Consider the following 57671-nt stretch of genomic DNA (forward strand, 5'->3'; position numbering starts at 1 on the left):
CCGGAACTCACCGCGAATCCCGGTGTCACACACCGAAATGCCGTGAGTTCCGGCTGAAAGTCCTTCAGTCAGCGTGAACCCACGGGGGACGTGCCGGTAAGGATCGTGTCACCTGGTACATGAAGCTGTCGTAAAAGCCTCGCCGAGGATCTGCCGGCCGACTTCGAGGAACGCCGCATTTCGCACTACGAGAAGCTGGGCAAAGCCCTGGATCCGACGAAATTCATCAATGACCTGCGCGAGGAGATGCGCGCCGAACTCGACGCCCTGCACACCGCACTGCCGCACTGTCCCTGGTTGGAGATCAAGGAGCGCCGGCAGGGCGCCATCAAGCTGCTAGGGCTACCCAAGGCGCTGGAGCCGCGCTACCGACGAGGACGAGCGCGGCCTGACCCCGCCGTTCTGGTCGCATGTACTGCCGTACGGCGAGGTAGAACTCAACATGACTACCCGCCTTGCTCTCGGCGGATGACTCCGACTCACTCCATCGAGTGTGAGTGGCGCACATCACATCGCATCGTGTCATGTCTCGGTGATCCGCGGTGTCTTGAGGGCATGACCGAACACAACACACACCACAAGGTCGTCGTTATCGGCGGCGGTTATGCCGGCACAGTCGCGGCCAATCATCTGCGGCTGCGCACCGACGTCGATATCGCGCTTGTGAATCCCCGCCCGAGGTTTGTCGATCGAGTCCGGCTGCACCAGTTGGTTGCCGGTACCGGCGATGCGACGGTCGATTACGGCACGCTGCTCGGTGAAGGCATCGAGCTGGTAATCGACAGCGCCACGCGCATCGACACCGCCGCCCGCACGGTGCGACTGGCGTCGGGGGGCGCGCTGGACTACGACCATGTCATCTACGCGGTCGGCAGCACGGCGGCCATACCGTCGGTGCCTGGTGCGGCCGAGTTCGCTTTCCCCATCGCTGAATTCGAGGCTGCGCAGCGGCTGCGCGCCAGGCTGGACGAGTTGCCCCTCGATGCTCCGGTCACCGTGGTCGGCGGCGGGGCAACGGGTATCGAAACGGCCGCTGAACTCGCCGAACAAGGACGCATGGTCACTCTGGTGTGTGGTGGATGCCTGATGCCGTCACTGAGTGCGCCGGGTCGCCGTTACGTCGCCAAGTGGATGTCGCGACACAATGTCGTCGTGCTCGAGGCCAGCAAGGTGACCGAAGTCCGGCCAGATGCGGTCGTTTTCGCCGACGGGGGGATGCGTCCGAGCACGCTCACCATCTGGACGACCGGATTCGGCGTGCCGAAGCTGGCGGCAGACAGCGGGCTTCGCACCGATGCCCTCGGCCGGTTGCTCACCGACGAGACACTGACGAGCATCGACGACGAGCGCATCGTGGCGACCGGCGACGCCGCCGCACCTTCAGGGCAGCCGCTGCGGATGAGTGGCCAGGGCGCGGGCCCGCTCGGGGCGCAGGCCGCCGATACCGTGCTGAGCCACGTCGCGGGCACCGAACCCGCGGCGATCGACCTGGCCCTGTTGGGAACCTGCGTCAGCCTCGGCCGCCATGTCGGTATCCGGCAGCTCGCGCGCAAAGACGACATCGCGATCAACCTCTACATCGGCGGTCGTGCGGGCGCGAGAATCAAGGAGATGACCTGCAAGATCGGGGTAAGCAAAATCCGCCGGGAGGCCCGCAAGCCGGGTTCGCTGGCCTGGCTCAAGGGCGGCCCGCGTCCTGAACAGTCGTTCTCCACCGGACAGGTGGTCGGGTCCGCATGACGACCGACGAGCACACCGAGCGTTTCACCTTGCTGCGGCCGTTGCTGTTCACGATCGTCTACGAAATCCTGGGCTCGGCGACCGAATCCGACGACGTGCTGCAGGACAGCTATCTGCGATGGGCCGAGGTGGACCTTGCGACGGTGCGCGACACCAAGTCGTATCTGGCCCGGCTGGTGACCCGTCAAGCGCTCAACTCTGTGCGCGCCGGCACGCGCCGTCGTGAGGACTACATCGGCCCGTGGCTGCCTGAACCACTGCTGGTCGACGAGCACGACGCATCGGCGGATATGGTGCTCGCCGAGTCGGTATCGATGGCGATGCTCGTTTTGCTGGAAACACTCACTCCACACGAACGTGCGGTATTCGTGCTGCGCGAGGTGTTCGGCTTCGACTATGACGAGATCGCCGCAGCGGTGGGCAAATCCGTGATGACGGTGCGCCAGGTGGCCCACCGTGCGCGCTCCCACGTACACGCGCGGCGTAAACGCTTCGAGCCCGTCGACGCAGCCGAGATCGCGCACATCACCGAACAGTTCATGACAGCGGCGACCACTGGTGACACGGCCGGGCTGCTCTCGCTCCTCGCTCCCGAGGTCACCTGGACCGCCGACAGCGGCGGCAAGGCCACCGCGGCGCGACGACCGGTGGTGGGCGCGGAGAAGGTGGCCGCAGTCCTCATCAAACTGTTCCACGCCAGGCAGCCGACGTCGGACATGCGGATAGAGATGGTCACCTGCAACAACACGCCCGCGATGGTCGCCTACCGCGGCGAGCTGCTCGAAGGTGTCTTCCTGATCGAGATCTCCGACGGGCAGATCACCAACCTCTACGCCATCCGCAACCCGGACAAACTCGCCACGGTGACGGTCCCGCGCAGGATCAGCCGGTAAGGCCGGACGATGTCGTGGTGTTCCGTATGCCGATCCGCCACCGGAACACCGGGCTCGGCAGCCAGGTCTACGACTGGGCCGACCCGTTCGGCAAGCTGTTCCTGCAAACCCTTACCATGGTTGCCGAATTCGAGGCTAACCCGATCACCTGCGGACCCGCGAGGGCATGGCCAAGGCCCGCGCGAAAGGCCGCCTCGAGGGCAAGCAGCCGAAACCATCTCACTGCCGACTCCCTGACCTGGGATATGACAGAACGAGTGCGTCAATTTGAACCGAAGGCCACCTGTTCGACTTTCTCGTTTGCGCGAAGCGGCATTTTATGTCCGCCGCGACAGGCCGATACCGTCGAATTCACGGAGTGGAATTTTCGGTCGGCCGAAGAGTGCGCGGCCGCATTGCGTGCCGGTGACGTAACCTCGGCGGAACTGACCGACGAAGCGATCGCTCATATCGAGCGGGACGGCAAGGTGGCGGCCGGCGCTCTTTCGTAGCGGCCGGCGACGGTGCGGGGTTGTTCGAGCCGGTTGATACCGCGGCGAGCATGTTGCGTGCCGGTAGATAGCGGGTCGAACGCCGGTGGCCGGCCTGGCAAGCGGTGGCGGCCGGCCCTTGTGAGGTGAATGGCGTTCACCTATGGTGGTGAACGCCATTCACCTCCGAGAGGGTTTCGCTGTGCCCATTGATTCGCATCCGTCGACGTCTCCGACTGCCGACCGTGGCGTCATGGCCGTTCTGGCGGCTGGTGGCATCGTCACCACGCTGGTGCAGACCGCAGTCGTGCCGCTGCTGCCGCAACTGCCCCGGCTGACCGGCGCGGCACCGGTCGATGTCGGGTGGGTGGTCACACTTACGCTGCTGACCGGCGCGGTCGCCACCCCGCTGCTTGGGCGTGCCGGGGACATGTACGGCAAGCGGCCGATGCTTCTGCTCGCGCTCGGGGCACTCGCCGTCGGGTCGCTGGTGTGCGCATTCGCCTCCACCCTCCCGTGGCTGTTGGTAGGGCGGGCGCTGCAGGGTGTGGGCGCGGCGGTGGTGCCGCTGTCGATCAGTTTCCTGCGGGGTGTGCTGCCGCCGCAGCGGACGGGTTCCTCGGTGGCGCTGATGAGTTCGACGGTGGGCATCGGCGCGGCTCTTGGTCTGCCGCTGGCCGCGCTGTTGGTGCAGTACGCGGACTGGCACGCGATGTTTTGGGCCATGACCATGCTCTCGACGGGTGTGCTCGCCCTGGCGTGGCGGCTGCTGCGGAAAGAGCTGGTCCGGTCGCCGGGGCGTTTCGACCTACTCGGGGCGTGCGGGCTGAGTGCGGGGCTAGTGTTCTTGCTGCTGGCTTTGTCGAAGGCAGGTGAGTGGGGCTGGGGCAGTTGGCGGGTTCTGGGCCTGTCGGGGGCGGCGCTGCTGATCCTGACGGGCTGGACTGTCCACCAGCGCCGCGTGTCGCGGCCACTGGTGGACGTGCGCCTCGCGATGCGTCCGGCGGTTCTGCTGCCCCACCTGGCCGCGTCGCTGGCCGGGTTCGCCTTCTACGCCAACTCCCTCGTCACCGCGCAACTGGTCCAGGCGCCCCGGGTCACCGGGTACGGTCTAGGGCTCTCGGTGGTGGCGGCGGGTGTATGCCTACTGCCCAGCGGTGTGATCATGGTGTTGTGTGCTTCCTTGTCCGCCCGCCTGTCCGTCGCCCGCGGGGCCAAGGCCACCCTCACCCTGGGCACGATGATCATCGCGGGCGGCTATGGCCTACGCATCGCCGACAGTCGGCAATTGTGGGCGGTCATCGTGGGCGCGGCCGTGGTCTCGGTCGGCACGGCACTCGCCTACTCCGCCCTGCCCCTGCTGATCATGCGGGCGGTGCCGCTGGAGCAGACCGCCGCAGCGAACGGCCTCAATGTTCTCATGCGCACCATCGGGCAAGCCTTGTGCAGCGCGGTGGTCGCCACCGTGCTGGCCCAGCACACCCGCCCGTTCGCCGACACGGCGGGCGTGGCCGTGGCGGCGCCGACCCTGAACGGGTACCGGATGGCCTTCGCCGTCGCAGGCGCGGTCGCTCTGCTGGCCTGCGCGGCCGCCTGTCTCGTCCCGCGCCAGCCGCGATCCGCGCCGTCCCTCCTCCAGGAGCCTGAACAAGATGTCCGACCCGAACTCCCCCTCTCCGCGCAGTGCCCGCCTGCGATCGAGGTCCATAGATCCGCCGAAGCCCGACCCGGCCCAGGACCGGTCGGCACGACCGCGTGATGCCGACGCCCGCCGTGCGGACATCCTCGCCGCAGCCCGGCGCGCCTTCGCACGCCACGCCTACGCCGACACCACCATCGCCGCCATCGCCGACGACGCAGGCGTGAGCCCGGCGCTCGTGATGAAGTACTACGGCACCAAGGAACACCTGTTCACCCAGGTCTTCACCTTCGACGCCGACGCCACCGCCCTCTTCGACGCCCCCTTGGACCGCCTCGCCCGGCACATGGTCTTGCATCTGATCGCCACCCAACGCGGAAAGACCCGCGACCCGATCCTGCGCATCGCCTTCTCCCGCCACCACTTGGAACTCGGCGGGCAGGCACGAGCCAACTTCCGCACGCAGGTCATCGACGCCCTCGCCGCCCGCCTCCCTGGCCCGGGCGCCCCGCTGCGAGCGGAGATGGCCATCGGTGTGCTGCTCGGCCTCGGCGCCCTCTACGCGACCGTCCAAGCCGACCAGCTCACCCAACTGGACCCCGACGAAGTCGCCGACCTGTACGTCCCACTCCTGCAACCCCTGCTCTGCGGCGAGGCCCCGACGGGCAGCTGACCAGCGCGGGATTGGCCGAACCCCACTGGGTGGGGTGCCAGTGGCCTTGTGTGAGTGCCGTGGAGAGAAGCCCGTACCTGATATTTGCTGGCGATATGCTGACTGAGTGCTGTCAGTCCAGGCGCCGATGCTGGCCGTCTCCGGACGGCCACCGCGGGAGCACGGCCGGTGGGCGCTGGAGATGAAATGGGACGGCATTCGCGCCCTCGCGCGGTGCCGGGCGGGGGAATGCCGGTTCTACAGTCGCAACAATCGGGATCTCAGTGGGTCATTTCCTGAGCTCACGGCGGTTCTCGCCGAACTGGGCGAGGGAGGTGAGCTGATCCTCGACGGGGAGATCGTGGCGCCGGATCCGAAGACGGGGGCGCCGTCGTTCGCTCGCCTGCAACGGCGGATGCATGTCGTCTCCCCCAGCCCGGAATTGCTGCGAGGATTCCCGGCGCAGTATCTGGCGTTCGATCTCCTGGCTGTCGAGGGTGCGTCCATCATGAACCTGCCCTACACCGAGCGTCGCGAGCGTTTGGCGGAACTGGCGCTGGACCGGCCTCTGGTCCGGACCCCGCCGTACTACCGCGATATCGACGCCGACACGCTGCTCGACGTCGCTCGCGAACACGGCTTGGAGGGAATAGTCGCCAAGCGTCTCGATTCCGCCTACTACCCCGGGCGGCGGTCTCCGTTGTGGATCAAGACGCCGCTGCGCAAGACGACCGAGGTCGTCGTAGCGGGCTGGCTGCCCGGTACGGGCCGTTTCTCCGCGACGTTCGGCTCATTGGCGCTGGGTGCCTACGACGACAACGATCAGCTGGTGCACATCGGCAATGTCGGCACCGGCTGGACCATGCGCGACCGCCGCTCGCTGCAAGTTCGCCTGAACGAGCTGTCCCGCTCCGACACGCCCTTCGACGTCCCTCCGCCGCGCGCGGTGGCGGCATCCGCCCACTGGGTCGAGCCGGTCCTCGTCGGCGACATCGAATATCGCGAAGCCACCCCCGAGGGCCTGCGCCACCCCAGCTGGCGCGGGCTGCGCCCCGACAAGTCTCCGCGTGAGGCGAAAATGCCTTTATAGAACCAAATGCACCGCTGTATTGCTGATTGCTCGCACCGTTTTGCTCGTAGATCGCTCGTCAGCGTAGGCGTACATCACCGCTGACTGGAACTGCGCTCCTGCCGATCCGCGTTCGGGTGGCGAATCGCTACCACGCGAAGTTCTGCGAGCGGGATTGACCGGGTCGTGCGGATCAGTACTCCCAGGGGTCGAGCCCCGCCTCGTATGCGGCTGCCTCGTCCTTGTCGTGCAGGAAACGCGGGTCCACCACGCCCTCGAGTGAAGTGTCGCTGATCGGTCCTGGATGCCACTCATTGCGCACGAGTTTCAGCAGGAACTCGGCCATTCCGCACGGATACACCGACCACTCGTGGTTCATGCGGGAGTACACCGCGACTGGCCATCGATCCGGGTCCTGGTCCGTCGTGATCCAGCACAGAGTGTCGGCCGCAGCTGTTCCGCCCCAGATGAGCAGGTCCTCCAGCCGATACCGGCCCCTGTCGGCGGGAGCCCACTCGTTGACCCCCTTGTCCGCGAGCGCTGCCTGCGAGAGCCTCGATACCTTCACCATCCGCGCCTCCTCCGAGGAGACGACAGGGGTGAACACGACGACCATCTCCTCGATCGTGCCGCTGCCGAAGGCTGCAACGAAGGACCGATAGTCGGCCGGAAAAGCAGTTTCGTAGATCTTCTCCGCCGCACTCCAGTTGACGGTGTCCCCGCAGGTCGGCCCGATGCACGACAGCACTTCTCCGAGGCCCGCCATGGCGGGCTGATCCTCACTCACGCTCCAGTTCCCATCGAGTCGGTGCCCACCATGTTGTGGCATTGTTTGTCCTTCAGGCTGTGCATCTCTCGTCGGGGCGCGCCATATCCGCCCGGTTTCGGCGAATGCTACTGCACCCCTATGACCTATCCGTCGACGCGAATGGAACGGAAGCCTGGAGCCAGGCGATCTCCCGCAAATGTCAGCGCCGGTCGCCTCGCTGCTCACTGGGCCCGGCGCTGACCGATTCAGTGTGCCTAGCGGCTCGGGGAACCAACCTCTTCAGAGGAAAACGCGAGCGATCTCCAGCCACCGCCGTGCGTCCGCGCCCACCGCGGTGAGGTCGGTTTCGGCCAGGGACCTGCGCTGGGTGAATGTAGCCGCCGACCGTGCCACGCAGCCGACGCATCCGGAAATCCCGCGGAACCGGGTGGTCCGCCCCAGCCTGTCCTGCCGGGGCGGACCTGCACCGGTTCCGCGCCCGCGCGCTCAGACGGTCGCGACCGGAGCCCCTGCGCCGGTCGCGACGACCCGGCGACGCCGCCTCGGCGCCAGTAGGGTCGGGTGCTTCACGGACCAGGCCGCGAGCGAGCAGATCAACTCCTTCACGCGGGCGGCCTTGCGGCCCACGTCGACCTTGGAGGTCGGCTGATCCTCCTTGGTCACCTTCTGCACGATGGCATCGCGGCGGCCGAGGCTGATGCACTGGCTGTTGTAGCCGATGGGGGCATCGGGAATCTCACGTCCGGTCAGCCGAGCGGCAATGGCATCGGCGCCCAGCCAGGCCATCGGGGAGGCGGTGGCGCAGCCCATGCGCAACGTCCTGCCACCCACTCCCGCGGCGTGCGCGGCATCGCCGACGGCGTATACATCCGGGTGCGAGACCGAGCGCTGGGTAGCGTCGACGACGATCCGCCCGGTCTCGGAGACGGTCAGAGTGCTGGCGGCCGCGATCGGGTGCACGGCGAATCCCGCTGTCCAGACGGTCATTTGCGAAGGGATCTGCGCTCCCGATCGGGTGACCACGCCATCTTCGGTGACCCTTATGACGTCGGCGTGCTCGTGAACGGTGATACCGAAGCGTTCGAACGCGCCGCGCAGGTGGCTCTGCGCCTTCTCGTCGAGCCAGTCGCCGACGCCGCCGCGCGCGGCCATCGCGACCTTCAGATCCGGGCGCGCCTCGGCGATCTCGGTGGCGACCTCGATACTGGTCAGGCCACCACCTACGATCAGCACGGTCTCGCCCGCCCGCAGCCGGCTCAGACGTTCCCGCAGCCGCAGCGCCGCCTGCTTGCTCGCCACCTGGTGGGCGTGTTCGACAACGCCGGGCACGCCGAAATCGGCGACGGTGCTGCCAAGGGCGTAGACGAGTGTGTCGTAGGCGAGGGTCTCGGCCCCCTGATCGCCGATCAGTTCGACGGTCTTGCGGTCGGCGTCGACCGAATCGACCCATGCGATGCGCACCTGGACGCCGGTGCCCGCGAACATCTTCCGCAGTGGACGAACCGGCAGGTCCTGCCCGGCGGCGAGCTGGTGCAGGCGCACCCGTTCGACGAAGTCGGGATCGGCGTTGACCAGGGTGATCTCGACGTCGTCGCGGTGCAGTCGCTTGGCCAGGCGGCCGGCTGCGGTGGCTCCGGCGTACCCGGCTCCGAGGACGACGATGCGGTGCTTCATGGTGTTGCTCCTGTCTCGGTGGGTTCGGAGCTTGAACCGGACAGCCGCACGAATGCTGACAGGAGCAGGGTGTGATGTGGGTCACCATAAATCGGGCAGGGGTTCTCCCGGCGCGTAGGTGGCCCACTGGCGATTGGCGAATGCCAGCTTGTCGGGGTTGACGTGGGCGTGCATGGCGGCGATGCCGTCGGCGGTCACCTCCAGCACCACGACGCCGACGATGCGATCCTCGGCCACCAGGATCAGCGCGGGCCTGCCATTGACGATCGCGGCGAAGGGTGTGGGCTTGCCGCCGAGCTTGTCCCACTTGGCACCCGTAGGTTTGATGGCCAGCCGCACGAACATCGCGATGCGCTCGGCGCCGACGAGCGGCCTGTTCAAGGTGGCGAAGAAGGCGCCGCCGTCACCGATGATGGCGGCGTCATCGGTGAGTAACCGCACCAGCTCGTCGGTTCGTCCGCTGACCGCCGCGGCCAGGAATTCCTCCACGATCCGGCGCGCGGCGGTCTCGTCCACCTCGATACGCGCCCGTTCCACGGCCAAGTGCTGTTTGGCGCGGCGATAGACCTGCTGGCAATTCGATTCTGTGATGTCGAGCAGGTCGGCGATCTCGTGGTGCGAGTAGCCGAACGCCTCGCGCAGTACATACACCACGCGTTCCTTGGCGGTGAGCCGTTCCATGAGCGTGAGCATGGCGATCGACACCGATTCGCGTTGTTCGACGGTGTCGGCCGGGCCCAGCATCGGGGCGCCGGCCAGCACCGGCTCCGGAAGCCATTGCCCCACATAGGTTTCCCGGCGCGCACGGGCGGAGGTGAGCTGGTTGAGGCAGAGATTGGTGAGCACCTTGGTCAGCCACGCCTCGGGCGTCTCCACGTATTCGCGGTCGGCGGCCTGCCAGCGCAGATACGTCTCCTGCACCGCGTCCTCGGCGTCGCCGGCCGAGCCCAGCAAGCGGTAGGCGATCGCTTCCAGGCGACCCCTGGAGCGTTCGAACAGATCGGCCTCGCGCGTGAGCAACATGTCGGTCATGGTCGGCCATGCGCACCGGTCGTGTCCAGCGGTAGCGGTCCCCAACCAGCTTGCTCGGAGGCGTCGCGCACGTGCCGGCCGCGACCGGGAACTCGCACTCGCCGACAAGCAGCTCATGCTTCAGCACAACGCTCGGGGGCGTATCCGGCTTCGACATGCACACTGCCGCCGGCACAATATTGTTCGGTCGAGTCACGGTCGCAGGCCAGGACCGGTGGACTGAACGCGTTCGTCCTCGAAGTCCAGCCGGTAGACCGCGGGCATCGGCATGGCGCGGCTGAATGCCCAGTCGACCTCGCCGCGACCGAACGCGATCAGCGCCCGGGAGATGAACGTCCCGTGGCTGCCCACGACGACGGTCCGGCCGCGGTGCCGGTGCGCCAGCGTCGTCAGGATCGCCGCGGCCCGGTCGGACAACTGTCGCAGGCTCTCGCCCCCGGGCCTGGCGAGCGACGGCTCGGCCCAGCTTTCACAGTAGTAGCGCGCATAGTCGGGTGTCGGGCCGATCCCGGACTCCCACTCGCGCAGATCGTGGTCGGTTTCGATGGGCAAGCCGGTGCGACGTGCGAGCGGTTGGATGGTTCGGACTGCGCGGAGGTAGGGGCTGGAGAAGATCACGGTGGGCGACAGGGCTGCCAGGTCGGTGACCAGCAGCTCGGCTTGTTGTTCGCCTGCCCCGGTCAGTGACCGCTCGTAGTCGCCCGGCCCTCCCGCGCGAGGGGTGAACGGCTCAGCGTGACGGACCAGGACGAGAGTGGAGCGGGCAGTGTGCCGGGTAGCGATTCGTCGCACCACATCGGGAAGCAACGTGTGTTCGGCGTGCAGCACCCGCGCGCCGAGTGTCTCGACGGTGTCACCCGGCTGGACCGGTACCTCTACCTGGGCGATGATCTGTCCGGTGTCGTATTCGTCCGAGACGAGGTGGACGGATACGCCGCTGACGGGATCTCCGGCGTCGAGGACGGCTTGATGCACGTGCCCGCCGTACATACCGGGGCCGCCGTGTCGGGGCAGCAGTGCGGGGTGGACGTTGATGATCCGTCCGGAGAACTCCGCTCTGGTGCGCGGCCCGATCTTCTTCAGGTATCCGGCGGTGACCACCCAGTCGGCCGAGTGCTCGACGAGCGCGGCGCGGATGGCTTCGTCGGGGTCGTCGTGGGTGCGTCCGGACAGGTGGCGGGCGGGAATCGCGTTGTCGCGGGCGTAGCGCAGCGCACCGGAGTCGCTGTTGTTGCTGATGACGAGCACGATCCGGAACCGTGCGTCCGCCACAAGGGAAGCTCGGTGCAGCGCACGCAGATTGGATCCGTTGTGGGAGGCGATCACCGCGACGCGAAGTTCCGGCACGGCTTCGTAGTCTGGCACAGCGAACTCGCCATGGTCGGTGTGATCGACGCTGGGCGTCGCGGAGGGCGCAGCGGCCGGGTTCGCTTCTCTGCTGCGGGTTGCGAACTCGAACGGCCGGGCCACAGGCAGGTCAGCGAAGGTCTTGCGGCCGGTGGGCGTGATCTTCGACGGATGCGGGCCACTGATCGATCCGAGCCTGCGGGGTGCGGCGGCGGGATCGCAGGAGGTCGCGGAAGCCGCGATCGGCGCGCAGTTGCGAATGTGCGCGTGCCGCATAGTGTTCGACGTGGCGGGCGGTGGGATGCCTGCGCCGGGCTTCGGCGAGCCATCCGGTGGCTTGGCGGAGGGCTTCGGTGCGGGTAAGGGGTGGGTCGGTGGGGAGCAACAGGGTGGCGTGGTCGGGGTCGACGACGATCGCGGAGCCGAGGTGTTGCAGGCAGCGGCCGATGCCGAGGTCGTCGTCGAGGGCGCGGTAGGCGGTCAGGGCGAGCTGCCAGCAGCGCAGGGCTCGGCGGGGTTCGCCGCGGGCCCACCACATCGTGCCCATGGTCTCGTGGGTCTGCGCGCGTCCGTCGGGATCGAGGCCGGCGCGGGTGAGGGACTCGGCGAGTTCGAGACGATCCTGCGCGGCGTCGAGGCGTCCTTGCCGGATGTGCACGACGGCGAGATTGATCAGGGCGCACACCTCACCGGCGACGTCGTCACGCGGCAGCAGCCACCACGCGGTCTCCAGCTGCTCGGCCACCTTGTCCAGCACCGGTGAGCCGGCGTCCAGCTCCCGCAGCGCCGCCTGATGCTCCCAGCGGGCGGCCAAGCTCGTCGACAATCGCCGCGGCCGGTAGCCGCGCGGCCGCTCGGTGAGCCGTCCCGCCCGCAACAACAGCAGATCGCGGTTCAGCTCGTCGGTTTCGGGAAGCGAGCACAGATCGTCGGCCACTCCGCGCCCGTTCTCCCCCAGTCCGATACGCGCGTACCACACGTCCAACGCGTTGCCGATGTCGACCAGGTGCGCGACGGCCGCCGGAGGATAATCCACGCCTCGAGCCGGTGGATCCGGTGGATTCACTCGAGCCGCGCACGCGTCCACCAGGGCGCGCAGGTACGGTTCCTCGGTTTCGAACCAGCGGCGAGCGCCCACCGCGAAGCGCCGTGACTCCAGCGCGATGGCCCAGCGCCCCGCGCGGTCGGCGTAGTGGTGCAGCAGCGCGGTGAGCGCCGCGGCCCACTGCGGTCCGGCGGTGACCGTCGCTCGATCCGGCAGCCTGGGCACTTGTCGCACGCACCACCGCTGGGCACCGTGCCCGGCGAGAATTCCGCGGCGGTGCAGACCGTCCAGCAGTCTCGCCGCGGTGCGGGCCGAGGGTTCCCGTGCCAGCGGCAACCGTCCCGGCGTGTCCCGAATGGCGTTGAGCACCGCCAGCAGCGCGACGGTTTCATAGTCGTGCACCGGCAGGTCCCGCAGGACCGCGGCGATGAGATGCCCGTCGAGCGCCGCGACCGTCCGTCGCGGCGGCGCGGCTTCCCGCGGCCTCCGGTCCGCGAGCGCGGGGCCCGGCTCGATGAGACCGGCGATGAGGTCCATGTCGCGGGCGGTGCGCATCTTGGTGCGATACCCGCGTGCGAACCGGTACAGCGCGTAGGTCGCCGCCGCGGCGATGAACAGCACCGACAACCAGCGCAGCGGCCCGTTGAAGAACTGCACGACGGCGTTCTCGCCGAACGAATTCACCACCAGGGTGCGCACCAGTTCGAACAACACCGTGTAGGCGACCAGCGACGCGGTGCCGAGGAACCCGATCCAGATCGAGGATCTGGGTGTGGCGGTCTGCCCGACCGGTTCGGTGTGCTCGGTCGAGGTGCTCACCCGATTCCTCCCTCGCCGCCGGCGGCTCGCGTCATCGCAGCACTCCACCGGTCAGGCCCGGCACCACCCAGCGCCGCCAGGTCACCAGCAGCAGCGCCACCGGCAGCACGGCCGACGCCAGCGATCCCGCGGCCAGTTGCGCGCTGTTCTCGCCGAATTGCCGTGCTTCGCCCCACAGCAGCAGCGACCACGGGCTCGCGCCCGCTCCGCTGACCACGAGGCCGATGAAGAAGTCGTTCCACACCTGCACGAACTCCAGTACCGCCACCGCTCCCAGCGCGGGTCCGGAGGAGGCCAGCACGCGCTGGGCGATGGTCCCCGGACTGGCCAGACCGTGCAGTGCGTCCGCGGCGGTGCTGCCCGGCGGGGACAGCATCGCGCCGCGCAGCACGAGGATGGCGATCGGCAGTCCGGCGGCGGCGTGCACGAGGATCAGCGGGATGCGGGTTCCGGACAGTTCGTACGTGTCGACGAGACCGTCGATCGGCCCGAGGTAGGTCTGCGCGGGCGTCACCGCCAGCACCACCAGCGCTACGACGGCCAGTCGTGCGGCGGTGCCGTTGGGTCGCAGCGCGGCCAGCCGGTAGGCCACCGGCGCGGCGGCGGTGACCACGACCACCGTGACGATCCCCGCGACCCAGGCGGTGGTCTGCAGCGAACGCCACAGTCCGTCGTCACCCGACACCAGAGCTATGGCCGAGAAGCCGAAGCCGTCGTGCGTACGCAACCCGGTATAGGCGAGCACGCCGATCGGGTACAGCACCAGCACCGACACCAGCACGATGCCCGCCGCCCGCACCGGACCGATGCGCCGCCGTCCCGCCACCGAGATCGCGCGCACCGCCGACCAACTCGCGCGGTGATGGCGTACGTCCACTTGCAGCAGCCAGGCGACCGCGCCCACGAGTACAGCCAGCGGCAGCGCGTAGGCCGCCGCCACGCCGGGTTCGGCGTCGGCGGCCAGCCGCCACCAGTGCACGGTCGCGCTGTCGACCTGGTATTCGAGCGCCCCCGGCACCCCGATCAGCACCACGTCGAACACCCGCGCGGCCGCGACGCCGACGGCCAGTCCGGCGATCAGCAGCACCGGCCGCAGCAACTCGTACAGCCGGACCGCCAGCGGTCTGCCGTCGTCGCGGTAGAGGTACCCGGCGCGCGCCGGATCGGCTTCGATCGCATGGATTCCCGCGCGGAACAGCGCGGTGAGGAAACCCAGCCAGGTCCACAGGAACGCCGACCCGAGCATCGCCGCCAGCCACCACCGGTAGAGCCCGACGTCCTCGATGTCCAGCCACCGCGCGCCGTTGCCGAAGATCACCCGGAACGCCACCCCGGACACGAACGCCGACACCCCGAACGGCACGATCAGCGGCAGCCACAACCAGCGCGCCGCCCGGCCCCACCAGGCGATCGCCAGCGCCACGAGCAGCAGCCCGATCCCGAACGCCACCCACAACAGTGTGCGCAGGTACGCGCCGCGACCGTCGGCGTTCATCGTGCCGCCCAGCAGCCACAGTCCGGCGATCGTGGCACCGATCGACGACGGCCACAGCAGAATTCGGATCCACGGCACACCCCGCCGCCTGCGCAGCGCGGCGGGCAGCAGCGCACCGGTCGCCGCGACCGCGCACGCGAGCACCGACAACGGGCTGGCCCGGGCGGCGATCAGCACGGTCCATCCCGCCGGTAGCACCAGCAGCGCCACCGTCAGCAGCGTCGCTGGCAGCCCGGCCACCCAGCCCAGCCAGCGCCGTGGCCTGCCGCCCGCGACCAGCGGCCCGCGCATGCGGCGGGTGGCCAGCTCGATGCGCAGACCGTTGACGTCGAAATCCGGAGGCATCGTCATCGGCCCCGCCGATCGACGTCGTCCAGCGCGGCGATGGCACGGTCGGTGGCCTCGGTCGTTCGTGCCTGCCCGCCATCGCCGATCGCGATGAGGAACTCCGTCAGCACCCGCCACAATCCTTCCCGTCCGCCCACCGGCCCGATCCGGTCGGACAGATCGAAGGTGCTGCGCGCGGCGAGCTCACCTGCCGAGGGCGCCAGCAGCGGCGAGTAGTCCGCCTCGGTGCGCAGGTTCGGGGCGAGAAAGCCGCCGTAGCGCTCGATCCACGGCAGGGGGGCGCGAGCGGCGGCCAGTTTCTCGACCAGTTCGTCCGCGCGCGGGGTCGCCTGCCGCGTCACCACGATCACGTCACCGCCGACGATCTTCGGCCGCCCCGGCGCGGTGTCCACCGGCGGGAAGGCCACCACCCCGACGGCGTCGTCGATCTCGCGCCCGGACGCGCGGACCGCGCTGCGCACGATCGGTTCGGCGAAGTCCGGCGCCACGACCGCCGCGGCCCGGCGATGCTGGAACACCTCTCGGATGGCGTCGGAGAACTGCCTGGTCAGCGCGACGCCGACGCCACCAGGGAACGCGTGCCGCTGTCCCCACAGAATCCCCAGATGACCGAAGGCGGCCCGCACCGCCGGGTTGTCCCATTCCCGTTCCCGGTGGTTCTTGGAGGCCAATTCGTCGTAGATGCGGGGTGATTCGGCGAGCAGGACGTTCTCGAAGAAATCGGTGAGCACCCAGCCGTCGGCGGCGGCCAGCGCCAGCAGGCGGGTCGGCGTCTGCGCGAGCACCTCCATCCGGTCGACCCAGCCGTCGAGCGTCCATGCCGCCGGCTCACCCAAGCCGTGGGTGTCGAACTGTTGGCGGTCGAACCACACCAGCGATTTGTCCGCGGCTTTGAACGGCACACCGTAGAGCCGACTCTGGTAGCGCAGCAACAGTTGCCAGGGTTGGGCGTAGCGGGTGCCGAGTTCATCGGCCCACACCGTCTCGGCGAGGGGCCGCAGTTTGCCCGCGTCGGCGAGTTCGCGCACCCGCCCGGCTTGCGGAAGCAGCACCACGTCCGGCGCGGAGCGGCCGCCTGCGGTGAACGCGGTGTCGGTGTTGTCGCCGAGGGGGATGACCTCGACCTCGAAGCCGAGGTCCAGCTCGTCCAGGACGGCGTGGAAGGCGGCGAGTTCCTGGCCGCTCCAGGACACGCCGACGCGCACCGCGTCCGAGCCGCCCAGCAGCACCTCCGGCGCGCACGCGGCAGCCAGCGGGAGGACCATTCCCGCTTGCAGCACCGCTCTGCGCGTCCCCATCGACCCCCGATGTCATTGCGTGCCAGTCGAACTCGATTATGCGTCAGAGCCGTCGCGCCGGTGGCCGCTTTGAAAACTCTCGTGCGCGGGCGCGGACGCCTCTGCTAGCGTCACCGGCATGGAGCGCGCAGCTGTGACGACGACGCCGGAATTCGTCCCGGCGCGCTGATCCACGTTCATTCCAGCTCCGGGGCGAGTGCCCCGGGGTTTCGTCTCGTGGTCACTCGCCCTGTGTCGACGAGGAGACCATCATGCCCGACCACCGCGGCCTCGGCCGTGCGCTGCATCTATTCGATACCGACCCGCTCATCGGCGCGGGACTGCCGTTCTGGCTGCCGGACGGCGCGGCCGTACGCCACGCTCTCGAGGATTACATCCGCGCCGCCGAACGCCGCGCGGGCTACCACCACGTGTATTCGCCGGTGCTCGGCAAACGTGAACTCTACGAATTGTCCGGACACTGGGAGCATTACCGCGACGAGATGTTCCCGCCGATGGATCTCGGCGGTGAGCAGGTGGTGCTGCGCCCGAGCCTGTGTCCCCATCACGCGCTGCTGTTCCGCTCCCGTGCGCACAGCTATCGCGAATTACCCCTGCGCATAGCGGAATTGGGTGGCATGTATCGCTCCGAGCTCTCTGGCGTGCTGGGCGGATTGACCCGGGTGCGCGGGATCCAGCTCAACGACGCGCATATCTTCTGCACCCTCGATCAAGCCGCCGACGAGGTCGCCGCAGCGCTGGCGATGATCGCCGACGCCTATGCCGCACTGGATATCCGCGCCGCCCGCTACCGGTTGTCGCTGCCCGGTCGCGGCGGGAAATACGTTGCCGCTCCGGGTTTGTGGGAGCGGTCGACCGCCGTGCTCACCGCCGCCTTGGACGAGCGCGGCCTGCGTTACGACGCGGTGGACGGCGAAGCCGCGTTCTACGGCCCGAAGATCGACGTGCAGGTGCGCGACAGCGCGGGACGGGAGGCCACTCTGTCCACCGTGCAGGTCGATTTCCATCAACCGGAGCGGTTCGATCTGCGCTACACCGGCGCCGACGGCGTCGCGCACCGTCCGGTCATGGTGCACCGCAGCATCATCGGCAGCATCGAACGGGCCGTGGCCCATCTGATCGAATGCCACGGCGGCCGGTTCCCGGCCTGGCTGGCGCCGACCCAGGTGGTCGTGCTGCCGGTGACCGAGGCCCAGCACTGCGCGGCCGCCCGATTCGAACGCCGTTGCCGCGAGAGCGGGCTGCGGGCGGCGGTCGCGCCGCCGGATCGCGGCAGCCTCGCCGCTCGCATCCGCGAGCACCGGCTCGCGCCGTATCAGGCGATCATCGGCGCGGCGGAACTCACCGCCGACCGTGTGGCGTTGCGGCTGCGTGACGGCCGCCGCCTCGACCCGTTGCCCGCCGCCGAAGCGCTCGACCGCATCGCCGCTCTGCTCGCCGCCCACAGCGCGGCATTGTGGGACGACTGCTGACGGGATCGCGGCGGCGGTCCGGGTCGGCATGATGTGAGCCTTGCCACAACGTGGTACGTGCGCGTACCGTACGGGTGGTACATCGAAGTACCACACGAGGAGGTGGGCGTATGCCCGCTGTGCGACTTCCCGACGGGCCATCCACCCCGCCGATCGTGCAGAACCTGCAGATCCTGACGGGGCGCACCCGGACCTGGCGGCGCATGCACGACCGTTACGGATCGGCCTTCACCATCCAGATGCCCCGATTCGGGCGGTCCGTCGTACTCGCCGACCCCGCCGAGATCAAAGCCCTGTTCACCGCGAGCGCCGACCTCGTCGACAACATCGACATCAACCTCGGTCAATTCCTCGGTCCCGGTTCGCTGTTCGCGCTCAGCGGGAACGAACACCGCAAGCAGCGCAAACTGCTCACCCCACCCTTCCACGGCCGCAGGCTGACAGTGTACGAATCGCTCATCGAAGAGGAAGCCGTCCACGAGATGGCGTCCTGGCCCTCGGGCCGCGAGTTCGCGACGATGGACTCGATGATGCGGATCACGCTGAACGTGATCCTGCGCGCGGTCTTCGGCGCCGAAGGCGCGGATTTCGAAGAACTGCGCCGACTGCTGCCCAGACTCGTCCTGATCGGCTCCGGTCTCGCCGCGATCCCGGTTCCCCAGCGGGCGCTGGGCCGGTTCGGCCCCTGGGCCCGCTTCGCGGCCTACCGCCGCCGCTACGACGAGATCGTCGGACAACTCATCGACCGCGCCGCGAGCGACCGGATCGAGGAGCGCGACGACGTGCTCGCGATGATGCTGCAAGCACGCTACGACGACGGCTCGGCCATGTCACACAGTGAGATCGCCGACGAATTGCTGACCCTGCTCACCGCCGGACACGAGACGACAGCGACGACGCTGTCGTGGACGATCGAGCGGCTGCGCAGGCACCCGGATATCCTGCGCCGCTTGGTCGCCGAAGCCGATGCAGGCGGATCACAACTGCGCGAGGCGACGCTGCTGGAGGTGCAGCGCGTGCGGCCGGTCATCGACGCGACGTTCCGGCAGGTCCGGGCCGAAACCCTGCAGCTGGGCCGGTGGACCCTGCCCAAGGGCCAGAAGGTCGTGGCCAACATCCGGTTGATGCACGACAACGAGGAACTCTTCCCGAACGCCCGCGCCTTCGACCCCGACCGGTTCGTCGGCGTCCGTCCTGGCACATTCAGCTGGATCCCGTTCGGCGGCGGCAGCCGCCGCTGCATCGGCGCCGCGTTCGCCACCATGGAGATGAACGTCGTGCTGCGCACGCTGCTGCGCGATTTCACGCTCGAACCCACCGATGCCCGCGACGAGCGCACGCACTTCCGCGGCGTCGCGCTCGTCCCGGCCGAGAAGGGCCGCGCCGTGGTGCGCCGTCGCACACCGCCGTCCAGTGGGCGAGCGCTCGACCGCGCCGCCGAGGCGGCGGTATGAGCGAGCAGTTCGCCGAAGTCGGCGGCGGCGTCACCCTCGCCTACCAGCAGCACGGCTCCGGCGGTGTCCCACTGCTGTTGATCGCCGGATTGGGTCAACAGTTACACGAGTGGCCCGACGGGTTGTGCGAGCTCTTGGTCGCGCGCGGCTGCCAGGTCGTCCGTTTCGACAACCGGGACGTCGGCCGCTCGACGCACGCGAATTTCCCGCCACCGGCGCCGGTGCAGATGCTGCGGCGGCGCTGGCATCGCGAGCAGTACACGCTGGCCGATCTGGCCGCCGACACCGTCGGATTGCTCGACGCGCTCGAGCTGCCCTCGGCGCATCTGGTCGGCATGTCGATGGGCGGAATGATCGCCCAGACCGTCGCCGCCCACCATCCCGCCCGGGTCGCATCCCTGACCTCGATCATGTCCACCACCGGCGCCGCGCGGGTCGGCCGCCCGGCCTGGTCGACCTGGCGGTTGATGTTCGCCCGACCGGCACGCACCCGCGACGAGCACATCGATCGCACCGTGCGCATGTACCGGCACATTCGCTCGGCCGGATACCCCTTCGACGAGTCCGCCGTGCGCGCGCGAGCCGCCCGTACCTGGGATCGCGACCCCGGGCCCGCAGCGGGCGTCGGCCGGCAATTGGCGGGCATCGTGAAATCCGGTGACCGGACCCACGAACTGCGCGCGGTCACCGCCCCGACCTTGGTGCTGCACGGCGACCGTGACCGGATGGTCGCCCCGACCGGCGCCGGCGCCACCGCTCGCGCGATCGCGCACGCGCGCCTGCACACCCTCGCGGGTATGGGCCACGACCTGCCCGCCGCGGTGTGGCCGACACTCGCCGACCTCATCCACGAACACATCCGCACGTCCGAAAGCAGGAGCATCGATGCCCCGCATCCGTAGGCCGTTATCCGGCCGCCCGGTCATGATCACCGGTGCGGCCTCCGGGATCGGGCGCAGCCTCGCCCAGTTGCTTTCCCGCACCGGCTCTCCCGTCGCGATCGCCGATATCGACCAGGCCGGGCTGAAGGAGACGGCGGCGTCGCTGACCGGGCCGGTGCTGACCCGCGTCCTGGACGTGCGCGACGCGGCCGATCAGCTCGCCTTCGCCGACGAAGTCCGCGACTGGCTGTCCGCGCCGCTGGCCGCGGTGTTCAACAACGCCGGTGTCGCGGTCTCCTCCTCGGTGCTCGACGCCGTCGCCGAAGACGACGAATGGCTGCGGCGCATCAACTTCGACGGAGTCGTCAACGGCACCCGCGCCTTCCTGCCCATTCTCGCCGAGCAGGACCACGGCGTGATCGTCAACACCTCCAGCGTGTTCGGGCTGCTGGGCATGCCCAACCAAAGCGCCTACTGCGCGGCCAAATTCGCCGTCCGCGGATTCACCGACGCCCTGCGCCAGGAACTGCGCGGCACGGGTGTATCCGCGGTGAACGTCCACCCTGGCGGCATCAGCACCAACATCGCCCGCAACGCCCGCGTCCGCAAGGACCCCGAGGGCCGGGGCCGGACGCACGAGCAGATGGCGGCGGAATTCGAGACCATAGCACTGACCACGCCGCAGAAGGCGGCCGAAATCATCCGCCGCGGAGTGGAACACGGCAAGTCCCGCATCCTCGTCGGCCCCGACGCCTACCTGTTCGACGCCCTGGCACGGGTGACACCCACCCACTACTACGGAGTGGTCGCGCTGCTGGAGCGCAGCCTGCGCACCCGGGAACCGAAAGGAGCACGGGCATGAGCGAACACCTCGACGTCCTCATCATCGGAGCGGGCCTGTCCGGCATCGGCGCGGCCCACCACCTGCAGGCCGCCTTCCCGCACCGCACCTACGCGATCCTCGAAGCACGCGACACTCTCGGCGGTACCTGGGACCTGTTCCGCTACCCCGGAGTGCGTTCGGACTCCGACATGCACACCCTCGGATATCGATTCCGCCCGTGGACGCAAGCCGAAGCCATCGCCGACGGTCCCGCGATCCTGCGCTACATCCGCGAAACGGCCGCCGACGCCGGCATCGACCGGTTCATCCGGTACGGGCACCGGGTGACCGACGCATCCTGGTCCAGCGCCGAGTCACGCTGGAAGGTGTCGGCCGAACACGACGGCGGCACCCGCGAATTCACCTGCGACTTCCTGCTCGTGTGCAGCGGTTACTACCACTACGACGAGGGCTACACCCCGCAGTTCGCCGGCATCGGCGACTTCCGCGGACAGCTGGTGCATCCGCAGCACTGGCCCACCGACCTCGATCACGCGGGCAAGCGGGTGGTCGTCATCGGCAGCGGCGCCACCGCGGTCACCCTGGTACCCGCGCTGACCGACACCGCCGCGCACGTGACGATGCTGCAACGCTCCCCGACCTACATCCTGCCCGTGCCCGCCCGCGACGCCCTGGCCAACCGGCTGCGCGCGCTCCTGGGACCGAAACGGGCCTACACCGTGGTCAGATGGAAGAACGTGCTGGTCAGCACACTGATCTACCAGCTGAGCCGACGGCGGCCCCGGCAGATGCGCAGATTCATCCGCAACCTGACCGTCAAGCAACTGCCCGCAGGCTACGACGTCGACACCCATTTCAAACCCGTCTACCAGCCGTGGGATCAGCGGCTGTGCCTTGTGCCGGACGGCGACCTGTTCCGCGCCATCCGCGACGGCCGCGCCACGGTGGTCACCGATCGCATCGACCGGTTCACCGCGACCGGGCTGCGCCTGGCATCGGGCCGCGAGCTCGACGCCGATGTGGTGGTGACCGCGACCGGGCTGCGACTGCTCGCGCTCGGCGGCCTGCGCCTGACGGTGGACGGACACGAGGTCGCACTGCAGCACACCATGGCCTACAAGGGCATGATGCTCAGCGGAGTGCCGAATTTCGCGTTCACCATCGGCTACACCAACGCGTCCTGGACGCTGAAAGCCGATCTGGTCAGCGAATTCGTCTGCCGACTGCTGCGGCACATGGACGCAGGCGGCTACCGGCAGACCACCCCGTGGCCCGACCCCGCCGTGACACCCACACCGCTGCTGGACTTCCAGGCCGGTTACGTATTGCGCGACATCGACCGATTCCCCAAAGCGGGTTCGCGGGCTCCGTGGCGGCTGGGCATGAGCTACGCCCACGACGTGCTCACCCTCCGCTACGGCCGCATCGATGACGGCACCATCCGCTTCACCCGCGGCGGCTCACCCTCCGACGACGACCAGGCGATGGCATCGGCACACGATTCCGGGCAATCCACGGCCTGACATCCGGCCGCGGACTCGGGCCGGACGCGACGAACCGAAAGGAGTAACTAACCTGATTCTCGTGACCCGCGCCGCGCCCGTACCCCGCACCTCCGCCGACAACGGCACGGATTCGGGGTTCCGCCGCCGCCTGCTCGACGCCATGGCCGCCGCCGTGCGCGAACGCGGCTACCAGGACTCGACCGTCGCCGACGTGGTTCGTTATGCCCGCACCTCGCGCCGCACCTTCTACGAGCACTTCACCAGCAAACAGGACTGCTTCATCGCCCTGCTGAGCGAGCACCACAAGGACATGATCCAGCGGATCGATGCCGCGGTCGACCCGCACATGGCTTGGCGCACCCAGGTGCGCCAAGCCATCGAAGCGTGGATACGCACCGCCCAGCAAGAGCCATCCCTCACTCTCAGCTGGATCCGTGTCGTTCCCGCCCTCGGTGACGACACGCGGCAGTTGCAGCGCGAGGTCGGCGAGTCGTTCGTGGCGCTCATCCAGAAGCTCGCCGACACACCCGAATTCGCGGCCGCCGGACTACGGCCGCCCTCCCGCCAAGTGGCGACCATCCTCTTCGGCGGCTTCCGCGAACTCATCGCCACCACCGTGGAAGACGGCGACGACATCGCGGACATCATCGACGTGGCAGTCGAATCCGCGATCGGGCTGATCGGCCCCCACCGCTAGCGCCAGGCCGCGCTCACCGCGCGGCGTCGACGAACGCCCCATCGGTCAGCACCGGCACCACCCCGCTGCTGTCGAGTTCGGTGGCCGCCGCGACATCCTGCGCGAACCCGCCCTCGGCGAGTTCGCGGCCGGAGGCGCAGTCCCGGATCAGCGCCGCCACATCGGCGATCCCGCCGTACGCCACCGCGGCGGCGTGCGCTTCCGGAGACAGCGGCCCGGCTGCGCTGCGCGCCAGTGCCGCGGCGACCGCCCCCGCACCGAGCCAGTCCTCCACCGCTGGCCGCAGCCCGTCGCGGCCGGGCCAATGCTCACCTGCCGCGATCACGGCGACCGGCCGGCGCGCGCTTCCCCATCCTCGCCCGGCGATCCAGCGAGCGACCGCGCTCGCGTTGCGCAGGCACGCCGCGACCACCGGCACACCGCTGACGGCCGCGGAGATGGCCGAACCATTGGGCGAGGGCAGCACGAGCCGCTCGGCGACCGGCGCGCACCGCAACGCCGCCGGAGACAGCGACCACGGCTGCCGCTCGGACACCGCCCGCCGCCCCACCGCCAGCTCCGCGCCGTGCCGCGCGGCGAACTCCGCGGCACCGCCGTCCCGCCACGGATAGGGCAGCACTCGCGTCCCGGCTTCGACAGCGACCGACACCGACGTCGTGAACGACAGGACGTCGATGACCACCACACACGCGCTCCCCGGCCCCAGCGCCAGCGCACCGGCCAGCCCCCACTCCAGCCGCACCCCCCACGGCCGCTGCCGCGCCCACTCCGCGATCTCCGCCACGAACTCCCCTCCCGATCGACACTGCCGAGGTCTGCCACGAATGACGCTGCCCCCCGCTGGACCTGGGCGAACGCGTACTCGCCCCACATGAACGGGTCCCCGCCGCCCGGCCCGGCGAACTCGGCGACCGACGCTCGGCTCAGCCCTGCTTGGGCCGGTCGGGCCGGTAGAACCACTCCTCCAAACCGAAATCCTCCCGAATCTTCTTCTGGTCCACGAGGAACTGCTTGGTTCCCGTCAGCAACTGGATGCCCAGCGGCGCGAAGATCTCGTCGGGAATGTAGCTCTCACGCGCCGTGGCGCGCACCACCGCTTCCGGCGATTTCGACTGGGACACCTCGTAGTTCACGTAATCGTCCCAATGCGCCTTCGCATACCGGTTGGCCTCGGCGATCACCGACTGCCACGCGGCACCGAACTGCGGATGGCTGTCGAGGAAGTCCTGGCTGCTCACCGAGGAACTGGTACCCGCGAGATCGGGATGGTTGTCGTGAATCGAGTCGACCTGGTGGAAACCCTTGGCCAGGAACGCGTGGAAGAACGACGACGGGTTCACATCCGGCAGCGCGACCGCCGCGATATCGCCGCCGTTGAGCGGAGCCTCCGCGTCGGTGGCCAGCAGATGCACCAGCTGGGCCTGGATGCCCTCGGCCTTCAACGCACCCTGCAGATACCGATCGATGTAGGAGCCCGACTGCACGCCGACCTTCTTGCCCGCCAGATCCTTCAGCGTCCGGATCGCCGGATCCTTGGCCACCACGCCCGCGTTGTAATTCACCGCCGCGATGGCCAGCAGCCGCGTCTTCAACCCGCTGCCACGCGCGACCAGAGCGGGCGTGTCACCGTAGGTGGCGACGTCGAGGCGGCCGCCGACCAGCGCCTGGTTCAGGTCGGGACCGTTGGGGAAGCTGTAGACCTCGATGGCGTCCACCCCCAGCGGCTTCAGCGCGGGCAACAGGGCTCCGCGCTGATGGGCGAAGCCGACCGGCCCGGTCAGCACGTTGCCGGTGCCGATGGTGCCGATGCGGAGGGTCTTGATCTCGGCGCGGGTCGCCGAGCCCGCGTCGTCCGACCCGCAGCCGGTGAGACCCAGCAGCAGGGCGGACACGACAGCGGGCACGATCAGCCGGAGTATGCGCATGATTCGCTTTCGTTGTTCAGAGTTCCGACAACCGCGGCGGCGGAGTGCCGTGCGGCAGACGCGGCCCCACCGCGACCAGACTGCCCGGTTGGCGGCCGCGGCCCCAGCCCAGCTCTTTGCGGTAGCGGCCGATGTGCTCGCCGCGCACGGTGTCGTGATCGGCCAGCGGCGTCGACTCGGGGTCGACGTACAGCGCGTCCGTGGGGCAGTAGGCCTCGCACATGAAACAGGTCTGGCAATCGGACTGCCGCGCGATGACCGGGATTCCGCTGTCGGTGCGGTCGAAGACATTCGTGGGGCACACGTCCACGCATTTGTCGCAGCCGATGCAGTCACCAGCGCGCAAGATCTCGATCATCACGCCACCGCCGAAGTGGTCGCCGCCGCGGACGTCGCCGTCCACACCTCGTCCAGCCCGCCGGACAGGATGTGATGGTGCTGCTTCGGGTCCAGATCCGGATGATCGGCGCGTTTGCTCATCCCGCGCGTCTCCGTCCGCGCCAGCGTCGACCGGTACATCAACCGTCCCACGGCGGTGATGGCCGCGGCCTGCCGAGCGCGCACCCGCTCGTCCCCCGTGCCGCCGCCCAAGCCGCGGGTGGCCTGCTCCCACACGTTGTCCAGCCGCTCCAGCGCGGGCCCGACCCGGTCGCCGTGGCGCAGGTAGTTCTTCTCGAACGGGATCAGCTCTTGCTGCGCGGCTTCGACCACGTCCGCCGCCCGGACCGACTCGGCGCTCTGCGGCCGCAACCCGGTGCGCCCGGCACCGCGCAGATCGGCACTGCGCGCCCCACCGGAGCTCAGCGCGAACAACGCCGCGCCGCGGCCCGCCCAACTGCCCGACGACATCGCCCACGCCGAATTGTGGCTGCCGCCACCGGTGAAACCGCCACAGATCCGCTCCCTGGTCGCCGCGTCACCCGCCGCGTACAAGCCCGCGACCGAGGTGGCGCAGTCGTCGTCGACCACATCGATGCCGCCGGTGCCGCGCACGGTGCCCTCGGCGAGCAGATCCACCTCGAACCGGTCGGTGAACGGGTCGATACCGCGCCGATCGAACTGGAGGAAGAAATTGGGCTGCCCCAGCCGCATCTGCGCCTGCACCGCCGCGTCGGCACGATCGAGTTGCGCGAACACCTTCTCCCGCAACAGTGTTCGCGCGATCACCGAACGGCCCTTGGTCGAGCCCGCGCCCTCGAGTACCCGCCCGTCCTCGTGGAAGAACGTCGCGTAACCGTAGTAGGCGGTCTTGGTGATCGTCGACCCCTTCGGCACGATCGCATAAGCGTTGGAGAACTCCATCCCCGAGAATCCGGCGCCCACCTCGGCCGCCATCAGCGCGCCGTCACCGGTGTCGACATTCGTGCCCAGCGCCCGGGACAGGAACGCGCAACCGCCGGTGGCCAGCACCACCGCACCGGCCGCGATGCGATAGTCCCGGTCGGCCTGACGCTGGTAGCCCGCCGCGCCGCGCACCACGCCGTCGTCGTCGACCAGCAACTCCAGCGCGGGCGAATGGTCCAGGATGCGCACCCCGGCACGTTTCACCCACGCCCGCATCCGGCGCATGTACTCCGGGCCCTGCACGCCGGTACGGATCTGCTCACCGGTGGCCGGATCCACGGGGAACGGATACCGTCCCTCCACCGCGAGCCGATTCATGTTCGCGTAGGTCTGATCCAGCACCCGGTCCATCCAATAGTGATCGGCCAGATGCCCACCCAGCGCTTCCCGGCTGGCCTTCGCGTTGGCCCGCGCGGTCGCCTCCGGCGCCACGTACCACACGCCGGTGCCGGACGGGGCGGTGGCGCCGCTGGTCCCGCAGTAGCCCTTGTCCACCAACGTCACCTCGGCGCCGGCCTCGCGGGCATGGATCGCGGCCCAGCAGGCGGCGGGCCCGCCGCCGATCACCAAGACGTCCGTACTGATCTGCAACGGTTCACTCATACGTCTGCTCCTGTCGGTGCCTCGGGATTCACGCCGAGTGCGAGCAGCAACCGGCGCCGGAGTGCGGAGAATTCGGGGTCGACCACCGAACGCGGGCGGGCGACGGTGATGTCGAAGGATTCGGCGATGCGGCCCTCGCGCAGCACGAGCGCACGGTCGGCCAACAGCAGCGCCTCCTCCACGTCGTGGGTCACCAACAGCACCGACTGGCGGTGCAGCGTCCACAGGCGCGCCACCAGAGCCTGCACTTTCAACCGGGTCAGCGCGTCGAGGGCACCGAACGGCTCGTCGAGCAGCAGCAGTTCCGGATTGCGGACCAGCGCCCTGGCCAGCGCCACCCGCTGCGCTTCCCCGCCCGACAAGGTCGCGGGCCACGCATCCGCTTTCGCGACGAGCCCCACTTCCTCCAGCGCCGTCAACGCACGCGCCTTGCCGGCCCGGTCGACGCCGAGAACGACGTTGCGCCACACGGTGATCCACGGAATCAACCGGTGCTCCTGGAACACGATCGCCTTCGATCCCGGCACGTCGAACGACCCACTGAAGCCGCGGTCCAGCCCACCGATGCCGCGCAGCAGCGTGCTCTTACCGGACCCGCTGGCGCCGAGCAGGGCGACGAACTCCCCCGGCGCGATATCCAAGTCGACCCCGCGCAGTACCGTGCGCCCGCCGAAAGCGCGCACCGCCCCGCGGATACGGACACCGGTCCCGATGGTGGCGGTCATCTACTTCCCCTCGTATCCGGTGCGCCAGGCCAGGAACCGGTGTTCCAGCACGCGCACGAACAGATCGGTGAGCAACCCCAGCACCGCGTAGATCACCAGGACCAGGAAGATCTGATCGGTCCGCAGGAACTCCTTGGCATCGTTCATCAGGAACCCGAGACCGACCGGCGTGGTCTGCATCTCCGCGACCACCAAGGTGAGCCAGCCGACGCCCAGTGCCTGCCGCAAACCGACGAGGATCTGCGGCAACGCACCGGGCAGGATGATCTTGGTGGTCAACTCGAACCGGTTGAGGCCCAGCGACTCCGCCGCCTCTACCAACCGCCGGTCCACACCCCGGATCCCGGCCAGCACGTTCAAATAGATCGGGAAGATCGGCGCGACGATGATCAACGCGATCTTGAACGAATCGCCGATGCCGAACCAGATGATGAACACCGGCACCAGCGCCAGCGTCGGCAACATTCGCAACGCCTGTAGCGGGCCGTTCACCAGATCTTCGGCGACGCGGAACAACCCGGCCGCCACCCCGCACACCAGACCGATGCCGATGCCGATCGCCAACCCGACCGCCACCCGACGCCCGGAGGCGGCCAGATGTTGCCACAGCTCGCCCGACCTGATCAGCTCCCACCCGGCCTCGAGCACCTCCGTCGGCGCCGGAGTGGTCGTGCCGAGCCAGGATCGGGCGCCCAGCTGCCAGACGATCACCGCCAAAATCAGCCCGGAAGACGCTCTGGCCAGGCCGATCAGCTTCCCGAACGGGGCCGGGCTTTCGACGACCGCCTCGGCAGGGGCGGAAGGCGGCGCGGATGTGGTCGGATCCAACTGCAATGTCATCTGACGCGGTCCTCACACGAGAAGTACTGTCCGGAACAGTAAGGTGCGCAGACGGTTCACAGAATGATTGCGATCAGCGCGATCCTGAACCCGCGCGCGGGTCCTCCCACTCCTGCCGCACCACCCCCATCAGGCACGATGCGGGCATGCACGGGCGAAATCCGCACGGGGCAAGCGCTTTGCTCGGCCGCTGAGGGGCGCACCCTTCTCGGCACACCCGGCCCACCAGAGCGGATCGCGAGGTGATCCCGGCTCAAGTGGCCTACCCGGACCGAGCAACGCTCACCCTACGGCGGGGAGATCGTCCAGCGCGCCGATGAGGGGAGTCAGTCGCTCCAGTTCTTCCCGATGTGTGGCGCTGAGCAAGGCCAACGTTTCCTTGCCTGCCTCGGTCAGCGTGAGGTGTACGACGCGACGGTCGGTGCCCTGCCCTCGTTTCCGAGTGACGAGGCCGAGTTGCTCGGTGCGATCGATCAGCTGCACCACGCTGTGGTGGCGGGCGGACAGGTAACCGGCGACCTCCCCGATGCTCGGCCCGCCGGGGTGGGAGTGCCCTCGGATCGCCAGCAGGAGTTGGTGCTGGGTGTCGGTGAGTCCCACTTCGGCCGCCCCACGCTCACTCCAGCGCAGCAGCTGGCGCAGCACGGTACGAAACGCCAGCAGCCGCGTGTATTCCTGGTCGGTGAGGTGGCCCGATGAGGACATCGACCCTTCCATCATGGAGTGATATTATCACAGGATGATATAAGTGAGCGGCGATCAGGACGGGTCGCGTTCCTGAACCGATCGTGAGCCGCCCGGCTCGGGAGAGCTTCGATACGCCACTACGTCCGAAGGGTGGTGGAAACATGAGTAGTGAAACCATGATGAGCCGGCATCCCGACATCGTGGAATTGCGGGAGAAGTACGAGCGCGCCTCCGAGGCACCCGACGCCCAAGCGGTCACCGGCCTGATGTTCCTGACCGGGCTCTACCTCGCGATTTCCCCCTGGGTCGTCGGGTTCAACGGACTCTCCACATTGACCGTCAACAACCTCGTCGTCGGCATCGCTCTGGCCATGCTCGCACTCGGGTTCGCCTCGGTGTACGGCCGGACGCACGGCATCGTCTGGGCCGCTCCCCTGATCGGCCTCTGGACGATCGTCGCCCCCTGGATCGTCAGCGGCAACGTCGACACCACCTCGACGATCTGGAACAACGTCGTCACCGGCGCCGTCGCCGTGCTGCTCGGCCTGGCCTCGATGTTCCTCGGAATGCGCAGGACCGGGGGACTCACCGGCCCAGCACCTCGAGCGGAAGCCACGCGAACCCAGCGCCCGTCCGGGCTCGGGCCGGAGACCTCCACACGGTGAAAACGCAGTTCCCCGAGCGCTCTGCCGAGTGAGCGAATCGACGCTACGCGCGTCCAGCTGATTCGGCCCTGGCCGGCACGCGTGTCCGGTCCACGCCCTCGGCGAGCGCGGGCACTGTTCCCAGGCAAACACCGACTCCACCGGGTTGATGCTCAGCTTCGCCACCTCCCCCATCGGGTTTCGCGGTGCGGCCGCTCGGGCGGACGAAGGGATCCGATTCTTCGCCCGGCACCTGAAATGAGGCGGAGCCGTCAGGCCGGCAGCAGACGATAGGAGCTGTCGGCCGGTATCCCGCACATCGACGACAGGTCCCGACCCCCATCGATGGTGGTGACCAGCAGAGGCACAACCGCCCCGAGCGCGGCGGTACCGCCGCGCTCGGGGGCGGCGCACCTCAGAATCGGGTGGTGAAGGTCCCGCCGGATCCGCTGCCGCACAGGGCCGGGGATCCGTTGCCCCACAAGGCTATCCATTCGATCGTCGCTGTACTCATCCAATGATGGCTGCTGTGTCGGACGCAAGCCGTCTGCTGAGCGACCGCGCCGTCTTGTGCCCTGTGTCACAGTCCCAATTCACTGTGACGTATTGACCATCGACGGTCCGTCCAGCATGGTGTCGATAGGTTAACAAGCGCTCAGTTACTTGCTGGAAGGTTCACAGTCATGCCCGAAGCCGTCATCGTCTCTGTCGCCCGCTCGCCGATCGGTCGCGCAGGCAAGGGTTCGTTGCGGGATCTCCGCCCCGACGACTTGGGGGCGCAGATCGTCCGGGCCGCGCTGGCGAAGGTGCCGGCCCTCAGTTCGAACGGCATCGACGACTTGATGCTCGGGTGTGGCCAGCCCGCCGGTGAGTCGGGCTTCAACCTCGCTCGAGTCGTGGCGATTCTGGCGGGCCTGGATCGGGTGCCCGGCACAACGGTCAACCGGTACTGCTCGTCCAGTTTGCAGACGACCCGCATGGCGCTACACGCCATCCGGGCCGGCGAGGGAGACGTCTTCATCTCCGCCGGCGTGGAGACCGTGAGCCGCTACGTCACGGGCAGTGCCGACGGCCTGCCCGGCACCGAGAACCCCGTATTCGCCGACGCGGTGCGCCGTACGGCGAAATTCGCTGCGGGCGGCGAGGCCTGGACCGACCCGCGCACCGAGGATCTACTGCCGGACGTCTATATCGCGATGGGGCAGACCGCGGAGAACGTGGCGCAACTGTGCGGTGTGAGCCGTGCCGAACAGGACGCTTTCGGTGTCCGCAGCCAGAACCTCGCCGAGGCCGCCCTCGCCAACGGATTCTGGGAGCGCGACATCACCGCGATCACCCTGCCCGACGGCAGTGTCGTCTCGCACGACGATGGCCCGCGGCCTGGAGTCACCCTGGAGAAGGTCGCCGAACTGAAGCCGGTCTTCCGGCCAGACGGGACGGTGACGGCCGCAAACTGCTGCCCGCTCAACGACGGCGCCGCCGCGGTCGTCATCATGTCGGACACCAAGGCCGCCGAACTCGGCCTGACGCCACTGGCTCGGATCGTCGCGACCGGAGTCAGCGCGCTGTCGCCGGAGATCATGGGCCTGGGGCCGGTGGAGGCGTCCAAGCAGGCGCTGGCCCGGGCCGGGATGACCATCGATGACATCGACCTGGTCGAAATCAACGAAGCCTTCGCCGCCCAGGTCATCCCCTCGGCGCGGGAGCTGGGCGTCGACTTCGACAAGCTCAACATCAACGGCGGCTCGATCGCGGTGGGTCACCCATTCGGCATGACCGGCGCCCGCATCACCAGCACCCTGATCAACTCCCTGCAGTTCCACGACAAGCAGATCGGTTTGGAAACGATGTGCGTCGGCGGCGGTCAGGGCATGGCGATGGTGCTGGAGCGCCTGTCGTAACCGCTGACTCCGCGAAAGGGATTCAATGATGAACAGATTCGAAGGCAAGACAGCGATAGTCACCGGTGCGAGCCGGGGCATCGGGCTCGGCATCGCGCAGCGTTTGGTGGACGAGGGGGCGCGAGTCGTGATCACCGCCCGCAAACAGGACGCGCTCGACGAAGCGGTGGAAGCACTGGGCGGGCCGGACCGCGCGCTGGCCGTCGCGGGCCGTGCCGATGACGTCGAGCACCAGGCGGAGACCGTCGCTCGCGCGATCGACACGTTCGGTAGCGCCGACCTCCTCGTCAACAACACCGGCATCAACCCGGCGTTCGGGCCGATGGTCGATCTGCCGTTGGACGTGGCCCGCAAGATAGTCGAGGTCAACTGCCTGGCCGCGCTGTCGTGGGTGCAGCAGGCGTATCGAGCCTGGATGAAGGACTTCGGCGGCGCGATCGTGAACGTGTCGTCGGTCGCAGGTCTCAAGCCGGCGCCGGGCATCGGCTTCTACGGTTCGAGCAAGGCGATGCTCACGCACATCACTCAGGAACTCGCGGTCGAACTCGGCCCGAACCTACGGGTCAACGCCGTCGCCCCGGCGGTGGTGAAGACGAAGTTCGCCACTGCTCTCTACGACGGCAGGGAGGACGAGGTCGCCGCGGCGTACCCGCTGAAGCGGCTCGGCGTGCCCGAGGACATCGGCAGTGTGGTGGCGTTTCTGCTCTCCGACGACGCGAGCTGGCTGACGGGGCAATTGCTGGTCGTGGACGGCGGCGTCACGCTGACAGGCGGAATCTGACATGGCGCGGATGAAAGCGTGGCGAGTCCATGAGCTGGGCGAACCGGGCACGGTGCTGCGGCTGGAGGAGGTGGAAGTCCCCGAGCCCGGCCCGAGCCAGGTTGTCGTGCGGGTCCGCGGCGCCGCGGCGAACTTTCCCGATGTACTGATGTGCCGCGGCCTCTATCAGGTCCGGCCGCCGTTGCCGTTCACGCCCGGCGTCGAGTTGTGTGGCGAAGTGGTGGCGGCCGGTGCCGACGTGGCCGGGATCGCTGCCGGTGACCGGGTGCTCGGAGGCGCGGCGCTGCCGCACGGTGGTTTCGCGGAATTCGCCGTGCTGGAGGCCGCCCAGACCTTCCCAGCGCCGCCGTCGTTGGATGACGCGGAGGCGGCTTCGCTGTTCATCGGCTACCAGACCGGCTGGTTCGGATTGCATCGGCGCGCCGGATTGACCGCGGGCGAGACCCTCCTGGTGCATGCCGCGGCAGGTGGCGTGGGCAGCGCCGCGATCCAGCTCGGCAAGGCCGCGGGCGCCCGGGTGATCGGAGTTGTCGGTGGCGCCGAAAAAGCCTCCTACGCCGAGGATCTGGGCGCCGACGTGGTCATCGATCGGCATCAGCTGGACTTCGTCGACGTTGTGAAGGACGTAACCGGCGGTCGTGGCGCCGACGTGATCTACGACCCGGTCGGCGGCGAGGTGTACCAACGGTCCACGAAATGCGTCGCCTTCGAGGGCCGCATCGTGGTCGTCGGATTCGCCGGCGGCGAGATCCAAGCACCGGCATTGAATCATGCGCTGGTCAAGAACTATTCGATCCTCGGCCTGCACTGGGGTTTGTACAACACCCAGGACCCGGGCGCCGTCGCCGAATGCCATCGCGCGCTGACCGCACTTGCCGCCGACGGCGCGATCCGTCCTCTGGTCGGCGCGCGGCTGGGACTGGCGGAGGTCGCCGGCGCCGTGCAGCGACTCGCGGACGGCAAGACCGTCGGTCGAGTGGTCTACACCCCCTGAACTCAGCATTTCCACCGCAATCACATCTTCGAGGAGTATTCATGACCGATCCGACACAGCGGACCGCCATCGTCACCGGCGCGGCTCGCGGAATCGGCGCCGCTGTCGCCCGGCGGCTGGCCGCCGACGGTATGGCAGTAGCCGTGCTCGACTTGGACGAGGCCGCCTGCAAGACGGTCGTCGACGACATCGAGGCAGCCGGTGGACGCGCGCTCGCGGTCGGTGTCGATGTTTCCGACGAGGCCGCGGTCACCCAGGCGGTCGATCGCGTGGCCGCCGCGCTCGGCGCACCGACAGTGCTGGTCAACAACGCCGGGATCCTGCGTGACAATCTGCTGTTCAAGATGAGTGCCGACGACTGGGATGCCGTCATGAACGTGCACCTGCGCGGTTCGTTCCTGCTGGCCCGGGCAGCGCAGGCGCACATGATCGAGCAGAAGTGGGGTCGCATCGTCAACCTGTCCAGCACCTCGGCGCTCGGCAACCGTGGCCAGGCCAACTACGCGGCCGCCAAGGCCGGGCTGCAGGGATTCACCAAGACACTCGCACTCGAACTCGGCAAGTTCGGCGTCACCGCGAACGCGGTCGCCCCAGGTTTCATCGAGACGGAGATGACCGCGGCCACGGCCGCCCGGATGAACATCTCCTTCGAGGAGCTCAAGGCGGCGATGGCCACCCAGATTCCGGTTGCCCGTACCGGCACTCCCGCCGACATCGCGCACACCGTGTCGTTCCTGGTGAGCGAGGGGGCCGGCTTCGTGTCCGGCCAGGTGATCTACGTGGCCGGCGGCCCACGGAACTGAACGGAGGAAGGAGAGCTGTGCAGATATTCCAGGGCCTGTCCGAGCTGGAGGCCGCGGTCGGCACCCACCTCGGATACAGCGATTGGCACACGGTGACCCAGGAACAGATCGATCGCTTCGCCGAAGCTACCGGGGATCACCAATGGATCCATGTGGATCCCGCGAAAGCCGCCGCCGGACCGTTCGGCACCACCGTCGCACACGGGTTTCTCACCCTCTCGATGGTGCCGATGCTGGCCGGTCAGGTATACGCCGTGCGGGGCTTGTCCATGGGTGTCAACTACGGCACCAACAAGGTCCGATTCCCCACTCCGGTCCCGGCCGGATCCCGGGTCCGAGCCGGTGTCGAACTGGTCTCGCTCGTGCCGGGCACCATCGGGTCGCAAGCAGTGCTCCGAGTGACCGTGGAACTCGACGGCTCGGACAAGCCCGCGTGTGTGGCCGAGACGGTCGCGGTGCTGGTGCCGTGACGGCCGATCAGAAGGATGACAGATGACCCGACCCGACGCGGTTCGCGACGATCTGCGGCGCGGGGTGGAAGCCGTACTCGAAAAGCACGATCCGGCCACCACCGATGCCGTGACCTTTCACCGCGCCAGGTTCGACGCGGGCCTGGCCTGGGTTCACTTTCCGATCGGGCTCGGTGGCCGGGCCGTCGACCGGGAACTGCAACCGTTCGTCGACGCCCTGTTCGAGCAGGCCGGATCTCCGGACAACAACGCGGCGATCAACGGTATCGGTCTGGGTATGGCCGCGCCGACGATCCTCGCCCACGGCACGACGGAACAACGGCTGCGCTTCCTGCGTCCGCTGTGGAGCGGGGAGGAGATCTGGTGCCAGCTGTTCAGTGAACCGGGGGCAGGCTCGGACCTGGCCGCGATCGCCACCAGAGCAGTGCGTGACGGCGGTGACTGGGTCGTCAACGGGCAGAAAGTGTGGACTTCGGTCGCGCACAAAGCGCAATTGGCGATCCTCGTGGCACGCACCGATCCCAGCCGGCCCAAGCATGCGGGGCTGACCTACTTCATCTGCGATATGACCGCACCCGGAGTCGAGGTGCGGCCGCTGCGGCAGATCACCGGCGAAGCGGAATTCAACGAAGTCTTCCTGACCGACGTTCGGATCCCCGACACGCACCGCCTCGGCAAGGAAGGAGAAGGCTGGCGAGTCGCAACCACCACTTTGAACAATGAGCGCGTCTCGATCGGGGGGCGCGCGCTCCCCCGCGAGAGCGGAGTGCTGGGCGCCGCCGCCGGCCTCTGGCGCGAATTCCCGGAAAAGCGCACCCCCGAATTGCACCACCGGCTGTTGCGATCGTGGGTGGATGCCGAGGTCTCCCGGCTGGCGGCGACCCGGCTGCGTCAGCAGGTGGCCGGCGGCCAGCCCGGGCCGGAAACCTCCGCCGTCAAGCTGTCGTTCGCCCGAGTCAACCAGCAGGTTGCCGGATTGGAGGTCGAACTGCACGGCGAGGACGGCCTGCGATACGACGATTGGACGATGGTGCGCCCCGACCGGGTCGATTTCGCCGGTCGCGGCGCCGGTTACCGCTTCCTGCGGGCCAAAGGCAATTCGATCGAGGGCGGAACCTCCGAAATCCTGCGCAACATCATCGCCGAACGGGTCCTCGGGCTGCCCGGTGAACCCCGTGCGGACAAGGACATCGCCTGGAAGGACCTGAGCCGATGAGCGACATCCTGCTGCTCGATACCGATGTCGAGACCTCCTTGCGCAGCGCGGTGCGTGACCTGCTCACCACCCGATGCGACCCGTCCGCGGTCGCGCGGGCCTACGACGGCGATCGGACACTGACCCGGACGCTGTGGACATCGATCACCGACGACCTCGGGCTCGCTGGTCTCCTCATCCCCGAGGACCGCGGCGGAGCGGGCGGTACGGCCCGTGACGCCGCCGTCGTCCTCGAGGAGTTCGGACGGTTCGTCGCACCGGTCCCATTTCTGACCAGCAGCGTCATTGCCGCGACCGTCCTGCTCGCGGGCGACTCCACGCTGGTCGGTCGGCTCGGCGACGGTAGTTGCAGCGCAGCGCTGCTGACGCCGTTCTCCACCGCGCTCGCGACGCACATCCCGACCTTGACGGCTGATGCGCAGGGCAGGCTGTCCGGACTGGTTACCAGCGTCGCCGGCGCGCTCGACGCCGATGTGCTGCTGGCCGCCGTCGAGACGGCCGACGGCACGGAGGTGCACGCGTTGACGGCCGCCGCGGCGCAGATCAAGCCGGTGGTCTCCCTGGATATGACCCGCCCGCTGGCTGACGTCGCTGTCGACTCCGTGCCGGGCCGGGTCGTCGTCGCCGCCGAATCCGGTTGGGCAGCTATCCAATCCGGCTTGACACTCGGCGCCGCACTCCTCGCGTCCGAGCAAGCCGGAATCGCCGCCTGGTGCCTGGAGACAACCGTCGAGTATCTGAAGCTGCGACGCCAATTCGGCCGGGTGGTCGGCGGATTCCAGGCGATCAAGCACCGCCTCGCCGACCTGTACGTCGAGGTCGAGTCGGCCTCGGCCGCCGCGCGGTATGCGGCGGGAACATACGCGGCCGACGACCCCGACAGCGTGATCGCCACCGCCGTCGCGGCGTCCTATTGCAGCGATATCGCGGTGCGGGCCGCCGAGGAGGCCATCCAATTGCACGGCGGGATCGGCATGACCTGGGAGCACCCGGCACACCTGTACCTCAAACGCGCGAAGGCCGACCAGATAGGACTGGGAAGTCCCGGCCACCATCGGAGATTGCTGGCGGACCTCGTCGGGCTGCCCGCGTGAGAAAGCTGAATGCACTGAACATGCTGCTCACAGGTGCCGATACCGGCAAACTCGTGCTCGTTGGGTAGAGCCATACTGTCCAGGTGACCGATACAGAGGACCTATCGCGCGCGGATCAGACCCGAGCGCGGCTGCTCGACGCCGCGGTGGTGGCCTTCGCTGAACGCGGCTTCCACGGGTCGACCACCCGCGACATCACATCGATCGCCGGGGTGAGCACGGGGACGATCTACGTGTATCACCGTTCCAAGGAAGAGTTGCTCTACCAGATCTCACGCGCCGGTCACCTGGAGACCCTGGAGCGCGTCCGCACTGCCATCGCTTCGGCACAAGACCCCGCCGAGCAACTGATCGCCGTGATGCGGGAGTTCACGATCCATCACGCCCGCTCCCACACCGTCGCCCGAATCATCAATTATGAGCTCGCCGCACTGAGCCCAGAACATCAACAGGAGATCAAGGCAATCCGGCGTGCGATCGAGGGCGAGGTCCGGTGCTTGATCGAGCGCGGGGCGGCCGCGGGGGTGTTCGAGAACTCGAATACCCATATGGCCGCGGCCGCTCTGCTTTCGCTGGGAATAGATATCGCGCGCTGGTACCACGAGGGTGGCTCCTGGTCACCGGAGGACATCGGCGACTATTACGCGGACCTCGCGCTGCGGATCGTGGGCGGTCGAAGGTCGAGCCCCCCGGAGTCCGCTCGATCGTGAAGCGGTCAGGATGATCATGCGGAGCGACGCCGCGGAACTGCTCGCGAGGATCGCGGGAGAACTGAGCCGACATGCACTCGGCTTGTCCGAACGTTTGACGGAGCAGATGCTCCACATCGAGCCGGAGCTGCGCGGCGACAGCCGCGTGGAGTCACTACTGCGGGCCAGCGTCACCGGCAACGTCGTGATCGCGTTGCATATCTACGAGCTGGGGCTCGACATCGACGAACTCGAAGCTCCCACGGAGGCATTGGAATACGCCCGGCGCATGGCCCAGCGCGGCACTTCGATCGCCGCCCTGCTGCGGGCCTACCGCATCGGGCAGCGACTGTTCAACGACCACATGCTCGGCGAGCTCACCGCGGCGACCAACGACGTCGCCCTGATCACCTCCGCAGTGGCCGAGATGACCGACCGCTCGTTCGCCTATATCGATCGGGTCTCCCAACAAGTCGTGACCGCCTACCAGGACGAGCGGGACCGGTGGCTGCAGAACCAGATGGCCGTCCGTACCGCGAGGGTGCGCTCGATCCTGTCCGGACAGCGCGTCGACCCGGATGACAGCGAGCGCACACTGGGATATCGGCTCGACCGAACCCACCTCGGCATGGTCATTTGGTCCGACGCGGGCGCCGACCAACTGCGCGCGGCCAAACAAGTGGCGACGGCCATCGCCGATCAGTTGTCCTGCCAAGGACCACCGCTGCTGATCCCGGCCGACGAATCAACCCTGTGGGCGTGGCTCCCGCAGCCGGAACTGGATGTCGATCCCGCCGCGGTGCGCACTCCGGAGCAGACATGGGCAGCGGTGGGCAGACCTGCCACCGGACTGGAAGGCTTCCGGCTGACCCATCGCCAGGCCGCACAAGCGCAGGTCGTCGCGATGTCCGCACCGGCACCGCAGCGTGCGTCGATGTCTTGTTCGGCTCAGCTCGGGCCGATCGCGCTGATGTGCTCGGACCTGACCGCCACCCGGGCATGGATCAGCGAAATTCTCGGGTCGCTTGCGCGTGATGACGATGCCACGGCGCAACTCCGCGAGACCGCGCGTGTCTTCCTGGAGACGAACGGCAGCTTCCAGACAACAGCAGAGCGGCTGGTGCTGCACCGCAACACCGTCCAGTACCGGATCCGTAAGGCGGAGGCGGTACTGGGACATTCACTTCGGGAGCGACGACTGGAGGTCGAGGTCGCCCTGCTGGCCTGCCGATGGCTGGGGTCGACCGTGCTGCAGCCCGTGGGGTGACCGAGACATCCGTCGTGCGCGGCGCACGATCCCTCCCGCTATCTTCATGCGCTCACAATATGGTCCAGGTCACATCACCTTCCTAACGTGGCGTTCACGCAAGTGAGCTGCCGAGTTAGCAAGGAGATCGACATGCACTTCGCTGCCCTGCCCGATATACGTGCCGGAGGCTTCCCCACCAACCCGTGTCTTGCCGACGACAACTCGGGAAGTATCACCAACGCCGAGTTCCTCGACTTCGTGCGGAAGTACGCCGATCGGTTGTCGGAGGCGGGGATCGGTGTCGGCGATGTCGTGGCCGTGATGTTGCCGAACCGGCTCGAATTGATCGTGACATTGTTCGCGGCTTGGCGGCTGGGCGCCGCGGCGACGCCGATCGACCCGTCGTCGACCGCGGCCGAGTCCGACTATCAGCTGGCCGATTCCCGCGCTCGCGTCCTTGTCTGCGCTGACGAACGCGAGGCCGGCCAGGCCGATCAACCGCAGCGAATTGCGCTGGCGGAGCTGAATCGGCACGAAGGCCGCGGCGGCGCCGCGGAAGCGACCGAGTTCTCCAACGACGCGCTCGCGTTGATCATCTACACCAGCGGTACCACCGGACGTCCCAAGGGCGTCGAGTTGACGCACGCGAACATCATGGTGATGGCCGAGACGATGGTCGCGGGTATGCGGTTGACCGCCGAGGACCATAGCCTGCTGATCCTGCCGCTGTTCCACGTCAACGGCATCGTGGTCAGCGTGCTGTCGCCGCTGCTCGCCGGCGGCCGGGCCACTGTCGCGGGCCGGTTCTCGCCGCGGACCTTTTTCGACAGGGTCGAGGCGGCGCGGCCGACCTATTTCTCCGCGGTGCCGGCCATCTACGCCATGCTGTCGGCGCTGCCGGCGGAGATCCGGCCCGACACCTCCTCGGTCCGGTTCGCGCTCTGCGGTGCGGCTCCGATGCCGGTCGAACTGCTCACCCGATTCGAGGAGCGCTACGGAATCCCGATCTACGAAGGCTATGGCCTGTCGGAGGGGACGTGCGCGAGCACGGGCAATCCACTCGACGGTGTCCGCAAACCCGGCACCGTCGGTCTCGCGCTGCCGGGGCAGGAGATCGCCATCGTCGACAGCGACGGCAATTTCCTCAGCGCCGGATCGGTGGGCGAGGTCGTGGTCAAAGGCCCGACCGTGATGCGGGGATATCTGGGCCGGCCGGAGGAAACGGCGAAGGTGATCGTCGATGGCTGGCTGCACACCGGAGACATCGGTCGCATGGACGCCGACGGCTACCTCACCCTGGTCGACCGCATCAAGGACATGATCATCCGCGGCGGAGAGAACATCTATCCCAAGGAGATCGAGTCCGCGATCTACACCCACCCACAGGTGCTCGAGGCCGCCGTGATCGGTCGACCGCACCCGGTCTACGGCGAAGTGCCCATCGCCTTCGTGTCCTATCGCGACGGTGCCGCGGTCGAGCCGGAACAGATTCTCGAGCTACTGCGGAAGTCTTTGGCCGCCTACAAGCTTCCCGAGCTGATCGTGACCGTAGACGAGATCCCGAAGAACCCCGTGGGGAAGATCGACAAGCGGATTCTGCGCCGCCGCTCGGTCGATGCCACCTTCTGATCCCCTCCTCTCCCTCTCGAAAGACACCTGCCATGGGATTCACGAAACCCGATCTTCCGAACATCGACTACGCCGAATGGAAGACCCGCCCGCGCGGTGAACGGCTGCGCACCGTTGCCGAGCACTGGGTCGAGCACGGCTTCGGCACGCCTCTTGCCGTCTACCTGCTCTACCTCGTCAAATGCGCCTTATACGTCCTCGGCGCGGCCGCGGTGATCTCCCTGACCCCCGGGCTCGGGGCGCTCACCGACATCAGCTCGTGGTGGACCGAACCGATCGTCTACCAGAAACTCGTCGTCTGGACTCTGCTGTTCGAAATACTCGGGCTCGGATGCGGATTCGGACCGCTCACCATGCGGTTCCTGCCGCCACTCGGCGGGCTGCTGTACTTCCTGCGTCCCGGCACCCTGCGGCTGCCGCCATGGCCGGGCAAGGTGCCGTTCACCCGTGGTGACGAGCGCGGGCTCATCGATGTCGCCTTGTACGCGGTCGTCCTCGGATCCGGAATCCAGGCGTTGCTCGCCTCCGGTCGCGGCGTTCCGCCGGTGGACGGCGGCCATGTAGGCCTGCTCGATCCCATGGTCGTCGTCGCTCTGGTCATCGCCCTCTGCGTGCTCGGGCTGCGAGACAAGACGGTGTTTCTGGCCGCACGCCCCGAGCACTACCTGTTGATGCTGCTGATGTTCTTCGTCCCCTTCGCCGACATGGTGATCGGATTCAAGCTGGTCATGCTGGCACTGTGGTGGGGTGCGGCCACGTCCAAGCTCAACCATCACTTCGGGCACGTGGTCGCCGTCATGATGAGCAACAGCCCCGTCATGCGACTCGGATGGCTCGAGCGCAAGATGTACCGCAACCCACCGCAGGACCTGCGGCCGTCACGTATCCCGGCTCTGCTGGCTCACGGCGGCACCGTCGTGGAATACCTGGTTCCCGCCTACCTCGTGTTCGTCGGCCACGGCGGCCCACTGACCTGGGCGGCGATCATCTTCATGGCCGTTTTCCACCTGCACATCATCTCCACCGTCCCGATGGGCGTGCCGCTGGAATGGAACATCTTCTTCATCTTCAGCCTGTTCTACCTGTTCGGACACTACGGCTACATCCACGTCCAGCAGCTTCGATCACCGCTGGTGCTCGCGATGATCCTCTTCTCCGCACTTGTCGTGGTCGTGGGACATATTCGGCCGCAATGGGTTTCGTTCCTGACATCGATGCGCTACTACGCAGGCAACTGGGCCACAAGCGCCTGGTGTTTCCGCGGGGACGCCGAGCTGAAACTCGAGCAGCACGTCACCATGAGCGCCGCGCTGCCGGTCACCCAGCTGACCAAGCTGTACGGCCCCGAGACCGCCGACATCCTCATCCAGACCGGGCTCGGCTGGCGATCGATGCACACCCACGGCCGGGCACTCAACGGCCTCATCGCACGCGCCGTCGACAACCCGGAGGACTACGCCGTCCGCGACGGAGAGATTGTCGCAGGCCCGCTGCTGGGCTGGAACTTCGGTGAAGGGCACTTGCACAACGAACAACTGCTGACAGCGCTGCAGCGGCGCTGCCAGTTCGAGGAGGGCGAGCTTCGCGTCGTCGTCCTCGAATCTCAGCCCATCCACCGGCAACGCCAGGCATACCGCATCATCGATGCCAGAACCGGGGTCATCGAGGAGGGCTACGTACTGGTCGAGGACATGCTTGCCCGCCAGCCATGGCCGGAGCCGGACGATCTGTTCCCGGTTCATCCTCTCCACCACGACGACACCCAGGATCTGCCCTCGGCGCGTGCGCGATGACCACGGCGATCGTGGTCGGCTCCGGCCCGAACGGACTGGCTGCCGCCGTGACACTGGCCCGGCACGGGGTCGACGTCACCGTGCTGGAAGGTGCCGCCACCATCGGCGGCGGCACCCGCTCCGGCGAACTGACCCTCCCCGGTCTGCTGCACGACCACTGCGCCATGGCCCACCCCATGGCCGTCGGCTCACCGTTCTTCGCCGGAATCGACATGGCCCGCTACGGATTGAAATGGGCATGGCCGGAAATCGACTGCGTTCACCCGCTCGACGACGGAACAGCGGCAGTGCTGTATCAATCCGTCGAAGAGACCGCGGCGGGCCTCGGGCCGGACGGGCCGATCTGGCGCCGCCTGTTCGCCGACCCCGCCGCTGGATACGAACTGCTGGCGAAGGACGTCATGCAACCACTCCTACGGATACCGTCACATCCGCTGCGGCTGGCCCGATTCGGCATCCCGACCCTGATCCCCGCCACCGCACTCGGACGGCTGTTCCGGACCGAGCGGGGACGGGCGTTGTTCGCCGGGAACATGGCGCACGGCTGGCAACCACAGCACCGGATCCTGTCCGCGGCGATCGGTCTCGGCATCACCACCGCGGGCCATCGCTACGGGTGGCCAGTCGCGGTGGGCGGCTCACGCGCCATCACCGAAGCCATGGCGGCGGCGCTGAGAGATCTGGGCGGAAAGATCGAGACCGGGTTCTGGGTCGAGTCGCTGGACCGACTGCCGCCGGCCGACCTCGTGATGTTCGATCTTGCCCCGGCCGCTATCGCCGACATCGCCGGTGACCGGCTGCCGTCACGGGTCGCCCGGGCGTACCGGCGCTTCCGGCACGGGCCCGCCGCATACAAGATAAGCCTCGCCATAGCGGGCGGCATTCCCTGGACCAGCCCGCACGCCAGGAAGTCGGGAAGCTTGCACATCTGCGGCAGCGCAGCTGACGTGGTCCGCGCCGAACGCGCTGTGCATCGAGGTCGGCTTTCCGACCGACCGTTCATCATCGTCGGACAGCAGTACCTCGCCGACCCAACACGATCACAAGGAAACATGCACCCGGTCGACATGTATGCCCATGTGCCACAAGGGTATTCGGAGGACATCACCGAAGTAATGCTCGACGCGGTCGAGCGGTTCGCACCGGGGTTCCGAGACCGCATCCTCGCCACCACCGTCGTAGGCCCCATCGACATGCAGGCCTACAATCCCAACTATGTGGCCGGAGACATCCTGACCGGCGACAAGAGCATCCGCCAGCTGGTCTTCGGCGGACCACGCATCACCAGGCGCCCCTATCATGTGGCGAACCGGATGTTCATCTGCTCGGCCGCCGTCCCGCCAGGGCCGGGAGCGCACGGGATGAGCGGATACAACGCCGCGGTCGCGGCCCTGCGAGAATTCGCCGCCCCACCGAGGCATCGATCCGCAGTGCCGCGCGGCGGGAACGGCCCGAACTCCCCCGAACATTGATCGCAGCGCGCGTCGCGTCGACCTGGGCGGCTACTGGGACAAGCAAGGCCCCGACCTGCTCGACCACCGCGATCCCCTGTCGGTCCAGACCCCTGCACCGGTCAACGCGACGCCCACCGAGCAAGCGCACCGAGCTCAGACCCGCCGCATCACCGACACGACCTTGCCGAGCACCACCGCTTCGTCACCGTCGATCACCTCGTAGGCCGGATTGCGCGGCTCGAGATACACATGACCGCTACGCCGCCGGTACACCTTCACCGTCGCTTCTCCCTCGATCATCGCCGCCACGATCTCACCGGAATGCGCCTCGTGCTGCTGTCGCACCACCACGACGTCGCCGTCACAGATCGCCGCGTCGATCATCGAATCACCACGCACCCGCAACCCGAACACCGTGCCACGGCCGACCAACTCGCGCGGCAACGTCATCGTGTCGTCGGCATGCTCCTCGGCCAGGATCGGAGCACCCGCCGCGATATCGCCGACCACCGGCACCGCCACCGAATCCTCCGCCGTCTCCCGCCGCACCGGAGCCCGCAGGAACATCCGCACGTCGATCGGACGCGACACCGTCCGGCCGCGGCGCAGAAAACCACGCTCCTCCAGGCTCTTCAGATGCTTGGACACCGACGACGCCGACCGCAGACCCACCGCGTCACCGATCTCGCGCGTATTCGGCGGATACCCGTACCGCAGAACCCAGTCCCGAATCGTGGCGAGAATCCGCTGCTGGCGCGGCGGCAACGTCGAGGTGTCGAGGTGCTCGAACGCGTCGAGCGGGTCGTATCCGGTCACCCGGGGAATGGTAGAGGCACGGGCCGACACTACGGACCGGCCACCACACCGGGCACGCCGAACAACTCCTGATCGGGTTCGGGAACCCAGCAGGCGGCGGCGGTATCCCGGTTGTAGCTCTCCGCGACATGCTCGATCAAATGCCGCAATCCCGGATGCCGGTCACCCGCCGACCACAGCAGCGCCAGCGGATAGGCCGGAGTGGGATCCACGATCATCAGCCGCCGCACGTTCGGATGCCACGGCGTCTGCCCGCCGTCACCGGCGAAGGTCGCCAACGACGACGAATCCGCGATACGTTCGACGATTCCCGCCATATTCTCCAGCGGACCCCCGGTATCGATCGGAATCCCGCTGAACGCGCTGAGTTCTCGATAGAAATCGGCCCACTCCGACGGCACGGCCGCACCGGGCACCCACACCGGATGCCCCGCGACCTCCCGCAACCCGATCGTCGACCGGCCCGCGAACGGATGGTCCTTACCCACGAGCAGATACAGCGGCTCCAGATACGCCGGAGCCGCGACGATGTCATCGGACAACGCCACCGGGCCGCCGTGCGCGCGGGCCAAGGCCGCGTCGACCAGACCGCTGCGCAGCGCCTCCCGCGACGTCGTGATCATGTTCGACATGACGATCTCGGTCTCACAGCGCGGATGACGCGCGAGATAGAACTCCATCAACTCCGTCGCGGCCATACGCTTACCCAGAACCGCCACCCGCAACGGCCGCACCCGCTCGCGCACGGACCGCACCGCCGCCTCGGCGCCCACGAGCAGTGAACGCGCATGCGGCAACAGCCGAAGACCCGCGGCGGTCGGCGCGCTGCCACCGCGTCCACGCTCGAAAAGCTCCGCACCCAACTGCGATTCGAGTTTCGCGATGCGCTTGGACACCGCCTGCTGGCTGATACCCAGCACAGCGGCGGCGTGACCGAACTGCTCCTCCTCCACCACAGCGACGAACGCCCGCAACGCCGCCAGATCCAGATCCACCATCACCTCCATCGACCAGGCAACCTCCGCCTTGCTCGGCGACCTCACAACGCTTCCGCGCCCGTCCGCTCCGGCGGGCGGACCACCTCCACCTGCGTGAGCGGGCCCGCATAACGCTCGATCTCCACCAAAGTGAGCTGCCCGGCGCACCCTTGGCTGAGCGTCGAGGACGGGCGGTCGGCGATCAGCACGTTCGGATTACCGTGACGGCAGAACGTCGGATCCGCCGGGTCGGGGTCGTACCACGCGCCGGTGGACAGCTGCGCGACACCGGCTCGCACCCCCTCGTCCACGACCAACCCCGCCAGGCAACTACCCCGATCGTTGAACACCCGCACGATGTCACCGGCACACAGACCGCGAGCCTCGGCGTCCGAGGGATGCATCCGGATCGGTTCCCGCCCGGAGATCTTCACCGACTGGCTATAGGCGCCCACGTCCAGCTGACTGTGCAACTTCGTCCGCGGCTGGTTCGCCACCAACTGCACGGGGAACCGCTCCGCCGCCGCGCCACCGAGCCACTCCTCCGGCTCCAGCCACACCGGATGCGGCGGGCAATCGGCGTACCCGAAGCCATCGATCGTCGACGAAAAGATCTCGATCTTCCCGCTGGGCGTGCTCAGCGGGTACCGGTCCGGGTCTGCGCGAAAGTCCGCGGCAAGCACCTGCCGTGGGCCCGGCACCGGAAGCTCGAGGGCCTCGCCGGACCAGAACGCGTCGAAATCCGGAAACTCCTGTCCCGCACGCGACTGCTCTACGCGCCACCCCTCGTACAGATGCCGCAGCCACTCCGCGACCGAACGTCCTTCGGTGAACTCCTTGCCGACCCCGAGCCGATCCGCCATCTCGGCGAAGATCCGATAATCGTCGCGCGCCTCGGCAGGCGGGCGGGTCAGCGCTCGCATCGGAAAGAACGACCGGTCACCTTCCCCCGCGCCGTAGTCATCGCGCTCGATGGACATCGTCGACGGCAACACGATGTCCGCGTGCCGCGCGGTAGCCGTCCAGAACGCATCGTGCACCACCACCGTGTCCGGCCGTTCGAACGCCATTCGCAAACGGGCCAGATCCTGATGGTGATGGAACGGATTGCCGCCACACCAATACACCAACCGCACATCCGGATACACCAGATCCCGACCGTTGTACCGATAGGGCGCACCCGGATTCAGCAGCATGTCCGCGATCCGCGCGACCGGAATGAAGGCATCGACACCGTTGCGCCCCTGCGGAAGTCGCGGCACCGGCCCGCGCGCCGGTTCCCCGACGCCCGCGGCCGATCCGTAACCATGCCCGAACCCGCCGCCGGGAAGGCCGATCTGCCCCAGCATCGCCGCCAGCACCACACCCGCCCACAACGGCTGCTCACCATGTCGCGCCCGCTGCAACGACCAACTCACCGTCACCAGAGTTCGAGCGGCGGCCATCTCGCGCGCCAGCATCCGGATACGCTCCGCCCCCACACCGGTGATCGCCGCGGCCCACTCCGGATCCTTGACGACTCCATCCACCGCGCCACGAAGATACGCCGCGAAACGCTCGAAGCCGACCGTGTACTCACGCAGAAACGTCGTGTCCGCCAAGCCTTCCGCGTCCAGCACCTGAGCCAGCGCAAGCATCATCGCCACGTCGGTGCCAGGCAGCGGCGCGATCCACTCGGCTTCGCTCTCCGGCGGGGTGTCGTCGCGCAACGGACTGATCGACACGAACCGGCAGCCCCGCTCCCGCGCCGCCGTGATCCAGCCCCGCACGTTGTGCCGGGAGACGCCACCAGGCGACACCGCCGCGTTCTTCGGTGACAGACCGCCGAAGGCCACCACGAGTTCGGAGTGCTCGGCCAGTACCGCCTTCGCCGTCGCCTGCTGCGTCAACCAGCCGATGTCGCCGATGACGTGCGGCAGGAAAACCGTCGAAGTGCCCAGACTGTAACTGTTCACGTGCCGGACGTAGCCGCCGAGACAGTTCAGGAAGCGGTGCAATTGACTCTGCGCGTGATGGAACCGCCCCGCACTCGCCCAGCCGTACGAACCGCCATACACCGCCTCCGCCCCATACCGCCGGTACACCCGGCCGAGCTCACCGGCCAGCAGGTCCAACGCCCGCTCCCACGACACCGGAACGAAAGCCTCCGAACCGCGCCGCCCCGGCCCCGGCCCGTTCTCCAGCCAACCCCGGCGGACATACGGCCGATCAATCCGAGTGGGGTGGTGCTGCGCAGAAGCGACGTTCCCGATCAACGGCATCGGCTCCGGATCACCACGCCACGGCCGGACCTCCGTCAGTCGTTCACCGTCGCTGTCCGCCTCGAACGCGCCCCAGTGGGTCAGATGCGTGGTCACCGCCCCACCGTAATCGGCCCCACCGACATCGCGGCGCCGCCCGTCCCCCCACCAACGCCACCTCAGCCGGATTTACGGCGCAGCTCGAAGATCCGGAACACACGGCCGCCGGAGAGCTCGTACTCCATGGCATAACCTGGCCAGAACTCGACCGCCAGATCCCAGAAGGGCTTGCGCTCCACACCGTCGATCTCACGCACCGCGACCAGGAACTGCTCACCCTCGTGCCGGACCGAGGCAGTCTGCGCGGCACGCAGATTCGCCGACCACGCCGGATGTTCGGCACTCCCCCAATTCGAGCCGAGGACGATGAAGTCCGCACCATGCGGCACATACAGCAACGACGTGGTCCGCGGGATCCCCGTCTTCCGACCCGGCACCGTGACCTCGATGGACGGCAACCCCACCAGATCCAGGACACCCCTTCGCCCGTCGCTCACCCGCCGGATCACGCGCTCGAGTCGGAGCACGACCGGCGCCGACCGCATCACCCAGCGCTGCTGAGCGAGCCGTCTCGCCACGCGCGGCAACGGATTAGACACCACTTCAGGACACCTCTCCGTACGACTCGCAGGCTGGCAGGCGCTCTACAACAGATCTAACACCTCGTACCAACATCTATGCACAGTCGGCCTCTCGGTCTTCGATATCCATTGCGAAGTATTGATCTTCGCGATCGCCGCCTGTCTCGTCCTAGGCGGAGTTGTGGCGCATGACTGTTTGGTGGTTACGGAAGTGTTGCGTGGCTTTGAGGTCGATGCATAGTTGAATGCGAATATCTACGTATCAACATGTTATTTGGACTCCGCCACATCGCCCTCCACGCAACTCCGTTCCGCGCAAGTACTCGAAGCGCACCCCTCCCCGACTTTCGAGAAAACGGACAAGCGACCAGTTACCCTGTCCCCCGTGCCGTCCTCCCCCACCCTGGTTCGAGCACCCGAAGGACGACGAGGATCAGCCCCTTTCGGAACAGGAGTTCGATGCGTTCACACCGCCGCCATGTCTCTGCCGCCTTGGTGGCCGTCGCCGCGGTACTGCTCGGAGGCGCCGCCCCAGCAGCCGCCCGCCCCGAGCCGCCCGCCGCGGTCACCCCGATGGGCCCGGATTTCCTCTGGGGCGTCGCCTCGTCGGGATATCAATCGGAAGGCCATGCCCCGGACAGCAACTGGTCCCGCTACGTCGCGTCCGGGAAAACGACCGACCCCTACCGGGATTCGATCGACTTCTACGCGCGCTACCGCTCCGACATCGCCCTTGCGGCCGATCTGGGCGTGAAGGTGTACCGCATCGGCGTCGAGTGGGCACGCCTCCAGCCCGAACCGGGCAAGTGGGACCTCGAGGGGCTGAAGTTCTACGACGATGTCGTCGCCGCGATCACGGCTGCCGGCATGCGTCCCATGATCACCATCGACCACTGGGTCTACCCGGGCTGGGCGGTCGACCGCGGGGGCTGGAACAACCCGGGCCTCGTCGAGGACTGGCTGGCCAACGCACGAGCGGTCGTCGATCGCTACGCCCCGTTCCAGCCGTTGTGGGTGACGTTCAACGAGCCGACCTTCTACCTGCTGAACGAACTGCGCCACGGCGGACTTTCGCCCGCGGCCGCGCCCGCGATGCAAGACCGGATCGCCCAGGCGCACAACAGCATTTACGACTACATCCACCGGGTACAACCGGGCGCCATGGTGACCAGCAATGTCGCCTACATCCCTGGCGGTGAGGATGTGGTGAACAAGCCGCTGGTGGACAGGCTCGACACAAAGCTCGACTACATCGGCATCGACTACTACTACGGCCTCTCCCCCGACAGCCTCACCGCCACGGCGAGTTTCACGGAGTTGTGGAAGAACCCGCTGCAGCCGGAAGGCATCTACTACGCGCTGCAACACTATGCGCGTCAGTTCCCCGGTAAGCCGCTCTACATAGTCGAGAACGGGATGCCCACCGAGAACGGCCTGCCCCGCGCGGACGGATACAGCCGCGCCGACTCACTCCGCGACACCGTCTACTGGCTCCAGCGAGCCAAGGACGACGGCATGAACTTGATAGGTTACAACTATTGGAGTTTGACCGACAATTACGAGTGGGGCTCCTACACACCACGTTTCGGCCTCTACACCGTCGACGTCCTCACCGATCCCGCCCTAACGCGCAAGCCGACGGACGCGGTGGCCGCATACACCGACATCACCCGGACCGGCGGCGTCGCGCCCGGTTACCGGCCGACCCGTGCGCCGAAGGATTGTTCCTTCGTCGACGCGCCCGCCAGCTGTTCCGACCCGGTCACCGTCCCGCGGTGACACTTCGGGGCACACCATCGAGTGGAGGTGGACGATGACCGACGATCCCGTCGCGGTGCTGCGGCGCTGGGCCGATTCCGGCGGAATCTGGCGGGTCACCGGACGCCGGCCCGGTTCGGTCACCGTCGCCCTCTACCAGTGCACGGGCGGAGAGGAGGTCGACCGCCTGGTCTCTTCCGATCCCGAGTTGATCCGCTATCTCGGTGAGCGAACCAGCAGCGAGGACTGAACCGCTCAGCTCACGACCGATCCGGTCGCCCCCGCCCACAGCCGCTCCAGCACGCGCGCGGCCGGTTCCACGGCGGTGATCAGGCCGACCCCCTGCCCCGCGTCGATCGGCGCGACGGCGGGATCGTCAGCGGCGAGCGCCGCGGTGAGAGCGCGCTTGGCCGCCGCGTCCATGGCGAGCTCTTCTTCTCGCCCGGTCCACCGGTCGGTGAACCCGGTGCGCAGCACCCGCGCGGGAAACCTGGCGGGCCAAGGCAATTCCATTCCCACGTCGTACGCGCGGGTGAGCACCGCGTCGTCGCCGCGTGCCTCGATCAGAGCACGACGGCCCGCATCCGACAGCAGCGATTCCGAGGAGGCCGCCAGGCAGGTGCCGAGCCATGCGCCACTGGCCCCGGCGCGCAGCACGGCGGCGAGATCCCCCGGTGCGCCGATGCCGCCCGCCGCGAGCACCGGGACCGTTACCGCGTCCAGCACCTCTTCCAGCAGCGGCAGCAGCGACGCGTTCACGGCGCCGTGCCCACCGCCCTCCACGCCGCGGGCCACGAGGACGCCGACACCGGCGGCTTGCGCACGCCGCGCGTCCTGCCCGCTGTACACCTGAGTGGCCGGGACGATCCCGGCGTCCGCGACTCGGGCGGCCCAGCCCAAGTCTTCCCCGAAGCTCACCGAGATCAGTGCGGGACGCGCCTCGATCGCGACCTCGAGCAGTCGCGGCTCCCCGGCGACCACCCAATCGACCAGGCCGATGCCGAACGGGCCGTCGATGCCACGCAGGTGCGGCAATTCCCGCTGCAGCGCCCGGACCGATCCGGCACTGCCCATCCCGATCATCCCGAGGCCGCCGGCCGCGGTCACCGCCGCGGCGAGCCGTCCGCCCGCCACACCCCCCATCGGCGCATTGACCAGTGGAATGCGCGCACCCATCCGGTGCGCCCATGCGATCGCGTCGTGTGCGGGGAACTGTTCGCCGGGCATCGTCACGAGTTCCATCGCAGCACACCGTGCCATGAACAGTGCCGGGCCGCCCGGTCACCGCGGGTGGTCACCCGCGGTAACCGAGCATGTCCAGCAGTCCGTCGAGCTGGAGTTCGAACAATTCGTCGCGGTCGGCGAAAGTGTTGATGCCGTACATGTCGAAGACGTCCGCGCTCACCGCCCCGAACAGGCCGACCCAGAACGTTACGCCGCGGACGACCAGCCAGTCGGGCACCTCGAGCGGGAACTCGTCGCGGATCACCGCGAAGCTGCCCGCGAGAGGCGCGGAGATCCGCGGCTCCTTACCGGGCGCGGCCAGTCGGCCGGCACGATGGGCCTGAGCGAACAGGGTCAGCAGCGCGGCGATCACCCGGGTGCCCGGCGCGGTGGTCTCGGTGGCGGGTGCGTCGTAGCCGGGAACCGGCGTACCGAACAACAACCCGTAGCGAGCGGGTTCGGCCAGTGCCCAACGCCGCACCGTGCGACCCAGAACCCGCAGCCCGTCGATCGGATCGTCCCCGGCCTCGGCCAGCGCCTCGTCGACCGCGTCGCCGAGGGCGTTGTAGCCGTCCACGACGAGCAGGGTCAGCAGCTCGTCGCGACTGCGGACATACCGGTAGACAGCCGAGGAGACCACGCCGAGGTCACGCGCGACCGCGCGCAGGGACAAGGCGGCGGCGCCTTCGGTCGCCAGGTGTTCGCGCCCGATCCGGACGATGTCGTTCATGGTCTGGGCCCTGGCGCGGGCGCGGGGTGTCGTCGGCATAACAGAAACGATGCGCGCATCCGAGAGCGTTGTCAACTATTGAGAGCATCGCTCTTTAACCGGGGCAGGCGACCACCGGCACCGCTGATCACCGGAGTGATCGGCTGGTTCGAGCCGACTTGCGAACCGTTACTTACCCGGGAGTAGTGTTAGCCGAGTCACTGGCGACACGATCGAGGAGTTCCACATGGACCAGCGGACGACGGATTTCGACGTGCTGATCGTCGGTTCCGGGTTCGGCGGCAGCGTCACCGCGCTTCGACTGGTGGAGAAGGGGTACAAGGTCGGCGTACTGGAGGCGGGCCGGCGCTTCGCCGACGACGAACTGCCCAAGACCAGCTGGGAGCTGAAGAAGTTCCTCTGGGCGCCCGCACTCGGCTGCTACGGAATCCAGCGCATCCATCCGCTGCGCAACGTCCTCATCCTCGGCGGCGCTGGCGTCGGGGGTGGATCGCTGAATTACGCGAACACTTTGTACGTGCCGCCGGAGCCGTTCTTCCGCGACCCGCAGTGGCGTGACATCACCGACTGGCGCGACGAACTCACCCCGTACTACGAGCGGGCGCAGCAGATGCTCGGCGTGGTGCGGAACCCGCACATGACGCCCGCCGACGAGGTCTTCAAGGCCGTCGCCGACGACATGGGTGTCGGCGACACCTTCGTGCAGACGCCGGTCGGCGTGTTCTTCGGCGAGCCGGGCAAGACCGTGCCCGACCCCTACTTCGGCGGCGTCGGGCCGGAGCGCACCGGGTGCGTCGAATGCGGCGACTGCATGGTGGGCTGCAAGTACGGCGCGAAGAACACGCTCGTGAAGAACTACCTGTACCTGGCCGAGCAGGCGGGCGCCGAAGTCATCCCGATGACGACGGTCACCGAACTGCGTCCGCACCCGGACGGCACGTGGGACGTGTCCACCGCTCGTACCGGCGCCTGGATTCGCAAGCAACCTCGCACGCTCACCGCCGCGCACGTCGTGCTCGCGGCGGGCACGCGCGGTACCCAGAAATTGCTGTTCGCCATGCGCGACAAGGGTGTGCTGCCGAACCTGTCCGATCGGCTCGGCGTGCTCACGCGCACCAACTCGGAGTCGATCGTCGGCGCCGCGACCAAGCAGGTGCGCCCCGGCACCGACTTCACCAAGGGCGTCGCGATCACCTCGTCCATTCATCCCACTCCCGACACGCACATAGAGCCGGTCCGCTACGGCAAGGGCTCCAACTCGATGGGGCTGCTGCAGACGCTCATGGTCGACGGCGGTGGCCGGATCCCGCGCTGGCTGCGCTTCCTCGGCCTGGTGCTGCGGCACCCGATGAACCTGCTCAGCTTCTTGAGCACGAAGAACTGGAGTGAGCGGACCATCATCTCGCTGGTCATGCAGCACTTGGACAATTCGATCACCACCTACACCAAACGCGGCCTGTTCGGCCGCAAGCTGACCAGCAAACAGGGCCACGGCGAACCCAATCCGACCTGGATTCCGGTGGGCAACGACGTCACCAGGCGGGTCGCGGAGAAGATCGGCGGCATCGCGGGCGGTAGCTGGGGGGAGATCTTCAACATCCCGCTCACGGCCCATTTCCTGGGCGGCGCGGCGATCGGGGCCGATGCCGAGCACGGTGTGATCGACGGCTACCACCGCGTGTACGGCTACCCGACGCTCAGCGTCGTCGACGGGGCGGCGGTCTCGGCGAACCTGGGCGTCAACCCGTCGCTGACGATCACCGCGCAGGCCGAGCGGGCGGCGGCGTACTGGCCGAACAAGGGCGAGGTGGACGCCCGCCCACCGGTGGGCACGGGATACCGGCGTATCGCTCCCATCGCACCGGTGAATCCGGCGGTTCCGGCGACTTCGCCCGCGGCGCTGGTGCTTCCGATCGTGGAGATCCGGGAGACGCCCGCCGCCGGATAGCTCCGCCGCCGGTCTGATCTGCCGGGATTCGACGGCGGCGGGCGAGTGCGGGGCCCGTCGCCGCGAAAACCCGAACCGACCGCGCAGCAATCTCGCCTCAACTAGCCTTTATCTGGTCTTTTGTCGCTGCGACAGCCAGGAGGCGATCCGTGAGCACACTGCGGCGCATGTTGCTCGGCCCCGTGGCGATGGCGACGGTCCTCATCCTCGCGATAGCGGGGTGCGGCGGCGACGGAGCGGACTCCACGCGAGCGGGAGCACCGTCCAGTTCCGCGGTGCTGCCCAACCGGATCGCCGGTGTGCCGATACCGGACGGCCGGATCGACGATGCCCTGGGCGAGCTGGACCGGCTCGCGGAAGACCTGTTCGCCTCCTCCGGGGTTCCCGGCATGGCGGTCGCCGTCGTTCACGGCGGAAAGGTCGTATACAGCAAGGGATTCGGCGTTCGCAACGTCGTCACCGACGAGAAGGTCGACCCGGATACGGTCTTCCAGCTGGCGTCGTTGTCCAAGCCGGTCGGGGCCACGGTCGTCGCCCGCCGGATCGCCGCGGGAGGCGTCGAATGGGACACTCCGGTGCACCGGCTGCTGCCGTCCTTCGCCCTCGCCGATCCCTACGTCACCGAGCACGTCACGATCGGGGATCTGTACGCGCATCGCTCCGGACTGCCCGATCACGCGGGCGACCTGCTGGAGGATCTCGGCTACGACCGCGGTCAAATTCTCGACCGGCTTCGGCTGTTGCCGCTGGGCACGTTCCGCGATTCCTACGAGTACACCAATTTCGGGCTGACCGCGGCCGCCGTCGCCGTGGCCACCGCGGCGGGAACCGATTGGGAGACGTTGTCCGCACAGACCATCTACGGTCCCCTCGGCATGAATTCGACCAGTTCCCGCTACACCGACTTCGTGTCCCGCGCGAACCGCGCGGAGGGGCACGTGCTGATCGAGGGGAAGTACGAGCCGGCGAACCCACAGCGCCAACCGGACGCGCAGTCCCCGGCGGGCGGCGTCAGCTCCTCGGTGACCGACATGGCCAAATGGATGACGATGGTGCTCGCCGACGGCTCCGCCGGAGGCTCGGTCCTGGTGCCATCGGAGGATCTGCTGCCCGCAATCTCTCCGCAAGCCGTGTCGGCGCCACCGAAAACGCCGGACGCGCGGGCCGGGTTCTACGGATTCGGCTTCAATGTGAGTGATTCCGCCGCGGGCCGCGTCGTGCTCGGTCACTCGGGAGCGTTCGGCCTCGGCGCGGCCACCGCGTTCACCCTGATCCCCTCGGCCGACGTCGGCATCGTGACGCTCACCAACGCGGCCCCGATCGGCGTGCCGGAGACGCTGAACGCGGAGTTCGCCGACCTGGTGCAGTTCGGGGAGGTCCAGCAGGACTGGCGCACTCTGTATCGAACGGCGTTCCAGCCGCTCGGAGCACCGGCCGGGGCGCTGGCGGGCAAACAGCCGCCCGCCGACCCCGCACCCGCGCGACCGGCGGCGGCATACGCGGGTACCTACGACAACGCCTACTACGGACCGGCGACGATCAGCGCCACCGATCAATTCCTCACGCTCACCCTGGGCCCGAACAACATGACCTTCCCCTTGAAGCACTGGAACGGCGACACTTTCGTCTTCACGCCTCCCGGCGAGAACGCCCCGCACGGATCGGTCTCCCAGGCGAGGTTCGACGGCAACAAACTCACCCTCGAGTACTACGACACCGAACACCTCGGCGTGTTCACCCGACGGTGACGGTCGCGCCCACCCCGACCGCGACCCCGGGCTCCGGCGCACGGCCCGCAGCCGGTCGCGGACGCCGTCCATCCGTTTCCCGGGGGTTTGCCGACCACCGTTGCGGGAAGTCGCTGAATGCAGGAGAGGAGGCAGCGATGACCGAACCGAACGAGACATACGACCCGCCGCAGGACACCGGCGCGCCCGACGCGGTCGAGACCGATGCGGCGGCCCTCAGCAGCGCCGAGGATCTGGACGAGGATCGGCTGCGTTCCGACCCGCTCGAGGCCGGAATGGACCCACCGGAGCACTGGAGCGGCGTCACGAAGTACGGCGTGACGCAGTGGGAGCAATCTCATCCTCGACCGCTCGGCGACCGGCTCGCCGAAGAGGAGCCCGACACCGATGCCGGAGTCCTGGAGACCCAGGCCACCGGCACCGAGGACGACCGAAAGCTCCAGGACATCACCGACGACCGCGACCAGGTACTCGCCGCGCACCGCTACGAGGAGGAAATCGGTGTGGCGGCCGATGTCGCGGGCGGTTCGGTGGCCGATGACATCCGGCACCCGGCCCCGCCCGAATGAACTGGAGCATGCCCGCCTGATCGGTACCGCCGTGGCCCGGCCCGCCACCCGGATAAGACATCCGCCGCATATGGCGCGATCGCTTCCGGCGCGGCAGGACCGGGCGCGGATGGAGTTCTACTCGTCCGGGAGCAACACCAGACAGAACGTATGCCCCACCGGGTCGGCATAAACACGGAAGGCTCCATCGGTTTCGTCCTGCACGAGTGTCGCGCCCAACGCGAGCACAGCGGGCTCGGCTTGCTCGATATCGTCCACCAGGACGTCGAAATGTACTTGCTGTGACCCCTCGGGATCCGGGAAGCGCGGGGGCTGGTAGTCGGGCGCCGTTTGGAACGCGATGCGCCGACCTGATGCCTCGACCAGCACCACCCAGTCGTCGTCATCGTCCTCGAGCAGATCTCCCCCGAGCAACTCTTGATAGAACCTGGCGAGTTTGCGCGGCTGAGGGCAATCCAGCACGACGCTGCGCAACTGTCCGACCCCATTGTTCGATGCCATATTCCGACCTCCAGACCTATGCCATTCGTCGTTGCCTACCCGCGCCGCTCGGCGGCAAACGCGGGCGGTACATCCGAGCCCCGCGCCCGTCGCCGCTGCGACGGATCACACGGGCCGAAGGCAGGCCGGGCCGAACGCAAACGGCCCGCCCGGCGCTACGAAACACGCCGGACGGGCCGCTTCCCCGTTCGCCATGCGACGCCGCCACGTCACACAGCTTGATCATGGTAAGCGCCCACGCCTGGCATATCCGGCAGCCACGCCGGATCATCCGATGTCCGATCGATGCGGCACCGTCGTGCACGCAGGTCATTCGCCGTGCGAGGCTCGCCAGAGCGTGTGTTCGCGGCTGATCGCTTCCTCGGCATCGGATACGGCGTCGGCCCAAGCGGCTTCGGTGTCGTTCTGTTCCAAGACCTCGGCGACGATGCTCAATTCATTCGAGGCGACGGCATAGGCGGCGGCGCCGGTACTGTGCTGACGGGCCGACGACCAGGCGGCCAAGCCCGCCACCCCCGCCGCGAAAATGCCTGCG

At 68.1% G+C, this 57671-nt stretch carries 52 protein-coding genes and 1 pseudogene (1 of these 53 running past the window's edge); 31 read left to right on the top strand and 22 right to left on the bottom strand.

Features of this window, described 5'->3' with window-relative positions:
* The first annotated feature begins 555 nt into the window (after positions 1-555).
* The 7 genes and pseudogenes from ACWESM_RS29675 to ligD all read left to right on the top strand — a co-directional run bounded on the left by ACWESM_RS29675 (position 556) and on the right by ligD (position 6484).
* Positions 556-1740: an NAD(P)/FAD-dependent oxidoreductase gene (locus tag ACWESM_RS29675; protein WP_452494662.1), complete on the top strand. Its 1185-nt coding sequence runs from the start codon at positions 556-558 to the stop codon at positions 1738-1740.
* The gene (gene sigJ / locus ACWESM_RS29680; protein WP_412805499.1) at positions 1737-2633 is read left to right on the top strand and encodes an RNA polymerase sigma factor SigJ; all 897 of its coding nucleotides are present in this window, start codon (positions 1737-1739) and stop codon (positions 2631-2633) included. The genes ACWESM_RS29675 and sigJ (ACWESM_RS29680) overlap by 4 nt, the downstream gene beginning before the upstream one ends.
* Positions 2634-2683: 50 nt before the next feature.
* Positions 2684-2847, top strand: a pseudogene (locus ACWESM_RS29685) (recombinase family protein); the annotation flags it as partial.
* 43 nt (positions 2848-2890) lie between these two features.
* A complete protein-coding gene (locus ACWESM_RS29690) occupies positions 2891-3124 on the top strand; it encodes a hypothetical protein (protein WP_452494562.1) in 234 nt (77 codons plus the stop codon).
* Positions 3125-3356: 232 nt separating this feature from the next.
* A complete protein-coding gene (locus ACWESM_RS29695) occupies positions 3357-4862 on the top strand; it encodes an MFS transporter (RefSeq protein WP_452494564.1) in 1506 nt (501 codons plus the stop codon).
* Positions 4756-5415 (top strand): TetR/AcrR family transcriptional regulator, encoded by a 660-nt coding sequence (locus ACWESM_RS29700; protein ID WP_355074052.1) that lies wholly within the window; start codon positions 4756-4758, stop codon positions 5413-5415. Before ACWESM_RS29695 ends, ACWESM_RS29700 begins: the two co-directional genes overlap by 107 nt.
* Before the next feature lie 127 nt (positions 5416-5542).
* Positions 5543-6484, top strand: a complete 942-nt coding sequence (gene ligD, locus ACWESM_RS29705; protein ID WP_452494664.1) for a non-homologous end-joining DNA ligase — start codon at positions 5543-5545, stop codon at positions 6482-6484.
* Between the two features lie 172 nt (positions 6485-6656).
* Here ligD and ACWESM_RS29710 read toward each other — a convergent pair whose 3' ends face one another.
* The 7 genes from ACWESM_RS29710 to ACWESM_RS29740 all read right to left on the bottom strand — a co-directional run bounded on the left by ACWESM_RS29710 (position 6657) and on the right by ACWESM_RS29740 (position 16290).
* Entirely contained in the window at positions 6657-7250 is a 594-nt protein-coding gene (locus ACWESM_RS29710) for a hypothetical protein (protein WP_355074053.1), read from the bottom strand.
* A 468-nt stretch (positions 7251-7718) separates the two neighbouring features.
* On the bottom strand, positions 7719-8906 hold the full coding sequence (locus ACWESM_RS29715) for an NAD(P)/FAD-dependent oxidoreductase (RefSeq protein WP_412805496.1): 1188 nt from the start codon (positions 8904-8906) through the stop codon (positions 7719-7721).
* Between the two features lie 81 nt (positions 8907-8987).
* On the bottom strand, positions 8988-9929 hold the full coding sequence (gene sigJ / locus ACWESM_RS29720) for an RNA polymerase sigma factor SigJ (protein WP_364426505.1): 942 nt from the start codon (positions 9927-9929) through the stop codon (positions 8988-8990).
* 201 nt (positions 9930-10130) lie between these two features.
* A complete protein-coding gene (locus tag ACWESM_RS29725; RefSeq protein ID WP_452494566.1) occupies positions 10131-11285 on the bottom strand; it encodes a formyltransferase family protein in 1155 nt (384 codons plus the stop codon).
* A 130-nt stretch (positions 11286-11415) separates the two neighbouring features.
* A complete protein-coding gene (locus tag ACWESM_RS29730; protein ID WP_452494568.1) occupies positions 11416-13149 on the bottom strand; it encodes a tetratricopeptide repeat protein in 1734 nt (577 codons plus the stop codon).
* Positions 13150-13180: 31 nt separating this feature from the next.
* On the bottom strand, positions 13181-14995 hold the full coding sequence (locus ACWESM_RS29735) for a hypothetical protein (protein WP_452494569.1): 1815 nt from the start codon (positions 14993-14995) through the stop codon (positions 13181-13183).
* Positions 14992-16290, bottom strand: a complete 1299-nt coding sequence (locus ACWESM_RS29740) for an ABC transporter substrate-binding protein (RefSeq protein WP_397277955.1) — start codon at positions 16288-16290, stop codon at positions 14992-14994. Before ACWESM_RS29740 ends, ACWESM_RS29735 begins: the two co-directional genes overlap by 4 nt.
* A 251-nt stretch (positions 16291-16541) precedes the next feature.
* On the opposite strand from ACWESM_RS29740, the gene thrS reads away from it, so the two are divergent.
* From thrS to ACWESM_RS29770, 6 genes are all read left to right on the top strand, one after another.
* The gene (gene thrS, locus ACWESM_RS29745; protein WP_452494572.1) at positions 16542-17762 is read left to right on the top strand and encodes a threonine--tRNA ligase; all 1221 of its coding nucleotides are present in this window, start codon (positions 16542-16544) and stop codon (positions 17760-17762) included.
* Positions 17763-17872: 110 nt separating this feature from the next.
* A complete protein-coding gene (locus tag ACWESM_RS29750; RefSeq protein ID WP_364426521.1) occupies positions 17873-19216 on the top strand; it encodes a cytochrome P450 in 1344 nt (447 codons plus the stop codon).
* On the top strand, positions 19213-20118 hold the full coding sequence (locus ACWESM_RS29755) for an alpha/beta fold hydrolase (RefSeq protein WP_397277961.1): 906 nt from the start codon (positions 19213-19215) through the stop codon (positions 20116-20118). The genes ACWESM_RS29750 and ACWESM_RS29755 overlap by 4 nt, the downstream gene beginning before the upstream one ends.
* The gene (locus ACWESM_RS29760) at positions 20102-20959 is read left to right on the top strand and encodes an SDR family NAD(P)-dependent oxidoreductase (RefSeq protein WP_452494574.1); all 858 of its coding nucleotides are present in this window, start codon (positions 20102-20104) and stop codon (positions 20957-20959) included. The genes ACWESM_RS29755 and ACWESM_RS29760 overlap by 17 nt, the downstream gene beginning before the upstream one ends.
* Positions 20956-22464, top strand: coding sequence for a flavin-containing monooxygenase (locus ACWESM_RS29765; RefSeq protein WP_364426530.1), 1509 nt, complete (start codon positions 20956-20958; stop codon positions 22462-22464). Before ACWESM_RS29760 ends, ACWESM_RS29765 begins: the two co-directional genes overlap by 4 nt.
* Positions 22465-22525: 61 nt before the next feature.
* Positions 22526-23143, top strand: a complete 618-nt coding sequence (locus ACWESM_RS29770; protein ID WP_355074073.1) for a TetR/AcrR family transcriptional regulator — start codon at positions 22526-22528, stop codon at positions 23141-23143.
* Between the two features lie 13 nt (positions 23144-23156).
* Here the strand turns inward: ACWESM_RS29770 and ACWESM_RS29775 are convergent, their stop codons facing one another.
* The 7 genes from ACWESM_RS29775 to ACWESM_RS29805 form a co-directional block, all read right to left on the bottom strand.
* Complete coding sequence (locus tag ACWESM_RS29775; RefSeq protein WP_452494576.1) at positions 23157-23927, bottom strand: 2-phosphosulfolactate phosphatase; 771 nt, start codon at positions 23925-23927, stop codon at positions 23157-23159.
* A 139-nt stretch (positions 23928-24066) separates the two neighbouring features.
* On the bottom strand, positions 24067-25068 hold the full coding sequence (locus ACWESM_RS29780) for an ABC transporter substrate-binding protein (RefSeq protein ID WP_452494578.1): 1002 nt from the start codon (positions 25066-25068) through the stop codon (positions 24067-24069).
* A 16-nt stretch (positions 25069-25084) separates the two neighbouring features.
* Entirely contained in the window at positions 25085-25426 is a 342-nt protein-coding gene (locus ACWESM_RS29785; RefSeq protein ID WP_355074077.1) for a 4Fe-4S dicluster domain-containing protein, read from the bottom strand.
* The gene (locus ACWESM_RS29790; protein WP_452494580.1) at positions 25426-27015 is read right to left on the bottom strand and encodes an FAD-dependent oxidoreductase; all 1590 of its coding nucleotides are present in this window, start codon (positions 27013-27015) and stop codon (positions 25426-25428) included. Before ACWESM_RS29790 ends, ACWESM_RS29785 begins: the two co-directional genes overlap by 1 nt.
* A complete protein-coding gene (locus ACWESM_RS29795) occupies positions 27012-27740 on the bottom strand; it encodes an ABC transporter ATP-binding protein (protein WP_355074080.1) in 729 nt (242 codons plus the stop codon). Before ACWESM_RS29795 ends, ACWESM_RS29790 begins: the two co-directional genes overlap by 4 nt.
* Positions 27741-28580 carry an ABC transporter permease gene (locus tag ACWESM_RS29800; RefSeq protein ID WP_452494582.1) on the bottom strand — a complete coding sequence of 280 codons (840 nt, stop codon included), beginning with the start codon at positions 28578-28580 and terminating at the stop codon, positions 27741-27743.
* A 282-nt stretch (positions 28581-28862) separates the two neighbouring features.
* Positions 28863-29285, bottom strand: coding sequence for a MarR family winged helix-turn-helix transcriptional regulator (locus ACWESM_RS29805; RefSeq protein WP_355074084.1), 423 nt, complete (start codon positions 29283-29285; stop codon positions 28863-28865).
* Between the two features lie 143 nt (positions 29286-29428).
* Between ACWESM_RS29805 and ACWESM_RS29810 the strand changes: the two genes are divergently transcribed.
* From ACWESM_RS29810 to ACWESM_RS29870, 13 genes are all read left to right on the top strand, one after another.
* Complete coding sequence (locus ACWESM_RS29810; RefSeq protein ID WP_355074085.1) at positions 29429-29932, top strand: SPW repeat protein; 504 nt, start codon at positions 29429-29431, stop codon at positions 29930-29932.
* 662 nt (positions 29933-30594) lie between these two features.
* Positions 30595-31812 carry an acetyl-CoA C-acetyltransferase gene (locus ACWESM_RS29815; protein ID WP_452494584.1) on the top strand — a complete coding sequence of 406 codons (1218 nt, stop codon included), beginning with the start codon at positions 30595-30597 and terminating at the stop codon, positions 31810-31812.
* 25 nt (positions 31813-31837) lie between these two features.
* Positions 31838-32593 carry an SDR family oxidoreductase gene (locus ACWESM_RS29820; protein WP_355074089.1) on the top strand — a complete coding sequence of 252 codons (756 nt, stop codon included), beginning with the start codon at positions 31838-31840 and terminating at the stop codon, positions 32591-32593.
* Positions 32594-32603: 10 nt separating this feature from the next.
* Positions 32604-33587 (top strand): NADPH:quinone oxidoreductase family protein, encoded by a 984-nt coding sequence (locus ACWESM_RS29825; protein ID WP_452494667.1) that lies wholly within the window; start codon positions 32604-32606, stop codon positions 33585-33587.
* Between the two features lie 41 nt (positions 33588-33628).
* Positions 33629-34390 carry a 3-oxoacyl-ACP reductase FabG gene (gene fabG, locus ACWESM_RS29830; protein ID WP_452494586.1) on the top strand — a complete coding sequence of 254 codons (762 nt, stop codon included), beginning with the start codon at positions 33629-33631 and terminating at the stop codon, positions 34388-34390.
* Between the two features lie 17 nt (positions 34391-34407).
* Entirely contained in the window at positions 34408-34860 is a 453-nt protein-coding gene (locus tag ACWESM_RS29835; protein WP_355074093.1) for a MaoC family dehydratase, read from the top strand.
* Positions 34861-34882: 22 nt separating this feature from the next.
* Positions 34883-36076: an acyl-CoA dehydrogenase family protein gene (locus ACWESM_RS29840; protein WP_452494588.1), complete on the top strand. Its 1194-nt coding sequence runs from the start codon at positions 34883-34885 to the stop codon at positions 36074-36076.
* Positions 36073-37170 (top strand): acyl-CoA dehydrogenase family protein, encoded by a 1098-nt coding sequence (locus tag ACWESM_RS29845; RefSeq protein WP_397277968.1) that lies wholly within the window; start codon positions 36073-36075, stop codon positions 37168-37170. The genes ACWESM_RS29840 and ACWESM_RS29845 overlap by 4 nt, the downstream gene beginning before the upstream one ends.
* An 83-nt stretch (positions 37171-37253) precedes the next feature.
* Complete coding sequence (locus tag ACWESM_RS29850) at positions 37254-37880, top strand: TetR/AcrR family transcriptional regulator (protein ID WP_355074098.1); 627 nt, start codon at positions 37254-37256, stop codon at positions 37878-37880.
* 16 nt (positions 37881-37896) lie between these two features.
* Positions 37897-39126 (top strand): PucR family transcriptional regulator, encoded by a 1230-nt coding sequence (locus ACWESM_RS29855; protein ID WP_356964427.1) that lies wholly within the window; start codon positions 37897-37899, stop codon positions 39124-39126.
* Positions 39127-39258: 132 nt separating this feature from the next.
* The gene (locus ACWESM_RS29860; RefSeq protein WP_364426565.1) at positions 39259-40737 is read left to right on the top strand and encodes a class I adenylate-forming enzyme family protein; all 1479 of its coding nucleotides are present in this window, start codon (positions 39259-39261) and stop codon (positions 40735-40737) included.
* A gap of 32 nt (positions 40738-40769) precedes the next feature.
* Positions 40770-42530, top strand: coding sequence for a DUF3556 domain-containing protein (locus ACWESM_RS29865; protein ID WP_452494591.1), 1761 nt, complete (start codon positions 40770-40772; stop codon positions 42528-42530).
* Positions 42527-44002, top strand: coding sequence for a phytoene desaturase family protein (locus ACWESM_RS29870; RefSeq protein ID WP_397277976.1), 1476 nt, complete (start codon positions 42527-42529; stop codon positions 44000-44002). Before ACWESM_RS29865 ends, ACWESM_RS29870 begins: the two co-directional genes overlap by 4 nt.
* Before the next feature lie 135 nt (positions 44003-44137).
* Here the strand turns inward: ACWESM_RS29870 and lexA are convergent, their stop codons facing one another.
* From lexA to ACWESM_RS29890, 4 genes are all read right to left on the bottom strand, one after another.
* Positions 44138-44800 (bottom strand): transcriptional repressor LexA, encoded by a 663-nt coding sequence (lexA, locus tag ACWESM_RS29875; RefSeq protein ID WP_364426574.1) that lies wholly within the window; start codon positions 44798-44800, stop codon positions 44138-44140.
* A 29-nt stretch (positions 44801-44829) separates the two neighbouring features.
* On the bottom strand, positions 44830-45843 hold the full coding sequence (locus ACWESM_RS29880; RefSeq protein WP_452494593.1) for a LysR family transcriptional regulator: 1014 nt from the start codon (positions 45841-45843) through the stop codon (positions 44830-44832).
* Positions 45840-48134: a molybdopterin guanine dinucleotide-containing S/N-oxide reductase gene (locus tag ACWESM_RS29885; RefSeq protein ID WP_452494595.1), complete on the bottom strand. Its 2295-nt coding sequence runs from the start codon at positions 48132-48134 to the stop codon at positions 45840-45842. Before ACWESM_RS29885 ends, ACWESM_RS29880 begins: the two co-directional genes overlap by 4 nt.
* Positions 48135-48196: 62 nt before the next feature.
* Positions 48197-48655, bottom strand: a complete 459-nt coding sequence (locus ACWESM_RS29890) for a nitroreductase family deazaflavin-dependent oxidoreductase (protein WP_452494597.1) — start codon at positions 48653-48655, stop codon at positions 48197-48199.
* A gap of 462 nt (positions 48656-49117) precedes the next feature.
* Between ACWESM_RS29890 and ACWESM_RS29895 the strand changes: the two genes are divergently transcribed.
* Both ACWESM_RS29895 and ACWESM_RS29900 read left to right on the top strand, forming a co-directional pair.
* On the top strand, positions 49118-50437 hold the full coding sequence (locus ACWESM_RS29895) for a family 1 glycosylhydrolase (protein WP_364426586.1): 1320 nt from the start codon (positions 49118-49120) through the stop codon (positions 50435-50437).
* Between the two features lie 34 nt (positions 50438-50471).
* Positions 50472-50666, top strand: coding sequence for a hypothetical protein (locus ACWESM_RS29900; protein WP_355074114.1), 195 nt, complete (start codon positions 50472-50474; stop codon positions 50664-50666).
* A 5-nt stretch (positions 50667-50671) separates the two neighbouring features.
* Here ACWESM_RS29900 and ACWESM_RS29905 read toward each other — a convergent pair whose 3' ends face one another.
* Together ACWESM_RS29905 and ACWESM_RS29910 are read right to left on the bottom strand one after the other, a co-directional pair.
* Positions 50672-51658 (bottom strand): NAD(P)H-dependent flavin oxidoreductase, encoded by a 987-nt coding sequence (locus ACWESM_RS29905; RefSeq protein WP_397277984.1) that lies wholly within the window; start codon positions 51656-51658, stop codon positions 50672-50674.
* A 52-nt stretch (positions 51659-51710) separates the two neighbouring features.
* Positions 51711-52409 carry a TetR/AcrR family transcriptional regulator gene (locus tag ACWESM_RS29910; protein ID WP_452494600.1) on the bottom strand — a complete coding sequence of 233 codons (699 nt, stop codon included), beginning with the start codon at positions 52407-52409 and terminating at the stop codon, positions 51711-51713.
* Positions 52410-52596: 187 nt separating this feature from the next.
* On the opposite strand from ACWESM_RS29910, the gene ACWESM_RS29915 reads away from it, so the two are divergent.
* From ACWESM_RS29915 to ACWESM_RS29925, 3 genes are all read left to right on the top strand, one after another.
* Complete coding sequence (locus tag ACWESM_RS29915; protein WP_397277988.1) at positions 52597-54318, top strand: GMC oxidoreductase; 1722 nt, start codon at positions 52597-52599, stop codon at positions 54316-54318.
* A gap of 167 nt (positions 54319-54485) precedes the next feature.
* Positions 54486-56066, top strand: coding sequence for a serine hydrolase (locus ACWESM_RS29920; protein WP_452494669.1), 1581 nt, complete (start codon positions 54486-54488; stop codon positions 56064-56066).
* Between the two features lie 137 nt (positions 56067-56203).
* Positions 56204-56635: a hypothetical protein gene (locus ACWESM_RS29925; RefSeq protein ID WP_364426599.1), complete on the top strand. Its 432-nt coding sequence runs from the start codon at positions 56204-56206 to the stop codon at positions 56633-56635.
* Positions 56636-56752: 117 nt separating this feature from the next.
* Here ACWESM_RS29925 and ACWESM_RS29930 read toward each other — a convergent pair whose 3' ends face one another.
* Positions 56753-57136: a VOC family protein gene (locus ACWESM_RS29930; protein WP_355074122.1), complete on the bottom strand. Its 384-nt coding sequence runs from the start codon at positions 57134-57136 to the stop codon at positions 56753-56755.
* Positions 57137-57445: 309 nt separating this feature from the next.
* A protein-coding gene (locus ACWESM_RS29935; RefSeq protein ID WP_364426605.1) for a DUF4231 domain-containing protein crosses the window boundary here: on the bottom strand, positions 57446-57671 show its end. 650 nt of this gene lie beyond the right edge of the window; 226 of the gene's 876 nt are visible here — the last part of the coding sequence; its start codon lies off the right edge, out of view; its stop codon occupies positions 57446-57448.

It is taken from the genome of Nocardia sp. NPDC003999, assembly GCF_053604885.1.

Bases quoted from the DNA above. Each gene is read 5' to 3' on its own strand.
- ACWESM_RS29675 (WP_452494662.1), top strand. From the start codon at position 556: ATGACCGAACACAACACACACCACAAGGTCGTCGTTATCGGCGGCGGT.
- sigJ (WP_412805499.1), top strand. From the start codon at position 1,737: ATGACGACCGACGAGCACACCGAGCGTTTCACCTTGCTGCGGCCGTTG.
- ACWESM_RS29695 (WP_452494564.1), top strand. From the start codon at position 3,357: ATGGCCGTTCTGGCGGCTGGTGGCATCGTCACCACGCTGGTGCAGACC.
- ACWESM_RS29700 (WP_355074052.1), top strand. From the start codon at position 4,756: ATGTCCGACCCGAACTCCCCCTCTCCGCGCAGTGCCCGCCTGCGATCG.
- ligD (WP_452494664.1), top strand. From the start codon at position 5,543: ATGCTGGCCGTCTCCGGACGGCCACCGCGGGAGCACGGCCGGTGGGCG.
- ACWESM_RS29715 (WP_412805496.1), bottom strand. From the start codon at position 8,906: ATGAAGCACCGCATCGTCGTCCTCGGAGCCGGGTACGCCGGAGCCACC.
- sigJ (WP_364426505.1), bottom strand. From the start codon at position 9,929: ATGTTGCTCACGCGCGAGGCCGATCTGTTCGAACGCTCCAGGGGTCGC.
- ACWESM_RS29735 (WP_452494569.1), bottom strand. From the start codon at position 14,995: ATGACGATGCCTCCGGATTTCGACGTCAACGGTCTGCGCATCGAGCTG.
- ACWESM_RS29740 (WP_397277955.1), bottom strand. From the start codon at position 16,290: ATGGGGACGCGCAGAGCGGTGCTGCAAGCGGGAATGGTCCTCCCGCTG.
- thrS (WP_452494572.1), top strand. From the start codon at position 16,542: ATGCCCGACCACCGCGGCCTCGGCCGTGCGCTGCATCTATTCGATACC.
- ACWESM_RS29750 (WP_364426521.1), top strand. From the start codon at position 17,873: ATGCCCGCTGTGCGACTTCCCGACGGGCCATCCACCCCGCCGATCGTG.
- ACWESM_RS29755 (WP_397277961.1), top strand. From the start codon at position 19,213: ATGAGCGAGCAGTTCGCCGAAGTCGGCGGCGGCGTCACCCTCGCCTAC.
- ACWESM_RS29760 (WP_452494574.1), top strand. From the start codon at position 20,102: ATGCCCCGCATCCGTAGGCCGTTATCCGGCCGCCCGGTCATGATCACC.
- ACWESM_RS29765 (WP_364426530.1), top strand. From the start codon at position 20,956: ATGAGCGAACACCTCGACGTCCTCATCATCGGAGCGGGCCTGTCCGGC.
- ACWESM_RS29780 (WP_452494578.1), bottom strand. From the start codon at position 25,068: ATGCGCATACTCCGGCTGATCGTGCCCGCTGTCGTGTCCGCCCTGCTG.
- ACWESM_RS29785 (WP_355074077.1), bottom strand. From the start codon at position 25,426: ATGATCGAGATCTTGCGCGCTGGTGACTGCATCGGCTGCGACAAATGC.
- ACWESM_RS29790 (WP_452494580.1), bottom strand. From the start codon at position 27,015: ATGAGTGAACCGTTGCAGATCAGTACGGACGTCTTGGTGATCGGCGGC.
- ACWESM_RS29795 (WP_355074080.1), bottom strand. From the start codon at position 27,740: ATGACCGCCACCATCGGGACCGGTGTCCGTATCCGCGGGGCGGTGCGC.
- ACWESM_RS29800 (WP_452494582.1), bottom strand. From the start codon at position 28,580: ATGACATTGCAGTTGGATCCGACCACATCCGCGCCGCCTTCCGCCCCT.
- ACWESM_RS29805 (WP_355074084.1), bottom strand. From the start codon at position 29,285: ATGTCCTCATCGGGCCACCTCACCGACCAGGAATACACGCGGCTGCTG.
- ACWESM_RS29810 (WP_355074085.1), top strand. From the start codon at position 29,429: ATGAGTAGTGAAACCATGATGAGCCGGCATCCCGACATCGTGGAATTG.
- ACWESM_RS29815 (WP_452494584.1), top strand. From the start codon at position 30,595: ATGCCCGAAGCCGTCATCGTCTCTGTCGCCCGCTCGCCGATCGGTCGC.
- ACWESM_RS29820 (WP_355074089.1), top strand. From the start codon at position 31,838: ATGATGAACAGATTCGAAGGCAAGACAGCGATAGTCACCGGTGCGAGC.
- ACWESM_RS29825 (WP_452494667.1), top strand. From the start codon at position 32,604: ATGAAAGCGTGGCGAGTCCATGAGCTGGGCGAACCGGGCACGGTGCTG.
- fabG (WP_452494586.1), top strand. From the start codon at position 33,629: ATGACCGATCCGACACAGCGGACCGCCATCGTCACCGGCGCGGCTCGC.
- ACWESM_RS29840 (WP_452494588.1), top strand. From the start codon at position 34,883: ATGACCCGACCCGACGCGGTTCGCGACGATCTGCGGCGCGGGGTGGAA.
- ACWESM_RS29845 (WP_397277968.1), top strand. From the start codon at position 36,073: ATGAGCGACATCCTGCTGCTCGATACCGATGTCGAGACCTCCTTGCGC.
- ACWESM_RS29855 (WP_356964427.1), top strand. From the start codon at position 37,897: ATGCGGAGCGACGCCGCGGAACTGCTCGCGAGGATCGCGGGAGAACTG.
- ACWESM_RS29860 (WP_364426565.1), top strand. From the start codon at position 39,259: ATGCACTTCGCTGCCCTGCCCGATATACGTGCCGGAGGCTTCCCCACC.
- ACWESM_RS29865 (WP_452494591.1), top strand. From the start codon at position 40,770: ATGGGATTCACGAAACCCGATCTTCCGAACATCGACTACGCCGAATGG.
- ACWESM_RS29870 (WP_397277976.1), top strand. From the start codon at position 42,527: ATGACCACGGCGATCGTGGTCGGCTCCGGCCCGAACGGACTGGCTGCC.
- ACWESM_RS29895 (WP_364426586.1), top strand. From the start codon at position 49,118: ATGCGTTCACACCGCCGCCATGTCTCTGCCGCCTTGGTGGCCGTCGCC.
- ACWESM_RS29900 (WP_355074114.1), top strand. From the start codon at position 50,472: ATGACCGACGATCCCGTCGCGGTGCTGCGGCGCTGGGCCGATTCCGGC.
- ACWESM_RS29905 (WP_397277984.1), bottom strand. From the start codon at position 51,658: ATGGAACTCGTGACGATGCCCGGCGAACAGTTCCCCGCACACGACGCG.
- ACWESM_RS29910 (WP_452494600.1), bottom strand. From the start codon at position 52,409: ATGCCGACGACACCCCGCGCCCGCGCCAGGGCCCAGACCATGAACGAC.
- ACWESM_RS29915 (WP_397277988.1), top strand. From the start codon at position 52,597: ATGGACCAGCGGACGACGGATTTCGACGTGCTGATCGTCGGTTCCGGG.
- ACWESM_RS29920 (WP_452494669.1), top strand. From the start codon at position 54,486: ATGTTGCTCGGCCCCGTGGCGATGGCGACGGTCCTCATCCTCGCGATA.
- ACWESM_RS29925 (WP_364426599.1), top strand. From the start codon at position 56,204: ATGACCGAACCGAACGAGACATACGACCCGCCGCAGGACACCGGCGCG.
- ACWESM_RS29930 (WP_355074122.1), bottom strand. From the start codon at position 57,136: ATGGCATCGAACAATGGGGTCGGACAGTTGCGCAGCGTCGTGCTGGAT.